The sequence below is a fragment of the Haloplanus sp. GDY1 genome, from assembly GCF_023703775.1.
Taxonomy (GTDB): Archaea; Halobacteriota; Halobacteria; order Halobacteriales; family Haloferacaceae; genus Haloplanus; species Haloplanus halophilus.
The window spans coordinates 817057-872525 of sequence record NZ_CP098514.1 but is presented as its reverse complement, the minus strand read 5'-3'; the positions used below and the strand labels follow the sequence as shown (position 1 = coordinate 872525).

Below are 55469 nucleotides of genomic sequence, written 5' to 3'. Positions count from 1 at the left end.
AGGTGATCGTGCGGGGGAGCGACGAGTGGGTCGGCCACCTCGACGAGGACTACCTCGACACCCTCGACCCCGGCGACGTGTTCGTCATCGGCGGCGAGCGCTTCGAGTTCCGCTACCGCCGCGGGTCGAAGGTGTACGTCGACCGGACGAACGCCCGGCCGACGGTGCCCTCGTGGTACTCCGAGCGCCTGCCGCTCGCGTTCGACCTCGCGCGCGAAATCCTCGCCTTCCAGCGCGACGTCCTCGACCGCCTGGACGCCGGCGGGCCGCCCGCGCTCCGGGACTGGCTCCGCGGCGACGTCCTCTCCGAACGGGCGGTGCGCGCCCTCACCCGCCTCTACGATCGACAGGTCGCCTTCGCCGGGCCGGCGGGCGTCTCGACGCCCGACCGGATCGCGATCGAGGAGGAGCGCGACCGGGAGGAGTACCGCCGGCGCTACTACGTCCACACCGTCTATGGCCGGCGGGTCAACGACGGCCTCTCGCGCCTGCTGGCCGCGAGGTGTGCAAACCAGACCACCGCGAGCGTCACCGTCGCCGTCGCCGACAACGGGTTCGTCCTCTCGATGCCGCTGAACCGCCGGCTCGACGTCTCCGGGCTCCTCCGGGGCCTCGACCCCGACGCGGTCCGGGCGGACCTCCGGTCGGCCCTCCGCGGGACCGACCTCCGCAAGCGGTACTTCCGCATCGACGCCACGCGGTCGCTCATGATCCTGAAGCGGTACAAGGGCACGGAGAAGTCGGCGGCGCGCCAGCAGGTCGAGAGCGAGACGCTGCTGTCGCTGGCCGACGACCTCGACGACTTCGCGGTGATCGAGGAGACCGACCGCGAACTGCTGGAGGACAAACTCCACGTCGCGGGCATCGAGTCGGTCCTCCGGCGGATCCGCGACGGGGGGATCGAGGTGGTCGAGCGAACGGTCGAGACGCCCTCGCCCCGGGCGTTCGGCCTCGCGACGCTCGCGGCCACCGACACCGTCCTCGCGGACGACGAGGACGCCGTCCTCCGGGAGTTCCACGAGCGCGTGACGGCGGAGATCGAGGGTGACGGTGACGACTAGCGCCGCGCCCAGTCCAGCATCCGGGCGTAGAACGGCTCGGATTCGAGCGCCGCCGCGTCCCCCACGAGGACGAGCGCCTTCTTCGCCCGCGTGAGCGCGACGTTCACCCGTCGGGTGTCCTCGAAGATGGGACCGTCCAGATCCCCGGTGGCGACGAAGGAGACCACCACCACCTCGGCGCTCGATCCCTGGAATCGGTCGACGGTGTCGACGGCCACGTCGACCCGGCGGTCGATCTCCGCCACCTGCGCCCGGAAGGGGGCGATCACCACGACGTCCTCGGGATCGACGCCGGCGTCGAGGTACTCCTCGACGACCGCGGCCACCCGGTCGGCCTCGACGGGGTTGGCGTTGCCCTCGCGCCGGCCGCCGGGATCGAGAAAGCGGACGCCCTGCCGGAGTTCCTGGGGAAGTCGGTCGCCGTCGACGCCCGGCAGGTCCGCGAGCGTCCCGCCCGCCACCTCGGGCGTGGCGGGACGGAGCGCGCCGTCGTAGAACTCCCGGGAGGCGAAAGCCTGGATGCGCTGGCTCATGCGGTACTGGCGGTCGAGCATGACCGCCGCCTCGGGGTGTTCGTCGTGGAGGCGCTCGAACAGCGAGGTGGCGAGTCGCTCGTCGCCGGACTGGACCACCGGCGGGAGTTGCTGGTGGTCGCCCACGAGGACGAACCGGTCGGCGAGGTTCAGCGCCAGCAACGTTCCCGGCTCCGTCAACTGGGACGCCTCGTCGACGACGGCCACGTCGAACTCCTCCTCGCGGAGGGTTCGGGAGCCACAGGTGGCGGTGGTGGCGGCGACGACGGACGCCGACCGGAGCGCGGCCGCCCGGTCGTTCGGCTCGCCCCGGCGTTCGAGGCGCACGTCGAGCATGTCATCGCGGACGCCCGTGGTCGTCCCGATGCGGGCCACGTCCTCGAACCCCTGTTCCCGGAGGGCGTCGAGGGCGTTGTCGACCGCGCGGTTCGTGAACGCCGAGAGGAGGACGCGCTCCCCCCGGTCGACCAGCGCCCGGATCAGGTGGGCGATGGTGTAGGTCTTGCCCGTCCCCGGCGGGCCGTGGACGAGCGCGAAGTCCTCGGCGCCCAGGGACCGCCGGATCGCGGCGTTCTGGGCGTCGTTGTTGTCGACGAACGTCTCGGTCACGTCGTCGAATCGGGGGTCGCGGCGCCCGAAGAGCACGTCCTTGCGGTCGGGGTCGCCCTTCAGCAGGGCGTCGTGGAGCGCCGTCAGTTGGCGGGAGACGGAGAGTTCCGAGGGGTAGACGTCGAGACGGCGCAGGTCCAGCGGTTCGTCCACCGTGACGACCGCCTCGTCGCCGAGCGAGCGGATGCGGCCGAGTTCCGCGTCGCCGTGGATCGGGTCGCCCGAACTGGCGAGCGCCACGTCGCCCTCTCGGAGCTTCGAGACGGCGCCGTCCGGCACCCGCGCCCGGAGTTCCCAGTCGCCGCCCGACAGTCGCCGGCGGCCGAGCGGGTCGAGGTCGATCAGCGCCCGGTCGGCGTCGGCGCGTTCCGCCGCGCTCTGCTCCCACAGTTTCCGGTACTCGTCGTGGACCGCCCGGCGTTCGTCCTCGATGGCGCGGTAGAACTCCTCGAAGTACGCGCGCTCCGCCTCGGGGATGGCGGTCCCGACCTGGCCGGCCTTCGACTCCTGATCGAGGCGGCCGGAGACGACCATGCAGGTGTCCTGCTCGAAACACCACTCGCACTTCGCGTCGGCCTCGTAGCCAGTCGGCACGCGGCGCTCGGCCTCGGCGGCCGCGATCTCGTTGCGCGTGCGGACGACGAACTCCAGCAGTCCGCGCCCGACCGAGAACTCCTTGGCCGGCGAGAGGTCGCCGCTCGCCTCCGACCGGTCGAGGGCCGCGTTCTTCGTGTAGAGGAGCGTCCCGGTGTCCGGCGGGTCGCCCGACTCGCCCAGCAGGAGGGCGTACGTCGCCGCCTGGATCTTGTCGTGGAATCGCGGGTCGCGCTTCGTGTTCTTGCCCGTCTTGAGTTCGACGGGCATGCCGCGGCGGAGCGCGTCGGCCCGCCCCTTGATGCCGAAGGTGGGGCTGATGAGCGTGTACTCCGAGCGCCACTCGTCCTCGTCGGTGAGGGTGTCCTGTGCCAGCCACCCCTCGATGGCCGACGCGTTCCGCCGCACCTCGTCGCGCACCTCGTCGGCCTCCCGCCCCAGCAGACCGAGTTCGAGGCCCGCCGCCTCGACGTGGTCCGCGACGGCCGAATCGAGGTCACGCCCCCGCAACAGGTCGCCGAACACCTCGTGGACGATGGTCCCCTTGACGACCGGGTAGGCGAGCGGCACGCCCGAGAGTTTGTTCAGGTAGTACATCCGCGGGCACTGCACCCACGACCGGACGTCGGTCACGTCGACGAGGAAGTCGGGTTCGACGACGACGTAGGAGTCGCCGGTCGTGGCGTGGCTCCCGTCCTCCCGCGTCTCGACGTCGGTGACGAGGAGGTCCATCCCCTCGGCGGCGTGGTCGGCGGTGTGTGTCCACTTCCCCCACAGCGTGACCGTCACCGACCGGTCGTCGACGGCGCCGGGGAGCGTCGTCTGCCCGCCGTCGCCGTCGGGACGGATCACCGTCTCGACCAGGTCGCGCTCGCCGTGCCGCGTCGAGACGGTCCGCACCTCGCCAACGTCCAGAATCGTCCCGCGGAGGTTCACGCCCGAGGGTGGGCGGTCGGCGGCGAAAAACCCTGTGGGTGTGGATCACTCACCGCCGCCCCGAACGTCGCGGAGGCGGTCGACCGCCTCGTCGTCCGCCTCCGACACCGCCGTCCGTCCCTGCCCGATTTCGGCGGAGTCACCGCCCGAGGGACCCGACACCGGTCGCACGTCCGTCGAGCCACAGAGCGGGCAGCCACCGCTCGGGTCCTCGGCGCGCGTCCCGCACACCGAACACGCGAAGGCGTCGGCGTCCTCGGCCGCCGCGGGATCGGACGCCTCTCCCTCCCCCGCCCCGGATCCGTCCCCGGCGTCCGTCGGCGCGCCGCTCCCCCCGGCGTCCGTCCGCTCGGCCTCCGGGACGGACACGGCGTCGCCTCCCTCGGCGTCGGGAATCTCGACCCGCCCCGGGTCGCGGTCGGCCGTCGCGGCGTCGCGCCCGTCCGCCGGCGGCGACCCGTCGGGCTCCCCCGCCGGCGGCGACGGATCGAGGGTCGCCGGCGTCTCCAGCGGCCGGTCGTCGCGGTGGGCGACGGCCGACGCGCTCCCTCCGTCCCGGTCGTTCGAGGCCGTCGTCTCCGCCCCCTCCTCGTCTGCCTGCTCGCCGCCGGCACCGAAGCGGCCGCCAAGCCAGGAGCGCAGTCCGTCGAGGAGCCCCGTCATCGGTAATGCTCGAACAGGAGCGCCTTCACGTCGTCCTTGGTTCGCACTTGCTCGGTCCCGCCGTCGGGCAGTTCCACCTCGTATCGCTCGTCGCCGCCGGACTCGCCCCACTTGTCGTCGTGGGTGTCCAGCAGGCTCATCATCTCGTTCAACATGGCGTCGTCACCGCCGGACGTCTCCCCGTCGGTCGCCCCCTCTTGGTCGACGACTCGCGCCGTCGCCGACTCGCCGTCGGCCGCGTCGTCGAGGGCGGCCTCCGGTGCGTCGGCGGCCACCTCATCGGGGTCGGGTGTCTCGTCGGCGGCAGCGGCCGCCCCATCGGTGTCGGCGGCAGTAGCCGCCCCATCGGTGTCGGCGGCAGTAGCCGCCCCATCGGTGTCGGCGGCAGCGGCCGCCCCATCCTCGACGCCGTCACCCGGATCGGCGTCCTCGTCCTCCGCGTACCGGTCGAGGAGGAACTCCACCGCGTCGCGGGGGCGGACGTGGCCGTACTTGCCGACCACGTCGCGCGCGATGTCCTCTTGGAGCGCGCGCAGGCGCTCCTCCTGTTCGGGCGTGATCTCGATTTCGGGCATCGGCGGGGGTTGTGTCGCGTGGAGTATGAAGGTGGGCGTCTCCCGCCCCGGGGCGACCGACAGGCTCACCTGAGCCGCGCCCCAACGGCGACCCATGCGGGTCAGAGACTGGGAGGACATCCTCGACGACGTGAGCGAGGGGACGGCGGAGCCGGACGGCTGGCGCGCCGTCGCCGGTCAGCGTCGGGACGGCGTCGGCGAAGACCTCTATCTCGGTCACCCCGGGGTCGGGGTCTACCACCTCAAGACGTACGCGAAGAACCCCTACGACGTGCGCGGCGTCGGCGCGAAAGTCGCCAGAAAGATCGACGACGGGATCGATCCCCACCTCCCGACGCGGGACCGCCCTCGGCGCTTCGCCGTCCAGTCCGCTCCGGAGGACGAGGACGAGGCCGAATCGACGGCCAGACGGCTCGCGGAGACGATCAGGGTCCACCAGGAGGCGCCGACCACGCCCGAGGACTTCTTCGAGGACGTGATGGACGCCATCGACAGCCCGGCCCACGGACCGATGTCGTTCGACCTCTCGGATCGATCCGAGGACCTCGACGCGCTCTCGGAGACGTTCGACGAGGCGGAGGAACTCCTCGACGCGGAGCTGGAGGACCTCATCGAGCGCGACGGCGTGGACCGAGGCTTCCAGTGATTACGCGTCCGCCGCGCCCTTCGCTTCGAGCAGTTCCTTGTACCGGTTGCGGATGGTGACCTCGCTGATGTTGGCCACCTCGCTGACCTCGCTCTGGGTCACCGTCTCGTTGGTGAGGAGTGCGGCGGCGTAGACGGCGGCGGCCGCGAGGCCGACCGGGCTCTTGCCGCTGTGGACGCCGCGCTCGCGCGAGGAGCGAAGCAGTTCCCGGGCCTGCCGGCTCGCCTCCTCCGAGAGGTCGAGTTCGGAGGCGAATCGGGGGACGTACTGCTCGGGGTCGGCGGGCTTCACCTCGAGTTTGAGTTCGCGGACGATGTACCGGTACGTCCGGGTCAGTTCCATCTTGTCGACGCGGGAGACGGTGGCGATTTCGTCGAGGGAGCGGGGGGTGCCGGCCTGTCGGGCGGCGGCGTAGAGGGCGCTGGTGGCGACGCCCTCGATGGAGCGGCCGGGCAGCAGGTCGTCCGAGAGGGCGCGCCGGTAGATGACCGAGGCGGTCTCGCGGACGTTCTCGGGGAGGCCCAGCGCCGAGGCCATGCGGTCGATCTCGCCGAGGGCCTGCTTGAGGTTGCGCTCCTTGGAGTCGCGGGTGCGGAACCGCTCGTTCCAGGTGCGCAGGCGTTGCATCTTCTCGCGCTGGCGCGAGGAGAGGGTCTTCCCGTAGGCGTCCTTGTCCTGCCAACCGATGTTCGTCGACAACCCCTTGTCGTGCATCATCTGGGTCGTCGGCGCACCCACCCGCGACTTGGAGTCGCGCTCGCTGGAGTCGAAGGCGCGCCACTCGGGGCCGTGGTCGATCTCGTCCTCCTCGACCACGAGCCCGCAGTCCGCACACACCGTCTCCCCGTGTTCCTCGTCGGTCACGAGGTTGCCGCTACACTCCGGACAGCTCGGCGCCGTCCGCTCGTCCGTTCGTTCCCGTTCTCGCTCGGCCGCTTCCGTGGTACTGTAGGTCTTGGTTTCGCTCATTGTGACTGTCGGATACCCCCGTATCGAGGGAGAAGCGAAGAGACGAACGGGGGTGAGTCCTTACCATAAGTACGTCCGTAACACTTAAAAATGTTCCGGCATCGGAACGTCGGAATTCGGGTCGTTAACGGTCTTATACGCAATTTTGCCGTGTGATCGGTTCACACGTCGAGATGCTGTCGTATATATAAATATTGTGGTCAACCGAGATACGTGACCTCGACGCGATGCGGGCCGGCCGCGGTGGGCAGGTCGACGGCGCCGACGAGGCTGTCTCGGACCGCCCTGCGCCACGCCTCGACGGCCTCGGCGTGACGCTCGTGGTGACGTTCCGTCGTGTACGCGTCCGCCTCGCGGAGTCGGTCCGCCGTCTCGTCCGGGGTGGGATACGGCGGCGGGTCCGCGACGAGCGCCGACGGATCGACGTGGACGGCGTCCCGGGCGTCGTCGCCGGGGAGGGGCCGGTGGAGGCGTGCCCGCATCCGCCCGGCGAACGGCGGAGTGATCCGGAGGACGGTGTGGCGGTCGCTCCGCCAGTTCGTTTCGAGGGCGGTCACCACGTCGTCTGCGGTCACCGCGATCACGGCGACGGCCGTCGGGTCGGTGCCGTTCCCGGATCCGTCCTCCGGCATCGGTCGACCAAGGGAGTCGGCGGACGAAAGCGTATCGTTCAGTGTACCCGCTGGCGCCGGAGCGGGCCGCCACAGTCCGGACAGGTGGCCCGATAGGCGGTCGGACTCACACGCTCGTTACACGACTCACATTCGAACGGCGACCGTTCCGACATCGACACGACGTAGGCGGTTCCCCATGTTAAATGTTGTCACGGGGTTCGGTCGGCGATCGATCACTCCCCGTCGAGCCCCAGTCCGGTGATCTCGAAGCGGGCGCCGCCGGCCGCGCTCTCGGTGACCGCGACGTCCCAATCGTGGGCGTCGACGACTTCCTGCACGATGTCGAGGCCGAAGCCGGTGCCCTCCGCGGTCGTCGAGTATCCCGCCTCGAACACCTCGTCGCGCTCCGATTCGGGGATCCCCGGCCCGTCGTCCGCGACGTAGAAGCCGTCCGCGACGTGTCCGACGGTGATCGTCACGCCGTCGTCGGCCGTGTCCGTCGAGCCGTGTTCGACGCTATCGTCGGTCTCCGACCGACTGTTCGTGGAACCGTGTTCCACACTATTCCGAAACAGGTTCTCGAACAGCTGCGTCAGCCGGCCGGGGTCGGCCGTGACGGTGCCGCCGACCTCCACACGGAGGTCGCTCGCCGGGGCCTCGACGCTGTCCCAGGCCGAGCGGGCGAGGTCGGCGATGTCGACCGATTCGACCGCGTCGACGGAGCGCCCCTCGCGCGCCAGTTCGAGCAGGTCGTCGACGAGCACCTCCATGCGGTCGAGGGCGTCGACGGCCTCCTCGACGTGTTCGGTGGAGACGTTCGTTCCCTCGCGCAGCCCGACTTCGTGTGTGAGCCGTCCCTGGGCGACGTTCAGGGGGTTGCGCAGGTCGTGAGAGACGATGCTGGCGAACCGTTCGAGCCGCTCGTTCTGACGCTTCAGTCGCCGTTCCTGACGATGCCGTTCCATCGCGTACCGGATCGCCCGTTCGAGCAGGGCGCCGTCGAGGTCGCCCTTGAGCAGGTAGTCCTGTGCGCCCTCCTGAATGGCCTTGAGAGCCGTCTCGTCGTCCGTGAGTCCGGTCAACACCACGACCGGGAGCCGCGAGACGTCGTCGTCGCTCTCGATTCGCTCGTTCAGCCGCTCCAGCGTCTCGATGCCGCGGCTGTCCGAGAGGCCGAGATCCAGGAGGACGAGGTCGAAGTCCCCCTCTGCGAGTCGGTCCAGGGCCGCGGGGAGCGATTCGACGTGTGTGATGTTCGGCGGTTCGAAGACGGAACTGGTGTTCGTCCGGAGGTGGTGACGGATGAGGCGTGCGTCGCCCTCGTTGTCCTCGACGAGGAGGACGTCGAGTCCGTCGGCTGGTCCCGTCGCCATCTCACTCGGGGGGTAGTTTGACGACCTGCAGCCAGAACTCCTCGAGGGTGCCGACTACCTCGATGAAGCCGTCGAAGTCGACGGGTTTGGTCAGATAGGCGTTCGCGTGACGCTCGTAGGATCTGATCACGTCCTCCTCGGCCTCGGAACTCGTCAGGACGACCACCGGAATGCGCTTGAGGTCGTCGTTCTTCTTGATCTCTTCGAGGACCTCCCGCCCGTCCTTTCGGGGCATGTTCAGATCCAGCAGGACGAGGTCGGGGCGGGGCGTCCCCTCGAAAGGTTCCTCACCACGGAGGAACTGCATCGTCTCGACCCCGTCGTTGACGACGTGGAGGTTGTTGGCCAGCTTCCCCTTCTCGAGGGCCTTCCGAGTCAGCTTGACGTCGCCGGGATTGTCCTCCGCGAGGAGAATCTCGACGGGCTCGCGCTTCGACATGCGTCAGTCCTTTCGACCCCTCGGATTTGACTGTTGCGGCGAGCGATCCGGGAACCGAACGTAGAAGGTCGTTCCCTCCCCCTCGTCCGATTCGATCCAGATGTCACCCTCGTGTCGGTTGACGATCCGCTGGCAGATGGCGAGGCCGATGCCCGTCCCGTCGTCGTCGCGGCTGGACTGCTCGAAGAGTTCGAACACCTTCTCCTGCTGGTCCGGCGGGATGCCCGGGCCGTCGTCGGCGATGGACAGGACGACCCCGTCCGCGCGCTCCTCGCCGCCGACGTGCACCGTCGGCGGGTCGCCGTCGTCCGCGTGTTCGACCGCGTTCGAGACGAGGTTCTGGAGGAGTTGGCCGAGCTGGTTCTCGTCGGCGACGACCGACGGGAGGTCGTCGTAGGTCACCGTCGCGTCCGTCTCCGAAAGCAGGAGTTCGAGGTCCCGCAACACCCGTTCGAGGACGGCCTCCGTGTCCGTCTCCTCGAAGGCCTCGCCCTGGGTGTGGACGCGGGAGTACTGGAGCAGGTCGTCGATCATCGCCTGCATCCGCTGGGCGCCGTCGACGGCGAACTCGATGTACTCGTCGGCCTCGTCGTCGAGTTCGTCACCGTACTCCGAGGCGAGCAGGTCGACGTAGCTAGAGACCATCCGCAGCGGTTCCTGCAGGTCGTGGGAGGCGACGTAGGCGAACTGCTGGAGCTGTTCGTTCGAGCGTTCGAGCTGTTCGACCGTCCGCTCCAGTTCCCCCTCCGCCTCCTTGAGGTCGGTCACGTCCTGAAAGATGGCGTAACTTCGCGTTCCCTCCACGGCCCCCTCGTCGAAGGGCACCAGTTCGACCACGAAGTGTCGCCGGCCGTCCTCGGTCTCGAGGGTGGCCTCCGTCGTGAACCGCGCGTCGTCGCTCACGCGCTCGCGCAGCGTCGCGACGACCGACGCGTCAAGTCCGGGGACGGCCTCCCCCAGCGTTCCCCCACTCGACGGCGCGAACAGGGACTCGAACCGGGGGTTCGCCGACTCGACGACGAGTCGGTCGCCGTCGTCCCGACCGCCGTCGAGGCGGAGGGCGGCGATGCCCGCGGGGTCGTTCTCGAACAGGGACTGGAAGCGCGCCTTCTCGCGTTCGGCCTCGTCGCGCGCTCGCTCGACGGTCGCGGTCCGCTGGCCGACCAACAATCCCGCCGCCGCCCCGACGACGGTGGTCTGGAGGACGATGATCGCGGGCTTCAGCTCGTTCTGGACGACCTGGATGCCCACGACCCACGCCGTCAACCCCCCCATCGTCACCACGCCGGCGACGGTCCACTTCGTCACCAGCCCCACGAACGCGTCGTCCTCCCCGCGGAGTTGCCACATCGAGTAGAACAGCCCCACGAGGAGCGCGAACGGCAGCGCGTTCTCGACGACCGTCGTGACGAGCGCGTTCCCCTGAACCGCCCAGTCCTCGTAGACGTCGAACAGCAACACGCCGGTCAGTACCAGCCCGATCCCCGACACCACGGCCAGTGACGCTCGTCGGTTCAGTCGCATTCGGTCGCACCTTCCGGGATACGCACTTAGTCCTTTGGCGGTCCCGCTTTCACGGATGATAGCCGGCGGTCGCCGCCCGTCCGTCGGACGGCCCACCGGCCGGAACCGGGAACGAATATACCTACCCGGGCCGTAGCCACGTCCGTGACCGAACACGACTCCGCGGGATGGTTCACGGCGGTCGACCCCGCCGACCCGGCGGGCGCCCGCGAGGCCATCGAGGGCGGGTCCGCCGAGGCGCCGGCGAACTGGCCCGCTCGCGCCGTCGAGGCCGAGTTCGCCGACGACGAGGACGACTACTACAACCTACTCCACGACGCCACGGTACACGCGACTCGGGAGGCGGTCCGCGAGCGCGAACGGGCAGACGACCAACAGTTGAAGTACAGTATTCGGGCCATGGACGACGCCGAGCGGACGGCGAACGAACTCGCGGAGCGAGTGGCCGAGTGGGCCGGCGCGCTGTTCGACGACGCGCCCGCGGGCGTCGACGGCGCGCGCGGCGTCGCCGCGCGCGACCCCGAGACGGCCGCCGAGCGCCGCGCCGTCTCGCTCGCGGAACGGGTGGTCGACCTCGCTGACGAGGCGGACGACCTGCGGGAGTACGTCGAGCGGACGGCCCCGGCCGTCGCGCCGAACCTGAGTCGGATGGCCGAGCCGGTCCTCGCGGCGCGGCTGATCGCCCTCGCCGGCGGCCTCGACGACCTCGCGAAGATGCCCTCGGGAACGGTGCAGGTGCTCGGCGCCGAGGACGCCCTCTTCGCACACCTCTCGGGCCGGGCGCCGTCGCCGAAACACGGCATCATCTACACCCACGACTACGTGCGCAACACCCGCCCCGAGGACCGGGGGTCGGCCGCCCGCGCGCTCGCGGGCAAACTCGCCATCGCCGCCCGCATCGACCACTACAGCGGCGACCTGCGGCCGTCGCTCCACGAGGAACTCGACGAGCGCATCGCGACCATCCGCGCGAGGGCCGAGCCGTGAGCCTGCCGGACGGCGTCGAGCGACGGAGCTTCGACGGCGGCGAGCGACTCGCCACCCGCGGGGAACCGGTGTACGGCGAACCGACCGACGGCCCGTGGCGGGTGTGGGACGCCGGCCGGTCGAAACTCGGGGCGATCCTGGAACTCGGCCTCGACACCGGCCTCGTCGGCGGGGAGTCGGGGCTCTACCTCGGCGCCGCCAGCGGGACGACGGTCAGTCACGTCGCCGACTTCGCGGGGCCGACCTACGCCGTCGAGTTCGCGCCCCGACCGGCCCGCGACCTGGTGGACGTGGCGGCGTCCCGCTCCAACCTCTTTCCACTCCTGAAGGACGCCCGCAGGCCCGAGACGTACGCCCACGTCGTCGAGTCGGACCTGGACGTCCTGATACAGGACGTTGCGACCCGCGGACAGGCGGACGTGGCGGTGCGCAACCGGCAGTTCCTTCGGTCGGACGGCCGCCTCCTCGCGGCGATCAAGGCCCGCAGCGAGGACGTGACCCGGGACCCCGCGGCCGTCTTCGACGACGTCCTCGACGACCTGCGGGGGGCCTACGAGGTGCTGGAGACGGCGCGTCTGGACCGCTACCACGACGACCACCTCGCCGTCGTCGCCCGTCCGCGCGACGAGTGACGGGGCTGATCACCGACTGATACAACCCGGAAAAACTCTTGGGTCGGGCGCCCCGATCACCGCACATGGCCTTCACCGACGACCTGGAGCCCCTCGCGGACGACCTGTGGGACGAGATCGTGGCCCACCCGATGGTCTCCCGCCTCGGGGACGGGAGCCTCGACGTGGCGCCCTTCGAGTACTGGGTACGACAGGACTACGTCTACCTGATCGACTACGCGCGGGTGTTCGCCCACGGCGCCGCCAGCGCACCGACGCTCGATCACATGGGGACGTTCGCGGAACTGCTCCACGAGACGGTCGACACCGAGATGGACCTCCACCGGGCCTACGCCGCGGAGTTCGGCATCAGCGAGGCCGATCTGGAGGCCACCGACCCCTCGCCGACGACCCGGGCGTACACCGACTTCCTCGTGCGGACGGCCGCGACGGGGACGTTCGGCGACCTCGTCGCCGCGCTGTTGCCCTGCATGTGGGGGTTCAACGAGACGGCAACGCGCCTCGAAGCCGACGGACTGCCCGACGACGAGCGATACGCGGAGTGGATCCGGACCTACGCGGGCGCGGAGTTCTCCGAACTCACCGCGTGGTGCAAGGACCTGCTGGACGAGGTGGCGGCGGACGCGACGGACGGGGACCGCGAGCGCTATCGCGACCTGTTCGTCACGTCGGCGCGCTACGAGTACCGGTTCTGGGACGCCGCGTGGCGCGAGGAGACGTGGACGGTCGGTCCCGAATGACTGCCGACGACCTCCGGACGCTCGCCGAACACCTCGACGCCACGGCGGAACTCCCGGTGCGACCCGACGCGAGTCCGTGGCTCGGCGAGGCGGCGGCCGTCGCCGCGGACCTCGACGGCGCCGACCTCCCCACGTCCGTCGTCGTGGAGCGCGTCGCACACGTCTCGGCCCTGCTCGACGAGGTTGACTCGACCGGCAATCCGACGGCCGACGACCACGTCGCTGCCGCCGAGCGCGCCGCTCGGCGGATTCTCGACGCGGCCGAAGCCGAGGACGCGGACCCGCGAGGTTGAAGCAGTTCGGCGACCTATCGATCACTGCCGCGTCGAAGGTACGGCGCCACCGGGGTACCCCCCACCCCGACGGACGCGGCACCGTATTCAGGCCGGCGTCGCCTCTTCGATCAGGTCCGAGACGTACTGGTTCTCCCACTCCCGCCGCGCTTCGAGTTCCCGGCGCCCTCGACGCGTCAGCGTGTAGTAGTTGGTCCGGCGGTCCCGTTGACCCTTGTCGATGAGACCCTTCTCGACGAGCGTGTCGAGATTCGGATACAGTCGGCCGTGGTGGATTTCGCTCTCGTAGTAGTCCTCGAGTTCCTCCTTGATCGCGAGCCCGTGTGGTTCGTCGAGGCCGGCGATCACGTACAGGAGATCTCGCTGGAAGCCGGTCAAGTCGTGCATCGTCGTCTCCCATTTGTATCTCGATACTTATATGTCTTCCGTGGAGGAACACGATTCTCGCCGACCCTCCCGAGAGCCGTCGAAATTACCCTGTCGACCCGAATTGTCGGTGTCCACCCGACGTCGTGACCCCGACGCCGAGCGTCGTCACGACACAACGTCACTGTCCGCTGATACTGGCGCGTGGGACCGATCCGGGGCGGGTCGGAACGGTGCGGTTTCGGCGCGCCACGCGTCCGGCGACCGAGTCGCGGCCGGCCGTCGGTGGACGGTCGGTTCGAACGCGTCCGGGGCGGTCGGCGACCGGGAACCTCTCCGTCGTATTACATTCGAGGGCCGCGCGCCGGCGGGCGTCCACGACTTATTTAATCGGCGGCCTCGAACGACGCGCCGATGGACCTCGGCTCGCGGGACGCGTTCGAGCGGATGGGAACGCTCGGCATCGAAGAGGAGTTCTACATCGTCGACGAGGCGGGCCGTCCCACCGCCGGGATCGACGACCTGGTGTACGGCAGCGACCCTCCAGAACCGCTGATCGACCGGCTCGATCACGAGCTCTTCCAGTTCACCATCGAGACGCAGACGCCGCTGATCGAGCGGCCGGCGGACGCGGCGGACGCGCTGACGACGGTTCGCGAGGCGCTGGTCGAACACGCGGCGGACCACGGCTACCGCATCGCGGCCGCCGGCCTCCACCCGACGGCGAAGTGGCGGGAACTCGATCACGCGACCAAGGAGCGGTATCGCGCTCAGCTCGACCGGATCCAGTACCCCCAGCACCGGAACACCACCGCGGGGCTGCACGTCCACGTCGGCGTCGACGACGCCGACAAGGCGACGTGGATCGCCAACCACCTCCGGTGGTATCTGCCTCCAATCCTCGCGCTCTCGGCGAACTCGCCGTTCTGGAACGGCTTCGACACCGGCCTCGCCTCCGCGCGCGCCAAGATATTCGAGAACCTCCCGAACACCGGCATCCCCACGGCGTTCGAGGATTTCGACGCCTACCGGCGCTTCGAGCGGCGGATGGTCGAGACCGGATCGATCAACGACCGCGGCGAACTCTGGTACGACGTGCGCCCGCACACCGGGCACGGCACCGTCGAGGTGCGCACGCCGGACGCCCAGGCCGACCCCGACCGCGTCCTCGCCATCGCCGAGTACGTCCACGCCCTGGTGCTCGACCTGGCCGAGCGCTACGACGACGGCGAACGGCTCGCCTCCCTCCGCCGCGAGTTCCTCGACGAGAACAAGTGGCGCGCGACCCGCTACGGACACGACGCGGCCTTCGTCACCCGGTCCGGCGACGACACCGTGTCGCTCGGATCGTTCGTCGACCGGGAGTGTGACCGGCTCGGCGTCGACGGCATCCGGGACGTGTTCGACGCGCCGAGCGGGGCCGCCACGCAGCGGCGCCTCCTCGACGAGGACGGTGCCGACGCACTCCGCGAGTTCCTGCTGCTCCCCTGATCGGAGCAAACCTTTTGTTCGCAGGCTTCTGACCTCCCAAAGAGAACACATGTCTGACGAGAACGGCTCCGACGGGCTGGACGTAGACGAGGAGGTGGACGCGGAGGAGGACGTCTCGGCCCGCGAGCGCCTGGAGGCCGAGGCCGACCGCGCGGTCACGGAGTTCGACGAGGGCGTCGTCGACCTGCTGGCGTGGGTGCTGGACACCGAGACCCGCGCGCGGATCTACGTCTACCTCCGGCAGCACCCGGGATCGACGAGCGAGGAAGTCGCCAAGGGAACCGGCCTCTACCCCAGTACGGTCCGCGAGGCGCTGGCACAGCTCAACGAGGAGGAGACCGTCGAGCGCCACAAGCGCGAGAGCGCGGGCGCCGGCAACAACCCCTACGAGTACGAGGCCATCCCGCCGAGCGCGCTCGTCCAAGACGTCGTCGGACAGGTACAGGAGCAGTTGAACGCCGTGTTCAACCTGGACCGGCGACTCGACGGGGACGACGCCGACGAGGAGACCGCTCCCGTCCGCATCACCGTCGAAGACGACGAGTGAGCGTTCCCCGAGTCGACCCGTTTAAGTCGCACCGATTCGTGGGGCCGGACATGCAGGTCGCGCTTGGCGGGACGTTCGACCCGGTTCACGATGGACACCGCGCCCTGTTCGACCGGGCGTTCGAACTCGGCGACGTCACCGTCGGACTCACGAGCGACGACCTCGCCGCCGAGACGCGGAAGGTTCCCCGTCGCGTCCGGTCCTTCGACGAGCGGCGGGCGGACGTCGCCGCGGAACTCGACGAACTCGCGGCGGAACGCGACCGAAGCTACGAGATCCGGCGCCTCGACGAGCCGACCGGCATCGCCGTCGAGCAGGGCTTCGACGCCATCGTCGTCTCGCCCGAGACTCGGGCAGGCGCCGAGCGCATCAACGAGATCCGCGAGGCCCGCGGCCTCGCTTCCCTCCGCATCGAGGTGGTCGATCACGTCCCCGCCGAGGACGGCGAGCGAATCTCCTCGACGCGCATCGTCCGCGGCGAAATCGACCGCCACGGCAACCTCACCCCTGAACGGACGCCCGAGACCGACTGAGGCGGGCGCCGTACCCAGCCGGCGTCCCGACGACCGCCGCATCGACACCGGCTACCACTCCGGGGGTCGGAACCCCGACTCCGCCAGCAGATCCTTCCACCGGCCCTGGACGCTCAGCCGCGTCACGTCCATCGCCGCCGCGACCGACCCCTGGGAGCGCTCCTCGCCGGCGATCAACGCCCCAGCGTAGAGGCTGGCCGCCGCCACGGCGGGTTTCGACCGCTCCTCGTCGGGCACGTTGGAGAGAAACAGGTCGACGGCGTTCGACCGCGACTCGGCCCCCAGGTCGAGGCCGTCGGCCGCTCGCGTCAGGCGGGCCACCCACTCCTCCTCCTCGATCCGGTCGCGTGCGCGGTACACGCCCCGGTCTTCGGCGTCGGCGCACTTAAACCCCGAGCGGAGACGACAATTACTTACTCCGCTCGGCGGCAAGTCCGTGGTGCGCGCGGGTAGCCAAGCCAGGAAACGGCGCAGCGCTTAGGACGCTGTCCCGTAGGGGTCCGCCGGTTCAAATCCGGTCCCGCGCACTACCGCCTTCTTGCGGTTTTCGGTCTGTCCAACGACCCGAAAACCACCCAAATGACCCTCGAAAAGCCAAGATACCTCGAACGCTGTCCCGGTTTCGATTCAGATATGATGGAGCCGAATAGAACAATCACCATCGTCCAAAAGCGACAGGAGGAGTTCCTGACGGACAAGCAGGTCGTCGACTACTACGAGCACCGCAAGAAGTTCCTCGCCCACCTGCTCCGGATGGGCAAGGACCCGGAGAAGGCGGAGGGCTACTCCCCGTACACCGTCGACGGAACCGCCGACCGAACCGCTCGCTTCGATTTCTGGCGGTGGAAGAATCGCGGCGGCTACAGTCTCCCGCCGACCCAAGAGGACGCTTCCGCGTACATGGAAGAGGTTGCCTTCTGGGATGTGACCGAAGCCACGAAGGGGAAACAGATGGAGGCGCTCCTGCGCTACTCGACATGGCTTCAACGCAAATTCAACCGCGACCAATGGGAGTTCGATTGGACGTTCCAGAGCGGCGGCGGCAACACCGGGCCGCGCGACTTTCTCACGAAGGAGGAGCGTCAGAAGATTCGGCAAGCCGCCCTCAAGAAGGACGGTAATCCGACTTACGGAGTCGACGAAGAGGACCTCCCCGGTGGCGGACGGCGTGACAGTTGGAAGTACACGTCGTTGGTATGGGTGAGCCTTGATGCCGGTCTCCGTCCGGTTGAGGTCGGGCGGGCCAAGACCTCGTGGTGTGACACCGACAACGGCGTGCTACGCATCCCTCGTGAGGAGTCGTCGAAGAACAAGGGGAACTGGACGGTCGGGCTCACAGACCGAACAGCGACCGCTCTGAGCCGCTGGTTGGACGAGCGGGCGGAGCACCCAAGGTACGATGGCACCGACAAACTCTGGCTTACGCGTCGAGGCAACCGTTACGGCTCAAACGAACTCCGCCGGATAATTCAGGACCTGTGCGACCGCGCCGACATCCCCCACGAGGACCGGCAAATGTCCTGGTACACCATTCGCCACAGCGTCGGGACGTACATGACCAAAGAACGCGACCTCGCGGCGGCGAAAGCCCAGCTACGTCATCGAAACGCGAAGACGACGATGAAATACGACCAGGTCCCGGTCGAAGACCGACGCGATGCGCTCGACAATATGGGCTGACGCGTAGACGGTAAGAGTAGTTTCAGCCGCCTCAGAAGTCCCTAACACCACACACGCCCTACTTTTTATCGGGTTCTCAGGCCCAGAAGACCGATGAGTGGCGACCACGACCAGTTCCGGTTCGGCGAGGACGGCGAACTCGAAGAACCGGACGACAACGACGGTGATGAGGTACAGACGAACGACTTCGGCGAGGAGATGCCTTACTGGCAAACAGCGGGCGGATTCAGACGAGATGTTATCGTATCAGCCCTCCAGTCTGCAATACGCCGTTCCGATGACGAGGTAGCTTCGTTCTGCGCCTTCGAATTAGTGCGTTCGGGGCCCGGTTATGAGACCCAAATGTGGAATCGACTTGCCCTAATATGCGTCGAGGACCTCGTCGCAGGCAACGAGGCGATAGAACACGTCCTTCGATATGAAGACCTCGCCAAGAACAGATGGGAAGACAGCGAATGGCAACGGCGGCTCTGTGCGATTGCCGCCGCTCTCGTAGCCGCGCGGGCCAGGTCAAGCCGAGCCACGACCCACTACCAGCAGTTCAAGCGCGAAGTCATAGCGAATCTCCCCGAGGACAGGTGGACACTCAGAACGTCGGACCTCGATGCGTGGCGTCGGGAGGTGGTCAAGGCATGAGTCGACCCGACCCAGCGGCGGCACTAAACGGGATGCGAACAGGAAACGTCTGCTCAGGGTGTAGCAAACGCGTCCGGACTGGTGACCTCGTCCGAGGCTACGTCACCCACTACGACCGCGACGGGTGGGTGCTTCGACTCCTCTGGTGCGACTCCTGCGGTGATACGACCATCGAACGCGGAACCGAGGGCGCTGACGAAGCGGTCATCAAGGCGGTATACTGGAACCATCGACTCGCTGGGGTCAGCGTTCTCGACCGGAACCTTCCAGGAGACCAGCCATGAGGTCAAACGTCGTCTTCGAGCGCACGTACCAGAAGCTCGCCACGGTCAGTCAGTTGGTAGATTTTTCTGTCGCCCTCCTCCTCGGTGACTTCAATCATGCCTTCCTCACGGAGTTCCTTGAGATGCGTGTAGACGTAGCCGCTACTCAGGTCGAGAGCCTCAGCCAAGTCATAGCCATATGTAGGCTCGTTCCGAATAGACTGCAAGATGCGGAGTTTCGTCTCCGAGATGAGTCCCATTTCTCCGGAAATGCTGACCCTCAGCGATTAAAGACCGTAAACGGTAAATCTGAGTCTCAGCAAAATCAAACAAGTCAAAAGAATATTGTGTCTGGGTATGGCACAGGTGACCGTCAGATGTCGACCCAGTCATCAAGGCGTAGATTTCTCGGATTTTCGGCAACTGCCCTCAGTCTAAGTATCGCGGGGTGTGCCTCTGAACAGGGTAGTAGCGGGCAACCCGACGAGCCAGAGCAAACGCCGTCTTGGCAAGACAAGGTCAACTCATGGCTCGATAATCACGAATCCAAGGAGAAGGAGGCTCTGGGGCACTTCAACGATGGAACTGACGCTTACCAGAGCGAGGATTACTCAAGGGCATATATGCACTTCCAGAAGGCCCGGAAGCGGTATGAGGACTTGCACAAAGCCGCCGATAGTAAGGCTGACGAGTACGATGAGGGAACCAACCCCGGGAAAGTTTCCTGTTGCTCACCCAGTATTACTGGCGGATGATGCAGGCGTCAGCGGCTCGGGAAAACGCAGCGTTCGCAATGCCCGACGACCCGACAGAAGCTAACACCCAATTGGGGAGAGCAAGCGACCATTTGGAGGTGGCGAATCAGCGCAAGGAGAAGTTCCGTGACAAGCTAAATTATGAGACGACTACAAACGGATAACCTAATTTATGTCTTCAGACGATTTTGAAAGTATCTCGATGGAGAAGAATAAAACCTGGAGGATAGCCAACCGCGATAAAAGAATCGTTCTGATAGCGAGCATCGCTTTTCCGCCCCTTGGTTACTGGCTCTTGGGAAAACGAAAGTATAGCGTGCTCTGTCTGTTAACCTTCTTTTATGTTTTTCTCGGATTTATTATTGTCCCGGTCCACACAAGGATTCTCGTCAATCGTGCCCGAAAAATAGTCGATGATGAGGTCGAACAGAAATCCCATCATCGAATCTACGGTGAGTGTCCGAGTTGTAGTGAGCAGATGCTTCGGGTTTCTGGCCCTCTGTCTGTCGTATGTGAATCATGCGGTGAACGTTATTCGCAGAAGGATGTTGAACGTCAAGGATTGATACAGTCACTTACATCCTCCGAATCGGACGAGGGTCAGGTAGAACTCCCCGACTTTGATGGGGTCGATACTACTGAGCAAGCGGACATAACCGAAACTGCGTCCAAAACACCCGAAGTAGAAGGGTCAGAAATTTCAGAGCGGGTTGACCGAATTGAAGGGGAAAGCAAACCGGCATACGGCATCGGAGCCGGTTTGTCGCTAATGGCTCTGGGCTCACTCATCTCGATAACAGGTATCGGCGCAATCATCGGCATCCCTATGCTCGGAATTGGCCTCATTATTGTTGTCATAGGGGTTATCGGCCAAACAGGGAAGACCGCGAAAAAGTCGATGTCAGACTCTGTCTGGAAAGGGACAGAACTCGAAGAGGTCACACCAGGAGTTGTCCGTCATCGTAAGGTCAATAAGAAATTCGGGGGGCGGTGTGTGGTCTGCGGGGAGTTCGCCTCTCTACGAGAACGGAGCGGCAAAGGCGTCTCAGATGAAGTACAGTGTAAGAACTGTGGGGCACGATTGGAACGAGAAGAGTCGGATGGTTGGCGGCTGGTCGAGGGTGACGATGAGCGAATCGGCGAACGGAAGAAAACCGACCAGTGGAAGGACGAGCTTCGAGAGCGCGAATTAAAGGAGACGAACTAACTCTGATAACCAACCCCTCCGTCATCTATTTGTGATGTCGACGGACCAGTAACTACATCTCGAATGAGTCAGGCTACGCTCTCCGACCGACCCTACGTTAACGCGAATCTGTTCTCCGGTCACTACCTCGACGAGCGGGTTCAGGAGCGCGACGAGTGGGACTGTGACGATGACGCCCGCGAAGCGATGGATGACCTCCAGACGCTCTATGAGTTGGAGGGCTCGCTGGTCGACCGGCTGGAGACGATAACGCTTCCCGACCCAAACGACGTGGCCGACGACCTCGAACGGTATCGGGAGGCCGTTGAGCGAGCGACGGAACTCGACGAGAAGATTCAGCGCACCGATGACCTGATTGACGAAATCGTCTACGACCTCTACGGGCTGACCGACGAGGAAATCGAAATCGTCGAGGAAGCCGTCGCGGATGACTGAGAGCCGACTCGACGATTTCGACCACATCGCCGAGCGTGTTCGCCAACAGCTTCGCACGTTCCCGCTCAAATTCAGGGAGTTGGGCGAGGGCGGCAAGCTCAGTCTCATTCTCACCGACGACGAGACCACGGCCCTCCCTGGACCCTACGTCGGCCAGCAACCGGAGGTGTTCACCGAACAGTATCTGATTGAGCCGGTTCTGCACGGCTTGGGGTACACCAATCCTGCATCGACCGAGTACGACCGGTCCGCATTTCGTTCGCAGACCGACGACGTTCCGACACGTCGAAAGCAAACGTCCGGATTATCTGCTAAAACAGGTCGACCCCACGCTGGTCTGTATCCTCGAAGCCAAGGCCGCGAACAAGGAGCAGAAGACGAGGCGAGCGGCGACCAGCGACATCCGCGACTATATCGAAGTGAACGCCTTCTGCAAGTACCTTCGAGAGATGGAGCACGAGCAGATGGTCGCCATCGGCACAGATGGACTTCGTTGGACCCTGTGGCGTTCACACCTGCATGAGGACACGCAGGGACAAGTCTGTCGGGTCGACCTTACGGAGGTGCTTCGAGCCATATCGAGACGGCACGACGTAATCGAGGGTCAGACGGACTGGAGTGCAAACGATGTACGGAATCGAATCGAGGAGTTCGTCGACCACTTCGCGGCGGCTCGGCTTCCGGGTGTGATTGAGTAGCGGCTGAACCGACCGCGCCGAGGATGGGCTGGCTCCGGTGACAGCCTACGCTGTGAACCGTGTGTATGTACGTACGTGTGTTGGCGGTACGGAGTTGGATATTCTGTTGTTTCTGAGAGGACTCTGCTATCAACCCGTCTGCTCGTTGTCCGGTAGTTGTCCGAATTGAAGAGTGGTACACAAGCAATAATCTTCTAAGACCGTTAACTTAGACTTGAGACTAAGTACAGGATAAGTTTTAACGCCCTGTGGATAGATAGTGGTAGATATGGCGCGAAGCATCAAGCTGGCCGACGAACTGTACCAAGAGCTCGGTCGCTACGGTAACCGAGATGAATCGTGGAATGACGTGGTCGCTCGTGTGCTCGCACACGTAGACGAAGACGCGGCCCTCGAAGACCGCGACAACCGCGAGACGACACACAACAGTCAAGCGGCGGAACCAGAGGATTCCGCACTGAGCCAGTTACCCGATGGCACCGTGGTCCGTCACCGCTACCAGCGGGGCGACTACAGCGGCGAAACGGTCGAGGCGACGGTTCAGGGCGGACGGCTCTCTGTCGAGGGCGACACTCAAGAAACGCGAAGCCCCACGGGAGCCGCGCGGGTTGCAGACAAACAGCTTCGCGGGGATGACGCGCGTGGCGAGGGCTACAACGGCTGGACGTGGTGGGAGTACGAAACCGAGGACGGCGACTGGGAACCGATCCAAGAACTCGCGGAGTGAGAAAGTTTAACAAGACAGTTTACGACGCTATACAACTATGGCAAAGAAACTATCCGAACTTCCCGACGGCACAGGCGTACGGTTCGACCATCTGAAAAGCACCGGCTTCAGGTACATCGGTGAGGTCCAAGACGGCAAGATCGTGGACCCTAACGGTGACAAACGGTCACCGACTGGTGCCGCGAGAGAAGTTGACAAGATCATCCGGGGTGAAGACGCCCGTCCATCCGGTAGTGGATGGAGCCCGAGTGACTGGAAGTGGCTCTCAGGTGACGGGTGGGAAGAGCTCACCACTGCTGACGATTGACGAGGATCGGTAGGTCGTCGGAGTGTTCAGCCATGACGGAGCCAGTCCAGTGTCCGGAGTGTGGGTGGACGGGACAGGAGGACGACTTGGTGCTGAGTGACGGTGACCACGAGTGTCCCGTGTGCGCCGGGGTCATCGAGTTCGTTGTATAATCTATCTGGACAACAGTCGAGTTTACTCTATCTGTATAATGATTATACGATACCCGTAAATTACTTATTTCGGTAGTGTGTACTGTCTTCTGTAATGACCCAGAAGACCATCCGTGTGGACGGACCAGTTCATGCCCATCTCGAAGATAAGAAGGCTGAATACGGCGCAGAGACGTTTAACGAAGTGCTGAAACGGGAACTCGGAATCATTCCCGATCCGAGCGAACTCGACAAACTTGCCGCGTACTTTGCACCGGAATTACAGGACGCAGTACAACAGACAGTCGAAGTCATCCGCGACATCGACGACTTACATGAACACGTCGAGGAAACCGAGTACGGTGACGACTACAAACTGGTCTTCACCGACCCTGAAACCGGCATGGATATTGCCTACATCGAGTTCGGTGATAATCGGTTCGACTACTATTACCGCAACACCAAGCGGGAGTGGGAACAAGCGGCGGCTGGTGACTATCGGAAACGAAACGACGAGCTTCAGTTTGGAGATTCTGGCGCAGGAACATATGACCACATCGAGTTGGGCGACGTGAAAGATACTGTCCGCCAGACCCTCTCAGGTGCTATTCAACGATGGCGGGACTGACCAGGGCGGGCCAGACTGACTCGGGGGAGCCGTATCTCTGGGACTGTCGAGAAATCGATGTTCCTCACACGGCTGGCCTCGTCCACGAGCGGGGGACAGAAGATGGACTTCCGAACTATGCCGCACAAAAAGATGGCCAGGTACGTGTGACGATCTGCTCGAAGTGCCACCCCCTCATACCCGGTCACATCGTGACTGTAATGCCAGATACCCTTGAGCCCTATTTTGGTATTGAGGACACAGATAAGTTGTTTGACGCACTCCCTCGTGGGTTTTCGGGATCGGGCGCTTCGCGGAACATTCGAGAGCGAATTATGCGACACTGTGTGAACGGGCCGTATAACCTCTACCAAGGACACGCGGGCAAGACCTTTCGAGCCGCATTGGCATACCAACTGGACCGCCCCGAGTGGAAACCGACCGAGAGAGAACGATGACGACCTACCGCTTCCGCGTCAAGTACGAACACGACCCGACCTCGCTGTGGCGGGACATCGTCATCGGAGCGGACCGCACGCTCAACGAGTTTCAGTCGGTGCTGAACAGCGCGGTCGGACTGAATCAGGACCACCTCTGGTTCTTCGGCACTGATCAGGACTACTGGCAAAGCCCCGTCCAGTATAAACGGCCCGAGGAGTTGGAGCAAGCAGTCCCAACGATGGGTGACGAAGAAGAATACAATGCCGCCGAGACGACGGTGGACGAAATGATTCAGGAATTGAAGCTGCAAGAGCGTGACCGTATCTGCTACCTGTTCGACTACGGTGACGAGTGGCGGTTCTACGGCATCCTGAAGGAGGTCGACAATGATGGACCCAGCGACAGCGAGCCGGAGGTGGTCAACGAGAAGGGCGACCCCGTCGACCAGTACGCTCCGCCGGGCGAACGACTGTGACCGGATTCCCGCCACGTCCTCGACCTACTGGGGCCAGCAAAACCGTTGTCACTATGAAGGCCTGTCTTAATCTAATGCCGGTCAGCGTCGAAGTGACGCCGCGCTACGTCCGCCGGGCTCGGCAACTGGCGAAGGAGCGTAACCAGTCGTTCGAGGAGGCTGAAGCGTACGACAACGACGATGACACCTGGGGAACGAAACCGGAGCGTCGGAACTTTGTCGGGCTAATGGGCGAGTTCGCTTTCGCGGAGTATGCCGACCTGAAGGTCGACACGTCGACGAGAGAGTGGAGCGACGGAGGCTACGACTTCGAGGTCATGATGGAGGGCGAAAAACGTACTGTCGACATCAAGACCGCACAGAAGGAGCCATCGGCGCTGCTGGTCAAGGAATACGCGGTTAACGCCGACTACTACATCCTCGGCCACGTCGACGAACCCACCGTGACGTTCTACGGTGGGGCGACTAAGAAGACCGTAGTGAACGGGGTTCGGAAGGAGTCCCGGAAGTTCGACCACACCAACTACACGCTCGGTGTCCATTCGCTCGAACCGCTCCCGGACCCATCGAATATCGAGCAGGTTAGTTGACACGTTTACCCCGCTCAACGGGAGTTGCGGTTAGCGCTGTCCCAGGGCCAGCTTTATGTGCTATCCGGCTGATTTCGGGGTAGACAGGCCGAGTCTCGGCACGCCTTGCCGCGATTACCCCGCAAGAAGGGTGGGAGACTCTCGACCCCCTTAGGACGCTGTCCCGTAGGGGTCCGTCGGTTCGAATCCGACCCCGCGCATCGAGCGAGGGACCGGAGAGAGCGAGCGAGAGAGCAGGGAGGATTCGGGGTAGACCGAGGTTCTGCGCCGAAGGCGCAGGTTCTCGGGCGTGGTTCGAATCCGGTCCCGCGCAGTGAGGAGCGAAGCGACGAACGGGCGGGATCCGTCGCCCGAACGAGTCGCAGCATCCGAGCGAAGAGGCCGTCTCTGTGCGGTTCGATCCGGCCTTCGCGAAGACGGATCGGCCCGCCGTGCGTCATCTATTTGTGAGTTCCCCGAACCACTGTGGTGTATCTCGAATGAGTCAGGCCACCCTCTCGGAGCGACCGTACGTCAACTCGAATCTGTTCTCCGGCCACTACCTCGACGAGCGGGTTCGCGAACGCGACGAGTGGGAGTGTGACGAGGAGGCCCGGGCGGCGATGGACGACCTCCAGTCGCTGTACGAGTTGGAGGGATCGCTGGTCGGCGGCTACGGGGAGGACGCACTCATCGACAACTGGATCGACGAGGTGCTCGATGTCCTCGGCTTCGGAACCCAGGAGGAGGTGACGCTTCCGAACGGCGGCGGATTCGTGGACGAACTGCTCTTCGAGACGCCGACCGCCAGACGGGACGCCGCCGAGGTGTATCTCGGCACCGAGGACACGACCGACCTGTTCGAACGCGGCATCGGGGTGGTCGAAGCGAAGCAGTGGGACGCCGACTTCGCCGCCCGATTCAGCGAAGGGCGGCCGTACCGCAACGCCTCCCACCAGGTCAAGCACTATCTGGAGCACACGACCGGGAACGTCCAGTGGGGAGTGCTCACGAACGGGCGGAAGTGGCGGCTCTACGGCACCAACGACTACGAGACGCAGACGTACTACGAGGTCGACCTTCCCGAACTCCTCGAACGGGGCGACCTGGAGGCGTTCAAGTACTTCTACGTCTTCTTCCGTCCCGCCGCGTTTCACGAGACGGCGGGTACGACCTTCCTCGACGAGGTGTGGTCCGAGAGCGAAACTGCCTCGCAGGAACTCGGTGAGGACCTGCAGGACAACGTCTTCACCGCACTCCGGGTACTCGGGCGGGGGTTCGTCGAGACCAACGACGACCTCGACATCGATCCGGGCGACGAGGCGGCGCTGGACGAACTGAAAGAGCAGTCGCTCGTGTTCCTCTATCGGCTGATGTTCGTTCTCTACGCCGAGTCGCGGGGACTCATCCACCCCGAGAGCGGGTCGGCGCGGGACGAGTACGACGAGAACTTCAGCCTCGACGCGCTTCGACTCGACGTCCACGACGCCATCGGGGAGGTCGACGAGGGGTTCGCGGAGGAGTTCAGCGACTACTCGACGACGATGTGGAGTCGGCTGGAGGACCTGTTCCGGCTCATCGACGAGGGGGAGGCGGACCTGGGCATCCCGCCGTACAACGGCGGCCTGTTCGACCACGAGACCCACGGCTTCCTGACCGACCACGAGGTGAGCAACCAGTACCTCGCCGAGGTTATCTACCGGCTGTCGACCACGCGGAACGACGAGGGGCGGTACGTCCTCGCCGACTACGCCGACCTCGACACCCGCCACCTCGGGAGCGTCTACGAGGGGCTGCTCGAACACCAGTTCCGCATCGCGCCCGAGGGGTACGCGGCGGTCGCGGAGGACGGCGGCCAAGTCTGGAAACCGGCCACCGAAGTCAGCGTGGCCGAGGCCGTCGAGACCGTCCCCGAGGGCGGGCTGTACGTCGTCAACGACGAGGGCGAGCGGAAGGCGACGGGCGCGTACTACACCCCCGACTACGTCGTGACCTACATCGTCGAGGAGACGGTCGGGCCGCTGGTCGACGAGATCCGCGAGGACCTGATCGAACAGGGGTTCGATCCCGGGACCCAGGAGTATCTCGGCCCCTTCCTTCGCCGCGTCACCGACCTCCGGATTCTCGACCCCGCGATGGGGAGCGGGCACTTCCTGACGAAGGCGACGGGCTACCTCTCGGAGCGAGTCATGGAGGAGGTCCGTGACATCGAGGTGGAACTCGGCGGCTACTGGGACGAACAGCACGTCCGCCGGGAGATCGCCAAGGAGTGCATCTACGGCGTCGACCTGAACGGGATGGCCGTCGAACTGGCGAAGCTGTCGATGTGGCTGGAGACGCTCGCGGCCGACCGGCCGCTGGCGTTTCTCGATCACCACTTCAAAGAGGGGAATTCGCTCGTCGGGAGCGACATCGAGGCCATCGAGGAACTGGAGTCGGACGCGAACGGCGACGACGGACAGGCCTCGCTGGCGGAGTTCGGGGCGACCCGCGAGGGCACTATCGAGCGCCTGATGGAGATCTACGGCGAGTTCCTCGCCATCGAGAACGAGGACATCGCCGACGTGCGGGAGATGAAGCGGAAGTACGCGGAAATCGAGCAAGACGAGTTGCGCCAACGACTGGTCGCGATGGCGAACGTCCACACCGCGGAGCGGTTCGACCTGGACGTCCCGAGCGGGGCCTACGAGCGGATGGCGCGGGCGCTGGAGGACGACGGGGAGTGGGCCGAGGTCGAGGAGACGGATTGGTTCCGGTCGGCGCAGGCGACGGCGACGGAGCAGGAGTTCTTCCACTGGAAGCTCGAGTTCCCGGAGGCATTTTACGACGAAAGTGGGTCGATCAAATCTCAGGGCGGGTTTGACGCCGTCATCGGGAATCCTCCGTACGTACCAACCGAGCAGATTCCTGAGAGACAGAGAAGCTACCTTACCACCGTTTTCGAGGTTCTTCATCGGAAGTACGATCTCTCGGTAGCGTTCTTACAACAAACAATCAGACTGGCCCGCGACGAAGGAAGGGGCGGAATGATTACACCGGTAGCGTGGGAAACCGGAGAGAATTACTCTAAATTCCGTAAAACGAACCTAACGGAAGGGATGATGAATCTTGAAAAGATAATCAACCTTCCGTTTGATGTTTTCCAAGATGCCTATATCGACACGAATATATCGATATTCAGAAAATCACAGCCATCTGGGAAATTTTTAGCCAAAGAATTTGAAAAACGATTGCGGATCGAGTCGGCTGACGTAATGGAAGAAGGGTCAGAACTGATTCCGCAGAGCTATTTGAGTGAAACTGATGGTGCGAAGATTTTCTTCCGGAAGGGAACTTATGAAATGCTAACCCGATTTAATCGCGAAGAGTTCACTGATTTGGGGGAATTGACCGACGCGACACAGGGAATCGTCGCTTCATTTCATGAATATTCTAATAGCAAAGAGAATGGAGATTTTCTTGAATATCGAGAGTGTGACGTATACCGGTACGAACTTGAGACGACGGAGCAGAGATATATTGACTTCGGTGACGAGGACAATCTCAGACGGTATTATACGAATCCGAGAATCCTGATCAGGCGTCTGGTAAACCGGGATGATCGCCTTATGGCGACCATAGCAAATGATAGTTTCGTGGTTAAAAAGGATCTAAATCCATTTATCAAGACCTCCGACACACCACTTAAATACATCCTCGCTTGTGTGAACAGTTCTCTTCATTCGTATCTCTACATCAGCCAGTCAGCTTTGGCTCTCAAGGACGACTTCCGTCAAACCACCCTTGCGGAATTACAGAACCTCCCCATTCGTGTGGTTAACGAGGAACCTAATGGCTCGGGACACGCCAACAAATACGATGAACTTTCGGCTATCCTGAGCGAAGGAGTCCAATCGACAACAAAGGTGATCGATGAATTGGATATGTCCAGCGAAACAGACGTTTCCGTCGGACAGGAGTTACTGATCGATTTGGCTGATGAGATAATCGATTTGAAAGAGGATAGAAGATCGATTAATACTGCTCTCCTCGACTACATCACCCCCTACACCGACGGCCCTGCCATCACCGACGTCGCCACCTACAATCCCCCCTCCGGCGTCGCCGACACGAAACTCGCCGCCACCGCGGAGGACTACGAGAACCTCCGCATCGGCACCGTCACCGTCGACCGCGAGGGCGACGGCGCGGTGACGATCAACGCCACCGCTCGCTACAAACCCGACGACGAGGACGCCCACGACACCGACCAGTGGGGCTACACCGAAACCGACCCCATTCCCGCGATGCGACTGACCGACCTCTCGGCGACCGAGGCCGACCTCGTCGAGGCGTTCGTCCCCGTCGCGGTCGAGGAGGCCGGTGGATTCGCGGGCTTTCGCGAGACGGCGACGAAGACCAATTCGTTGATCGACCGCCTGGAGGCGATCACGCTCCCCGACCCCGACGACGTGGCCGACGACCTCGAACGGTACGTCGAGGCCGTCGAACGCGCCGAGGAGTTGGACGAGAAGATTCGGCGGACCGACGACCTGATCGACGACGTCGTCTACGAACTGTACGGGCTGACCGACGAGGAAATCGACATCGTCGAGGACGCCGTTGGGGACTGACACGCCGTTGGCGTCCCCTCGCGTGCCTGTGGTGCGAAGTCGTGTCCTCCGCGAGGGATTCACCGTCGCTCTCGTGCGTTCGTCGCTTTCGAGAGGCGTGGACCCCGACGGGGGCCAGGCCGCCGCCTTCGGGGGCGATCAGTCGGACGAGCCGTCGACGACTTCCTCGCCCGCTTCGAGCAGGCAGAAGCCCTCCGAGTCGCCGCGTCGGTGACCGCTGTAGTTGTTGTTCACGATCACGTTGTCGGCGACGTCGAGAGCGACGACGTAGCCACAGGACTGCATCCCGCTCGTCTCCAGTTCCCAGTCGCCGTCGCCGCCGCCGCGGGCCCGGACGGTCCCGGGGCCGGCGGGTGGGCGCTCCCGCGGTCGGGCACCGCTCGCCGGCCCGCCGGGGCGGACGACGAACCGGTACGGGGCCCAGGGGGTCGGCCCGGTGCGGAAGTGTTCGTCGTCCGCGGTGAAGGTCCCCCGGATCGTGTCCCCGATGTTGAAGAAGTCACACTCCGCGGCGGGCTCCGCGTCCCCGCTCCCGCCGGGGACGACCTCGGTGATGTCGATTTCCGCGTCGGGCGCGGTGTTGTCCAACTGGATCACCAGCTCCGACTCCGTCGTCCCGTCCGGATACGTGACTGCGGCGGCGTCGACGGGCTGGCCGTCGCCGCGTTTCGCCTCGACCTTCAGATCGTAGACGCCGTCGTCGCTGGTGTGCCAGAGGGCGAGGAGGTTCTGCTTGGCGCCGGGCACGTACGTGTAGAAGCCGTCGCCGTCGACGGTCACGGATTGGAACGTCCCCGGGTTCTCGTAGGTGGCGACCTGGAACTCGTTGGTGAGCGGTCGATAGGCGCTCGTCGGGGCGCCGTGAGGTTTGACCGAGACGCGGTATTTCAGGCCGTTCGGCCCGCCCGCGGACGGCGAGATGCCTTCCGGTCGGCCGGTGATCGTCACCCGGCCACCGAAGGCGGCCGCGGTCGCGCGGACCGACCCGCCGCTCGACACGAGCGGCCCGGTCGCGGTTCCGGTGGCGTCGCTCCCCGGCGTCTGCTCGATGTCCGTCGGGATCACGTTCCCGAGGGTCCCGACTTCGAGCAGTCCCTCGCCCGGGTCGGGACCGGGTGCGACCTGGATCACCGTCTCGACGCGGTTGCCCCACGTCGGGGTGAAGTTGGGGTCGGTCGACGGCGGCCGCCGGTTCCAGGCCAGCACGGCCCGGACCTTCACGAGGCTCGGTCCCTCCTCGCACGGCGTTCGGTGGTGGCTCAGATCCGCCGGGAGGTGGACGGCGTACTGGAGGCCGTCGGCGGGGAGGCCCGGAACGTCGTGAACGGTGACCGATCCCGTTCCGAGGTGAGTCCAGGCACCCCCACTCACCGGCTTCTCCCAGAACGCGACGTACTCCGGACTCCCAGCGGTGCAGAGCCCGCCGCCGTAGCCGGCCGGTCGCTTGATCGTCAACAGCCCCGTGAGGATGCCGCGCCGGAAGCCGACGCAGTCGAGTTCCTCGTAGCTCGTGTTGCCGGCCGTCTCCGAGAGGTCGTCGATCAGGTCCTCGACGTCGACGTCGAGTTCGGCCGGGAGGTCGAACTGGGGATCCGGTTCGGGGAACGGCTCCGGAAGCGGCCCCGGGAACGGGCCGGGCGACGGCCCGTCCGGACCGGACGGTCCCGCCGGCATCGGGAGCGGCCCGCTCAGTAGTCGTTTGAACTCGCCGAACCCGGCGCGGTGGGGCGGGACGCTCGTTCCCCGGTATTTCGTGAGGAGCTGACTCGGCGCCATCTCCGGGGGATCGAACGGCATCGACGCCGCGAGGTCCAGCCCGCTCAGTAGCTCGGGGGAGACGAGTTCCGGATCCATCAGATCCCCCGCCGTCGGCTCTCGGGCTTCGAGTTGGACGTCGGCCTCGTGGCGGTTGCCCCACACCGGACGGTACGTTTCGTCGGCCGGGGGCTCCGTCTCCCAGCTCAGGATCGCCCGCACCCGCGGCAGGACCGGCGAGTCACACGTCTCCAGCTCCTGATCCAGGTCGACCGACACCGCGTAGTCGACGGGCTTCCGACCGGGCATGTCGTACACCCTCGTCGACGCCACGCCGACGTTCTCCCACTGCCCGTTGCGGTCGCGGTCGAGGAAAAAGCGGACGTACTCGATGGAGCCGTCGGTGCAGACGTCGCCGCCGTAGCCGACGTCGCGCTCGACGCTCACGACGGCCTCGAGCTGGCTCGACCCCGGATCGTACCCGACACAGGTCACCTCCTCGTAACTGGTGTCCGTGATCTTCTCCGTGACCGGTTCGAAGTCCAGCTCCGGCTGATTGCCGAAGTAGTTGGGGTTTTTCGTCACGAACTGCCGGAACTTCGAGCGTGCCTCCTCGATCTCGGGCACGTCGATCTCGAGTCCCAGTTCCTCGGCGATTTCGGGTGTCACGGCGCCGCTCGCCGTCAGCCCCCGTTCCCGCTGGAGTTCGGCGACCGCCGCGCGCGTTCGGCGGCCGAACCTCCCGTCGACCGCCCCGACGTCGTAGCCGCGCTCGGCGAGTCGGTCCTGTAGTTCCCGCACTTCCTCCCCCTCGGCCCCGAGCGCTACGTACATCCCGTGGCTCCCCCGAGGTGGTCCCCGTACCGGACCGCAACGCTACGCCGGTCGCCGGCGGTCGCTGCGCTCGGTGTGGCTCCCGACGGTCGCCGATACGCCACGCAACGCCCCAGTTCTGATGCGGAATTCATCATTATCTTTCACTATATTTCGTCCGTCCCTACAGATGATACTCGGATAAAACTATTGGCAGAACGACTGTTCCGGGCGGGGAGTGGTCACTCGATCCGTCGCGCCCGAGCGCACGCCTCACCGCCCGGAGTGCGGGGGCGGGTGGCCGGTCGGACGGTCGCCGACGGCTACCCGTCGACGAAGTCGACGCCCGTGATCTCGAAGCGGGCGCCGCCGGCCGCGCTCTCCGTGACCTCGATGGTCCACCCGTGGGCCTCGACCACCTGTTCGACGATGCTCAGCCCGAACCCGGTGCCGTCCGTCGACGTGGTGTGGCCGGCGTCGAACACGTCCTCGCGCTCGTCCTCGGGGATGCCCGGGCCGTCGTCCGCGACGTAGAAGCCGTCGCCGTCGAGCGCGCCGACGGTGACGGTCACGTCGTCGTCCGTGTCCGTCGAGCCGTGCTCGACGGCGTCACCGGCGTTCTGCTGGTTGCTCGTCGAGCTATGCTCGACGGCGTCACCGGCGTTCTGCTGGTTGCTCGTCGAGCTATGCTCGACGGCGTCATCGGCGTTCTGCTGGTTGCTCGTCGAGCCGTGCTCGACGGCGTTTCGAAGGAGGTTCTCCAGCAGTTGTTGCAGTCGGCTCCGGTCGGCCCGGACCGTGCGCTCGGTGCGGACGTCGAGGGTCGCACCGTTCGTCTCGGTGTTGAGCCAGCAGTTCTCGGCGAGGTCCCCGACCGGGACCGATTCCACGTCGTCGATGTGCTGGCCGCTCCGGGCGAGCGTCAGCAGGTCGTCGATCAGCGACTCCATCCGCTCGTGGGCGCGGATGACGGCGTCGAGGTGGTCGAAGTCGCCGGTCTCCCGCGCCAGTTCCGCCTGTCCCTTGGCCACGTTCAGGGGACTGCGCAGGTCGTGGGAGACGATGCTGGTGAACTCGTCGAGGCGCTCCTTCTCGCGTTCCAGTTCCTTCCGCTCGCTCACGTCCACGTAGAACGCGAAGGTTCCGATGACGTCGTCGGTGACGTCCGTCCGGGGGACGGCCCGCAACAGCGTCTCGACCGTCTCGCCGTCGGCGGTGACCAGTGTTCGGCTCTCGCGCACGAACTCCCCGGTCAGCGCGCGGTCGTACCCGCCCTGATCGAGCAACTCGCGTTCGGAGTCGGCGGTGTAGAACGCGGCGAGTTCCCGTCCGAGGAGGGCCTGCTTCTCGTGGCCGACCGTCTCGGCGAACCGGCGGTTGCAGTCCTCGATGACGGGCCGGCCGTCCTCCGCCCGGGTGACGACGCCCATGATCGGCGCCTCCTCGAAGAGGTAGCGATACTGCTCCTGGAGCCGGCGGTTCAGCGCCTCCAGTTCCTCGGTGCGCCGTTCGAGTTCCCGCATCCGCTCTTTCTTCTCGGTGACCTCGTGGGCGACGCCGACGACCGCCTCGACCGCCCCATCGACCACGAGGGGCGTCAGCCGGTAGGCGACGACCTCCTCACCAACGCCCGGGAACTCGCCCGACACTTCCCCGCGGATCTCCTCCCGGTCGCCGTCGGGGAGTTCCCGGTAGGGGTCGCCGTCGGCCGCCGCCCGTATCTTCGGGATCAGTGCGCTTCGCTCCCCCTCCAGTTCCTCGGGGGTCGTGTCGTAGAACTCCGCGAGGTACTCGTTGACGACCGCGAACCGGCCGTCCTCGTCGTAGATGCAGGCGGCTTCCTGCATCGTGTTCACAATCCGCATGTAGCGTCGCAACTCGCGTTCGCGCTCCTTGCGCTCGGTGATCCGTTGGGAGACGGCGATGCCCGAGGCGGCCTCCCCGTCGTCGCGGACCGGCAGGGTCCGGATCCGGTATCGCTCCCCCCGATACTCCTGTTCGAAGGTGTTCGAGCGCCCGGCCAGCGCCTCACGGTAGTGGTGAGCGAGGTCGTCCGCGACGTCCTCGGGAAACAGGTCGTGGGGCGTGGCTCCCTCGACGTCCGCGGACGACAGGCCCACCGCCGAGAGGCCCTCCCCGCCGGCGAGGACGTACTCGAGGTCCGCGTCGAAGAGGAACACCGCGCCGTTGGGGAAGTTCTCGACCAGCGTCCGATACCGGTGCTGGCTCTCGCGGAGCGTCCGCTCGCGCTCGATGCGGGAGAGAGCGGTCTCGGTGTTGGCGGCGAGCATCCGGGCGAGCGTGACGTCGGCCTCGTCGAACGCACCGACCTCGGTCGCGGCGACGTACATCACGCCGTGGTCGCCGAGCGGCAGGATGATCTCCGAGCCGAAGACCGTATCGGCGTTGTACCGGCCGGGCTCGGTGGACACGTCCTCGAAGACGCGGACCTCACCCGAGTGGAACGCCTCCCAGGACAGGCTCTCGCCGGCCTCGTACGTCGGCGGTTCGCCGATCAGTTCGACCGCCTCGTCGGTGATCGCCGCGGGTTCGAGGACGTCGGCGTCGCCGTCGTACAGGTAGACGCTGTTGATCCGGAGGTCGAGGACCTCCCGGGCCGTCTCGACGGCGCGCTCGGCGACCGCCTCGCAGGTCGACGCCGTCATCAGTTCGCGCGTCGCCTCGTGGAGCGCCTCGATCCGTCGCTGTCGCTCCTCGCGGTCGGTGACGTCCTGAAACTGCGAGAAGACCGCGACCACGTCGTCGTTCTCGTCGGTGACGACGCGGTTGTGCCACTCACAGAGGATGTGTTCGCCGTCCGCCCGGACGTTCTCGTCGATGCTGTGGTAGCCGCCCTCCCCGCGCGCCAGCGCCGACGTCACCTCGTCGACGTCGTCGTAACTGTCCTCGGCGACGATTTTCTCCCAGGTCTCCCCCCGCAGTTCCGCCTCGGCGTAGCCGAGTATCTCCTCGCCGGCCTCGTTCAGCCGGACGATCTCGAAGTCGCTGTCGTACTCGATGACGCCGAGCGGTGACTGCTCGATGAACAGGGAGAGGCGCTGCTGACTGGCTTCGAGTTCGCGCTGGGAGCGATACTGGGAGACCGCGTTCTCGATCCGGTTCGCGAGGACGGTGTACTGGCCGGTTCCGCCCTCCTTCTGGAGGTAGTCGGTCACGCCCGCCGAGATGGCGTCGCTCGCGACCTCCTCGCTTCCCTTCCCCGTAAAGAGGATGAAGGGGAGGTCGGCGTACTCCTCCCGGACGGCACCCAGAAACTCGATGCCGTTTCGCTCGGGCATGTCGTAGTCGCTGACGATGCAGTCGAACGACGTCTCCTCCAGTCGGGCCAGCGCCGCGTCGCTGGTGGTGGCCGTCTCGACGTCGAACCGGTCGTCCTCGCGTTCGAGAAACGACGCGGTCAGCTCCGCGAAGTCGGACGAGTCGTCGACGTGGAGGACGCGTATCGCCCCGGGCTCCGTGCTCATCGGTACCGACTGTCGATGATTCGACGCCCGAGCAGTTAAGCCCCGGGGTCGGACCCCCTACCGGCCTTCAGTCGGCGTCGGGGATGGCGCCCTCCTCCCGGAGCGTCCGCAGGTCCGCCTCGTCGTACCCCAGTTCCCGCAGGATCGCCTCGGTGTCCTCGCCCAGGAGCGGCGGCGCGCCGTCGAACCCGGCCTCCGCGTGTTCGTAGTTGAGCGGGTGTTCGATCACCGGCACCGTCCCCAGCGCGGGGTGTTCCACCTCCCGGATCACGTCTCGGGCCTCGGTCTGTTCGTTGTCGAGGGCGGTCGGCACGTCGTAGACCGGGCCGACGGGGAGGCCGCGTTCGTCGGCCAGCAGGTCGACCCACTCCTCGGTGGGGCGCTCCCGGAACACCGCCGACAGTTCCTCCTCGAGGGCGTCCATGTTGGCGACGCGGTCGGGGTTGCTGGCGAACCGCTCGTCGTCGACCAGGTCGGGGCGGTCGATCGCCGCACAGAGTTCCTCCCAGAGCTTCTGGTTGCCACAGCCGACGTTGAGGTAGCCGTCGGCGGTGGGGTAGGCCTGATACGGCGCCAGCACGGGGTCTTTGGTCCCCATGCGCTTCGGTTGCTCCCCGACGAAGGCCTTGCCGGCCTGCTTGCTGAGCCACGGGAGCGCGGCGTCGTGCATGCCGATCTCGATCCGGTCGCCCTCGCCCGTGAGTTCCCGTCGGAAGAGCGCGCCGACGATGCCGAAGGCCGACCACATGGCGGTGATGAGGTCGGTCTGCGGGAGGCCGACCTTCACGGGGTCGCCGTCCTCGGGTCCCGTGACGCTCATGATGCCGCTGGTGCCCTGCACCAGCAGGTCGTAGCCGGGACGGCTGCTCCACGGCCCCGTCTCGCCGAACGCGGAGATGGAGCAGTAGACGACGTCCTCGTTCACCTCGCGCAGGTCGTCGTAGCCGACGCCGAGGCGCTCGGCGGTGCCGGGGCGGAAGTTCTCGACGACCACGTCGGCCTCCTCGACCAAGTCGTAGAGCGCGGCCAGCCCCGAGTCGGTCTTGAGGTCGAACTCCACGCTCAGCTTGTCGTAGTTGATCGTCCAGAAGTAGGGCGACTCGCCGTTCTCGTCGGCGGTCCGCCCGGGCCCGTCGTAGTCCGGGTCCGGGGAGACGAAGGGCGGCCCGGAGTGGCGGTTGTCGTCGCCGAGTCCGGGGCGCTCGACCTTGATGACCTCGGCGCCCTGGTTCGCCAGCATCAGCGTCGCGAACCCGCCGGTGACGAAGGTGGTCAGATCGACGACGGTGACGTCGTCGAGGATGCGCGTCGCCTCCTCGTCGTCGGTCGCTGTCATACCCCCCCTTCCGGCCGACCCGACCAAAGGCTTTCCGGGGCCGGCGGCCCGGTTCGGCGTTCAGCCGAGAAACCGGTCGCGGACGTCCTCGTCGGGGACCAGACACTCCTCCCGGCGGCCGAACCAGTCGTAGCGGTTGGCGGCGACGACGTCGTAGCAGGCGTCGCGCACCCCCCGCGGCACGACCCGAGCCACCCGCGCGAGGCTGTAGGGCCACCCGAGCAGTTCCGCCACGCGGATGACGGCCGCCGACCTGGTGTACGCCCGGTCGCCCTCGACGAGGACCACCGTGTCCACGCCCTCGGACAGCCCCGCCCGATCCAGCAGCGCCCGCCCCGCGTCCGACTGGAGGGGGGCGTAGCGGAGTCGCCCCTCCGGGTCGCGCGGGACGAGGAACCGGACGACGCCGTTACAGAGGGAACAGACCCCGTCGAACAGCAGGACCGGCGCCGTCGGGAGGTCGGTCGCGTCGCCGTTCGGATCCCCGGTCATCGGCTCACCCGCCGCGCTCCCAGCGCTTGCTCCGCGAGGCCGTCACGTCGACCCCGGGGCTGTAGTAGTAGGTCGGCGTCGACGACGGGCGCGCGAAGCCGTTGGCTTCGAGCAGCGAGTTCCGCGTCACCGTGGCCGTCGCCGGGTGGAGCGTCCACGGGTCGTGGTCGACGTCGGCGTAGCGGAGGGCGCCGTCGGGCGACTGCGTGTAGAACCGATACCGCTCGACGAGGAAGCGAGCGAGGGGGTCCTCGGGCGCGGCGAAGCCCGGCCCGGTCGGCCGGTAGGTCGCGTCGTACGCCGCCGGGCGGGCGCCCGGATGCCGCCGGCGGCTGGCGAAGCGGACCGTCCCGTCCGCGGCGTCGAGCGAGATGCGCGCGTAGTAGTAGGGGAGATGCTGGAAGCAGCGCGCGCCGATCACGCCGAGGAGCCCCGCGGCGTCGAGGCTGAAGAAGTAGACGCCGGGGTCCCCGTCGCGGGTGACGTAGGTCCGCAGGTTGAGTTCGGGGAGCGGCAGGCCGAGGCGGGCGGGCAGCCCTCGCGGGCGCACCGCGACGTTGGTGAAGGGGACGGCCGAGAGCCACGCGTCGCCGTCGTGCGTGTCGACCGTCAGCGCGTCGGGCAGGTGGGCGTCGACGACGGCGGGGTCGACCGGCCAGTTCTCGAACAGCAGGTGTCGCCAGCCCATCTCCAGCGGGACCATGGCGGGGATGGGGCCGCCAGCCCCAAAACGCCGCCGGCGGTCACTGGAAGAGGACGACCAGCGCGACGAGGACGGCACCGACGACGACGCCCGCGCCGAGGAGGACCAGCGGGCTGTCGACGGCGTTCGCGACGGCCGCCGCGACGCCGATGGCGAGGAGACCGAGCAGGAGGACGGGCAGCGCCCGGCGGCCGGGGAGGGCGCCGGCGACGCGCCGGCGCAGCGGCGTCCGATCCGGGGTCGAGTCCGACTCGGCCGGCCGCGAGAGCGTCTCGTCGACGTCGACGGAGCCCCCGTCGTCGGCGGGTTCGACCGTCACCTCGACGGTTCGGCTCTCCGCCCCGTAGCCGGTGGCGATCTCCAGGGTTCCGGTCACCGGTGCGTCCACCTCGCTCACGCCCACGGGCACCGACCGGGTGGTTTCCCGCTCCACGAAGAGGTTCCCGTCGGCGTCGATGCGTGCGACTGCCGACAGCGCGTCGTCGGCGCGGACGTGGACGTGGACGGCTTCACCGTGGTTGCGGAGTTCGACCGAGAACGGTTCGGCGGTGGCGAACTCGGCCGGGGCTTCGACGTCGTGAAGCTCCCCACGGTTCAACTCGACGAGCAACACCGGTGTCACAGGCCGAGGGTCGCACCCAGGGACGAAAAAACTTCAGGCCGAACTAGTCGTCGCGCATGTCCGGCGGCAGCAGGTTCGGGATGCCGTCCTCGATGGGGTACACCTCGCCCGTGACGGTCCCGATCAGGCGGCCCTCGATGATCTCCTCGCCGTCGCGCTCGTCAACTTCGAGTTCGAGATCGCTCTTGTCGAGGGGGTCACAGAGGATCTCCATCAGGGATTCCTTCATTACCCGGCAGGTGGCGGCCGGTCGGTAAAAATCCACGGATCGGGGCGGGTCGTCACTCCGTCCAGATGGCCGTCACGACGCGGTCGTCGCGCTCGACGGTGTCGTACGCGAACCCCCGGTCGTCGAGTCGGGGGAAGAGGTGCTGTGGCACCCGGTCGCTCACCTGGACGACGACCGTGTCGTCGTCCGCCTCGGCCAGCGTCTCCAGCGTCAGTTTCAGCGGCTCCGGCGGCGGCAGGTCGCGCACGTCGAGCACCTCGGGACTGCCGGTTGGCGGGGCGTCCGTCTCGGTCAGCAGCGATTCCACGCCTGACATACCAGCCCGTTGTGAGGGCGCAATCGAACCCTTTGTCCCGAACGCGTTCGCCACGGGGGTCACCGTGTCCGGGGTTCTACGGAGGATCGTAACTGGTTGCCGCTGGTTCGCCGAGACGAGCCGGCGACCCACCGGTACTGACTTACGATAAACCGTATCATGTGTCCGGCGGGAGGACTTCGACCATGGAGACAGTATCCGTCTCGCGGACGATCGCGGCCCCGGAGTCGACGCTCCGTGACGCCATCACGGACGTCGAACCGTTCATGCGCACCGCGGGCTTCGACGAGGTGGTCGTCGAGGGCGACGAGATCCGCCTCACCAACCGGGTCGGCATCGCCGAACTCCAGTTGACCCTCGGACTGCTCGACCTCGACGACGCCGTCCTCGCCTACGAACAGCGCGAGGGCATGTTCGAGTCGATGCGCACCGTCTATCGCCTGGAGGACGCTGGCGAGGCGGGCGTCCGGGTGACGGCGACGACCGACTTCGCGCTCGACGTGTCGCTGGTCGGCGACCTGCTCGACGCGACGGTCGTCGCCCGGCAGCGACGCCGCGAACTCGACGCCCAGTTCGACTCCCTCGAATCGCTCGAGGAGTGACGCCCCGAACGTGTTCGGGCAACCGCTTTGGGAGGAGCGTCGGCAACCGGCAGGTATGGAGTCAACACACGACGACGCCGTCCACGAGACGTCGTGGTCGGCGAATCTGGAGGGTCCCGAACACGCGGCCGACCGCGACCTCGTGGTGGAGGAGGCGCTGGCGGCCGTCGAGCGGACCGCACCGGGCAACCACGTCAACCTCGTGACCCACGGCGACCACGGCCACCCCTCGGGGTATCTCTACCCCGAACTCCGGGACGCATTCGACGACGTGACCGTCGAGTACGTCGACCAGTGTGGCTGTGGCGGGCACGTCACCCGCGTCAACGTCTGAGATGCATCCGAACGCCCTCGACACCGACGAACGGCCGTTCGTCCTCGTGTGGGAGCTCACGCGAGCCTGCGAGCTCACGTGCAAGCACTGCCGGGCGGACGCCCAGCCGGAGCGCCACCCGGACGAACTCACGACCGCCGAGGGGAAGGCGCTGCTCGACGAGGCGCGTCGCTTCGGCGAGAACCAGCTGGTCGTCCTCTCGGGGGGCGACCCCCTCGCCCGCGACGACACCGTCGAACTCGTGGAGTACGGCACCGACAGGGGCCTCCTGATGACGCTCACGCCCAGCGGGACGGCCTCCCTGACGCCGGAGCGGGTCGACGCCCTCGCCGACGCCGGCGCCCGGCGCCTCGCGGTGAGCGTCGACGGCGGGTCGCGCGCCGCCCACGACGAGTTCCGCGGCGAACCGGGGAGCTACGACTCCACGATCCGTGCGGCCGAGGCGGCCCGCGACGCCGGCCTCCCGCTCCAGATCAACACGACCGTCTGCGCCGAGACGGTCGAGGAACTCCCCGCGATCCGGGACCTGGTCGCGGACCTCGGCGCCGTGCTGTGGTCCGTCTTCTTCCTCGTCCCCGTCGGCCGGGGAGCGGTCCTCGACTCCCTCGACCCCGAACGCGCCGAGCGCGTGATGGAGTGGCTGGTCGAGGTGGACGAGGCCGCCGACTTCGGGATCAAGACCACCGAGGCACCGCACTACCGGCGGGTCGCGCTCCAGCGCCGGGTGGGGGTCGACGCCGACGGCGACGACCCGACCGACGCCGTCGGCCGCCGCGTCGGCATCACCGCCGGCGACGGGTTCGCCTTCGTGAGCCACGTCGGCGAGGTGTTCCCCTCCGGCTTCCTCCCCGAATCGGTCGGGAACGTCCGCGAGGCGGGACTCGTGGAGCGCTACCGGAACGCCGACCTGTTCACCGACCTCCGGGATCCCGACGCCCTCCGCGGGAAGTGCGGCGCCTGCGAGTTCCGCGGCGTCTGTGGCGGGAGTCGCTCGCGGGCCTACGCCGAGACGGGCGATCCGCTGGCGAGCGACCCCCTCTGTGCGTACGTCCCCGAGGGATACGACGGTCCGCTTCCCGACGGCCACGAGTCCACGTCACGCGCCTGAGCCATGTCCACGCATCCGATCCTCGACGACGAGTCGAACTCGTCGACGGCGGTGAGCGGCGACGCCGATCCGGTCGACCGCGCGCCGCCGGCCGACCGTCTCGACCGGCATCTCCGGGACCGCGGCGTCGCCGTCGCGTCCCGGGAACTGGCGACCGCCCTCGGGAAACTCGACGACCTCTCGCCGGCCGAGCGCCGGATCGTCGCGGCGATGGCCGGCCGCATCGCCGCGGGCGTCCTCGCGCCGGCCCGGGAGGCGGTCGACGGGGCGGATCGGCCGCCCGTCTCGGCCGCGGCGGTCGAGCGCCTGTTCCTCTCCGACGAACACGTTCGGGACGAGGGGTAGGTGGCGGGACGCCGTCCGTTCACACATGACCCTCGTTCCCCGTCCCTGGTCGAGCGACGACGACGACTTCGACGACTACGACGCGTTCCGCCCCGCGACCCTCCCCGAACCGGGTCCGTTCCTCGACGGGCACGCGGTCCTGACGGGGCGTGACCACGCCGCGTTCCACCGGCTGACCCGGGCGTGCTTCGAGGCCCGAACCGTCTACGACGTGACCTTCGGCTACAACCTCGCGCGCCTGAACCTCGACACCCGGCATCCGGACGCGGGCTACCGCTACGCCGTCGAGGCCGACGACCCGTCGGTGCTGCGCGCGGAGTTCACGCCGACGACGGAGTTCTGCCCGCAGAGCGACACGCTGGCCACGGCGTCGTTCCGGGCCTGGAACGCCGACGACGCCGGCCCGCCACACGAGTTCGACCTCGTCCGCGTCAGGGTGGCGCCGATGCACGAGGCGAGCGAGCGGATCAACGGCCGCCTCGTCGACCTGGAGGGGAGCTATCGCGGGTCGGGGTCGGTCCCGGAGGCCGACGCGGACGGCACCCTCGCCGCGGCGGCGGGTGCCGACGCGACCGACGAGTCGGCGACCGACGGCCCGTCGACGCCCTTCTAGTCGCCGGTCGCGTCGCCGTCCGCCCCGCCCCGGAGCGACGCCGGCGCGTGGCGCCGGAGGACGAGCAACAGGTTGGCGGCGACGGCCGCCAGGCCGACGGCGAGGGCGGCCCCGCCGGCGACGACGGGGGAGCGACCGGCAGTCAGGTCGCCGGCGAGGAGGAGCGCCCCGCCGCCCGCGACGAGGAGCAGGTCGGCCCGGGCGAGGCGGGCGTCGTAGAGGTCGTCGATCATCGGCACGTCCTCGAACCCCAGGCGGTCGCTGTAGCGGTGGACCCAGACGAGGAAGGGGACGACGTGATAGAGGGTGCCGACGAGGACGAACAGGAGGACGAGCGCGAGCAGGTGGCCCGTTCCGGGGGCGCCGAAGCGCGCCGCGTCGGCGAGCGGGTCGCGGAGCCACGCGGGGGCGGCCAGCACCGCCCACGCGAGGGCCGCGGGCGCCAGGCACGCGTATCGGATCAGCATCGGCGTCCCCTCGGCGCGCGCGTCGGCGAGGAGACGGCCGAGGACGACGAGGAAGGCGAGGACGCCCGCGAGCAGGAGGGCGGCACCGAGGCGGGCGAGGGGGAGCGAGGTGACGAGTCTGCCGGCGGAGAGGGCGACGACTCCGGCCGGGTAGGCGACGGTTTCGACCCGCTGGAGCGCGTGATCGACGCCCCGGAGTTCCGTCTGGCCGAACATTGGGACGAGCTGGTAGAGCGCGCCGAAGACGGTGGTCAGGACGGCGCCGAAGACGGCGAGGGTGGCGTGGGCCGCGACGACGCCGCCCCGGGTGACCGGCAGGGTCGCGAAGAGGGGAACGACGAAGCTCGCCGCCAGCAGGAGACCGAGCGGGGTCAGGGCGACGAAGAAGGCGAGCGCCACGGCGAAGTGGCGCTCGGTCACGTCGAGCGGACGCGCCGTCGCGAGCGTCCGGCCGACGTTGTACGCGAGCGTCCAGAACCCCGTGAGGACGAGGGCGCCGGCGGGAGCGAGGAGCGTCACCCGGCCGCCCAGGAAGCCGACGACGAGGCCGACGAGGCCGACGGCGACCAGCCACAGTTGCGCCCGCGCCAGCCGGCGGGAGTGAAGCGCCGTTCCGGACCACACGGGGACGAACTGCGTCATCGCGCCGGCGATGGTGAGACAGACGAACCCGACGAAAAGCAGGTGGAGGTGCGCGGCGCGGGCGAGCCCCGGCGCGGCGTCGAGCGCGTCGGCGAGGCCGAGCGCCGCGCCGGAGAGCAGGAACCCCAGCGCGACCACGAAGTGCCGGAGCGGAATCGAGAGCGGGGGCTGGCGATCCGTGTCGATGTCGCCGGGAACGGTCGACATGTGCGTCCCTACGGGCCGGCGCCACCTCGGCGTCGGGGCGAACGTGTTCGGGGCGTCCGCAGTCGGTCGACGAAACGGGAATCGTGACGGAGACGGATCGACCTCGCCGAAACCGGGTTTTTAACATAGAGGACGCCCCAGTGAGCGATATGCCAACCGCCGAAGTTTCGCTGCCGGACGACGTCGACATCGAGATCAACCAGCTCGTCGAGGAGGGGGAGTTCATCAACCGCGATCAGGCCGTGGAGGAACTGCTCTCGCTCGGCGTGTCGGCGTACACGACCGACGAATCGCCGAATCAGACGGCCGACGAGGACCTGTTCACGCAGGTCGTCGACGACCAGCAGGACCCCGCCATCCGCAACGAGTCGGACGACGAACCCACGCTGTAGCGGTCACTCCGCGCTCGCGGTCAGGAGCCGCTCCGACATCGCGTCGAACGCCTCGCGCTCGTCGTCCCAGAACGCCGGGAGGTCGTCGAGCGGCTGGCGGACCGGGTCGGCGACGTCGTCGTGGACCTCGTACTCCTCGCTCTCCTTGACCTCGTGGTAGGCGTCGCGGAAGGCCATCCCCTCTTGGACCTTCCGATTGGCCGTGTAGGCGGCGAAGATGCCCTCGTCGACCGTGAACTCGTCGGAGAGTTCCAGCGCCTCGATCAGCGGGGTGAGGATGTCGAGGGTCGCCCGAACCGTGTCGATCCCCTCGATCAGGTGCTTTTTCGTCTGCTGGCTGTCCCGGTTGTAGCCGCTCGGGAGTTTGCCGATGATCCGCCGGATTGTCTCCTTGCCCGCCGACACCTCCTCGGCTTTCGCCCGCGCGAGTTCCAGGATGTCGGGGTTGCGCTTCTGGGGCATGATGCTGCTGCCCGTGCAGTACTCCTCGGGCAACTCGAAGAACTGCTGATCCTCGGAGAAGTTGATGAGGTCCTCGGCCAGTTTCTGCACGTCGAGCATCACCAGATCGAGCGTCTGGAGCAGCTGTAGCTCCTGTTTCCCGCGGTTCGAGCAGTAGATGGGGTTGTGCTGTTTCGTCGAGAAGCCCAGCAGTTCCGTCGTCAGATCCCGGTCGATGTCGAGGCTGGTGCCGTAGGACGCGGCGGCGCCGAGGGGGTTCGAGTCGACGATGCGGTAGGTCGCCCGCAGCGACCTCAGGTCGTCGACGAGCGCGTCGGCGTAACTCGACGCCCACAGCCCCGTCGAGGAGGGCATCGCCTGCTGCTGGTGGGTGTAGCCCGGGATCAGGACGTTCTTCTCCGCCGCGAACGCATCGAGCGCGGCGACGAACTCGAGGAGCCGGTGGGCGAGGTCGATGGTCGCGTCCTTCATGAACAGGCGCGTGTCGACGAATATCTGGTCGTTGCGCGACCGGGCGAGGTGCATCTTCTTGCCCGCCTCGGTCCGCTCGGTCACCCGCTCCTCGACGAAGGTGTGGACGTCCTCGCCCTCCACCTCGTCGGCCTCGTGGTAGAGGTCGGTGAGGGCCTCGCGGAGGTCCGCGAGTTCGCCCTCGGTGAGAAAGCCCTGCCGGTGCAGCATCGTCACGTGCGCGAGGTTCGTCAGCACGTCGTACGGGAGAAACCGGTTCTCGAACTCTTTCGGCTCCATCGTGTACTGGAGCGTCGCCTCGCTCGCGGAGTGGTCGGTATTCTCCCAGAGCATGGCTCCGCCTACCCGAGGGACCGTACTAAGGGTTTTCTTACGGGCCGGTGGCGTGGCTCGCCGGTGCGGTCGCCCCCTCGACCCGCGACGTCGCCGTCGAAGGACTCAGGAGGGGGGCCGCCGAAGACCCGCCGACGACTACGCCACGATGACGGACCAGCTACAGTACGCTGCGGAACGGCGGACGGTCGGTGACCTCGGGCGGAAGATGCTCGACCAGGGGCTGACCAAGGGAACGGGCGGCAACGTGAGCCAGCGGTGTGGGGACGGCGAGACGGTCGCCATCAGCCCCTCCGGCGTCCCCTACGAGGACGTCACGCCGGAGCGGGTCCCGCTGGTGACGCTCGACGGCGAGCAGGTCGACGGCGACCTGGAGCCCTCGAGCGAGACGCCGATGCACGCGATGGTCTACCGCCAGCGGGAGGCGGTCGGCGGGGTGGTCCACACCCACTCCCCCTACGCCAGCACCTTCGCGTCACTCGGGGAGCCGATCCCCGCCTCCCACTACCTCATCGCCTTCGCGGGCGATCAGGTCCCCGTCGCGGGCTACGAGGAGCCGGGAAGCGAGGCCCTCGGCGAACTCGCCGCCGAGACGATGGGGACGGACTACGACGCCTGTCTCCTCCAGAACCACGGCACCCTCGCCGTCGGCGACACCGCAGAGGACGCGTTCGAGGTGTCGATGATGGTCGAGTACTGCGCGCGGATCCACTACCAGGCGATCAGCGTCGGCGATCCGATCGTCCTGCCCGACGAGGAGGTCGACAGGCTGCGGTCGATGTTCGAGAGCTACGGCCAGCAGTAGCCCCCCGACCGGGACGTCAGAAGTCCGTCCCGGACTGTCCCTTCAGGCCGAGGAACTCCCGCGTCTCGGCCGGCGTGGCGATCTCCCGACCCGCCACGTCGCGGGTCAGGCGGACCATCTTCTCGACCAGTTCCGCGTTGCTCTCGGCCAGCCGACCGCGTTCGAGATAGAGGTTGTCCTCCAGGCCGACGCGGGCGTGACCGCCCATCGAGACGCCCTGCGTCCCGAGCGGGAACTCCTTGCGACCGGCGCCGATGACCGAGAAGGTGAACTCGTCGCCGAACAGGTCGTCGGCGATGTCGGCGAGGTGGGTCAGGTTCTTCGCGGTCGCGCCGATGCCGCCGTGGATGCCCATGACGAACTGGATGTGCAGCGGCGTCCGCAACAGCCCCCGGTCGACCAGATGTTTCGCGTTGTAGAGGTGGCCGACGTCGTACACCTCGAGTTCGGGTTTGGTGTCGTGCTCGTCGAAGACGGGGAGGATCGTCTCCAGGTCCTCGAAGCTGTTCTGGAAGATCAGATCCCGGGTCCCGTCGAGGTACGCCGCCTCCCAGTCGTACTCGAACTCGTCGTACTTGTCGAGCAACTGGTAGAGCCCGAAGTTGATCGACCCCATGTTGCAGGAGGCCATCTCGGGTTCGAGTTCGGGGACGACCCGGATCCGCTCCTCGGGCGCCATGGTCGGGGCCCCGCCGGTCGTCGGCTGGACGATGGCGTCACAGCCGTCGGCGACCCGCTCGGCCACCTCCCGGAACAGATCGAGGTCGGTGATCGGTTCCCCGGTCTCCTCGTCGCGGACGTGGACGTGGACGATGCTCGCCCCGGCCTCCGCGGCGGCGATGGCCTCTGCGGCGATCTCCTCGGCGGTGATCGGCAGGTGTGGCGACATGGTCGGCGTGTGGATCGCTCCGGTCACCGCACAGGAGACGATGGCCTTGTCGAACTCGCGCATGCGGGTGGCGACGTCCGGGATCGGCATATGTGTGTGGGGTCGAGGGAAATGACTTAAGCCGCAGGCGACGGGTCCACCGGACCGATGGACGACTCCGCGCGGACGGACTCGAACGGGGACGCGGGGACGGCGGGAAACGACGTTCCGACCGCGGGAGAGGTGCTCCCGGATCGGTTCTCCACCGACGAGGTGTTCCAGCGCGTCGTCGCGGACGCGGACCACGAGATCACCTCGGGGGTTCGGGAACTGTTCTTCAGCGCGCTCGCCGGCGGGTTCGCGATCACGATCACCTTCCTCCTGTACGCGTCGGTGTCGGCGACGACCGACGAGACGTTCCTCGGCGTGTTGCTGTACCCGCTGGGGTTCATCTACATCATCATCGGCGGCTACCAGCTCTACACCGAGAACACGCTCCCGCCGGTGGCGCTGACGCTGGAACGGCTCGCGTCGATTCCGGCGCTGTTCCGACACTGGCTGATCGTCCTCGCGGGCAACTTCGCGGGCGGAGGACTCGGCGCGCTGGCGCTCGCGTACGGCGGCGTCTTCGACGCCCGGACCGCGGCGGTGGCCGTCGGCTTCGCCGAGAAGGGGATCGCCACGCCGGCGACCAGCCTCTTTTTCAAGGCCGTCTTCGCCGGGTTCATCGTCGCGGGCGTCGTCTGGATCAACTTCGCCACCCGAGACGCCACCTCGCGGCTGCTCGTCATCTATCTCGCCTTTCTGGCCATCCCGATGGGCAACCTCTATCACGTCGTCGTCTCCTTCACCGAGGTGGTCTACCTCTCCCTGGTGACGACGACGAACCCCGCGCCCGCCCTGGTCGGGTTCGTCCTCCCCGTCCTGCTGGGCAACACGCTCGGGGGCATCCTCCTGGTCACCGTGGTCAACTACTACCAGACCAGCGATCGCCGGCTGGAGATCGAGCGGTTCGAGAACGTCCGCCGGCTCTCCATCCGGGAGTGGCTGGCGGGGTCGCTGGCGGGCCGCTCGTACGTGCCCGTCATCGACACGGTCGAGGAGATCGTCCGCGATCCCGAGGCCTACCGCGTGCTCGTCCCCATCGCCAACCCGCGCACGGAGTCGCGGCTGGTCGAGTTCGCGTGTCGGGTCGCGAGCACTCACCGCAAGGGGACGGTACACGTCGTCCACATCGTCCAGGCGCCGAGGCGCTGGACGCCCGAGACGGACGGCTCCCGGCAGGAGCGCATCGTCCGCGAGTCCGAGCGCCTGCTCGACGACGTCCGTCCCGTCGGCGACGCACACGACGTCACCCTCGAGACGTCGACTGTCGTCACGCCCCGCTCCTTCGAGGCCATCTTCGACCTCGCGCGGCGGACGAGCCCCGACCTCACGGTGATCGGCTGGGGCGAGGACCAGCTGTGGAGTTCCGCCCGCGCCGAGCGGCCGCTCGCCGAGCTGACGAACCAGCTGCCCTGTGACTTCCTCGTCGCCGAGGACCGCGGGCTCGATCCCTCGAAGGTGCTCCTCCCGACCGCCGGCGGCCCCGACTCGGATCTGAGCGCGGAGATCGCCCGCGCGCTTCGGGAGGTCGCGGGCGCCGAGGTCGAACTCCTCCACGTCGTCGACGGCGCCGAGGACCGGGCGGCCGGCGAGGCGTTCCTCGAGGACTGGGCCGCCGAACACGGCCTCGGGGACGCGACGGTCACCGTCGACGCCTCCGGCGACGTCGAGGCCGCAATCGAGCGCGCGGCCGCCGACAGCACGATGCTGCTCATCGGCGCCACCGAGCAGGGGATGCTCTCGCGGCTCGTCCGCGGCTCGCTCCACCTCGACGTCGTCACCGAGGTGGACTGCACGGTCCTGCTGGCCGAGCGTCCCTCCGCACGATCCGTCCGCGACCGCCTGTTCGGGGGCGCCACCCGGGACCGCAACCCGGCGGCCGCGTTCCGCGACGTCGCCGCGACGCCCGACGGCAGGGAGCCGACGGGCGACGAGTAGCCGACCGGTCGCCGGGGCAACGGCTAAGTCGCGGACTCCCGACCGGTCGGCCGTGACCTACGAACACACACCCGTGACGGTCGAGGGGAAGCGAGCGGTCGTGATCGGCGGGACGAGCGGGATCGGGCGGGCGATCGCGAGGGGCTTCGCGGCCGACGGCGCGAACGTGGCCGCGACGAGTCGAACCGCGGACGCGGTCGCCGAGACGGCGGCCGAACTGCGTGACCTCGGCGCCGAGACGGTCGAGGCGACCTGTGACGTGACCGACCGCGGGAGCATCGTCGCCTGCCGCGACGCCGTCGTCGACGACCTGGGCGGCGTCGACGTGCTCGTAAACTCCCAGAGCTACGTCTCGCGGGCGTCGCTGTCGGACGGGGACGAGGAGGACTGGCAACGGGTGTTCGACGTCCAACTCGACGGCACCTACCGCGCGACGCAGGTCTTCGCCGAGCGGATGGACGAGGGAGCGATCCTGAACGTCTCCTCCATCTCGAACCAACTGGCGATCCCGGACCTCGTCCCCTACACGACGGCGAAGGGCGGCGTCGACGCGTTCACGCGGGTGGCGGCGAAGGAACTCGGCCCCGAGATTCGGGTCAACGCGATCAAACCCGGGTTCGTGCGGTCGGAGCAGACGGCGGGAACCTACGACGAGGACACCGACCGGTATCGCGAAATCGCCCGGCGGACGGTCCACGAGCGGATGGCCGACCCGGAGGAACTCGTCGGCGCCGCCATCTACCTCGCCAGCGACGCGGCCAGTTACACCACCGGGAGCGTCCTGACCGTCGACGACGGCTTCACCGCCGACGCCTTCGGGAACGTTAGTAGCGATTGAGCGTCACTGTACATCGGACCGCAGTACTGCGTGCGATCTGATGTCGGGGCCAATCGCTACGATAGCGGCGGCCGGAGCACTCGTCGTAGTGCCGGATTTCGAGACGAGGGTTACCTCTCGGTGGAGTACGGCGAATCCGGATCCCGATTGAACCGGTCCTCGACGACGGACCACCGCGACTGTCGGACCTGCGGGAATCGATAGCGAGGGCGCACTTATCCGAGTCGGAAGTGTAGATACGAGTGTATGCCCGAAGAAGTGCTGTTCGAATCCGAGAGCGAACAGAGTCGAGACGAAATCGCGTCGTATCTCCGGAGCGTCGCCGAAAAGCTCGAACGAGGGGACCCGATCACGCTGAAGGCGGGGTCAGAGTCCGTCACGATGGATCCCCCAGTACGGCCGACGTTCGAAGTCAAAGCCGAACGCGAGGGACCGACGGATGGCCCTGGAGAGTTGAGCATCGAGTTCGAACTCGAGTGGGACGAGAACGGTGAGGGTTCCGAGGGCGGTTCGGATCGTCTCGAGATCGAGTAAGTACGGCAGAGTGCGTCTGCCGACCGTCCTCGTTCGTCCAGTGCGGGACCACGGCCGCCGGTCGAGTGGGTCCGCGAGTTCGCCCGTCACCGTCTTCGATGACCGGCGCGAGTTCCCGGTCGTGGGTTCGGGTGAGATACCCCCGTGAGCCAACCGGAACGCGACGCGTTCTGATGACGCCGGGGGCTTTCGCGGAGCCTCGAACACCACCTGCGCCGAACAGTGTTGCCGGTCGGACACGAACATCTATTACGGTCCCGTGGTAGAGTTCGGAGCATGGCTCCGGACCGTAAACAACGGACGGACGCGGTGGTTCATCGCCCCTCTCGCGAGTTCGTCGAATCGACGAACGTCTGGGAGTTCATGCAGGCGTACGACATCGACGACTACGACGAGTTGATCGAGCGAACCACCTCGACGGTTCCGGGTGAACCGCGCTCCGGCGTCGATTGGTTCTGGGACGAACTCGTCGACTACCTCGACATCGAGTTCGACGAGGGGTACGACGCGGTCCGGAACGATGCCGAGGGGCCGCAGTTCACCGAGTGGTTCCCGGGCGCCCGGATCAACGCCGCCCACAACGTCGTCGACCGCCACGCCGCCCCCGACGCGGAGACCCGCAACAAGGTCGCGTGCATCTGGGAGGGAGAACCCGGGGACGTCCGGGAGATCACGTACCACGAACTCCACCGACAGACCAACCGGGTGGCGAACTACCTGGAGTCCAGGGGGGTCGGGACGGGCGACACCGTCGCCCTCTACATGCCGATGGTGCCCGAAGTGATCTCCATCCTCTATGGCTGTTTCGAGGTGGGCGCGGTCGCGGTCCCCATCTTCTCGGGGTTCGGCGTCGACGCGACGGCCACCCGCATCGGCGACGCCGAACCCAGCGTCCTGTTCACCGGCGACGGCTTCTACCGGCGCGGCGAGCACGTGACGCTGAAGGGGACGGCCGACGAGGCCATCGAGGAGGCGGGACACGTCGAACACACCGTCGTCTACGACCGCCTCGGCCTCGCGAGCGAGGGGGAGATCCCGTGGAACGACGACCGCGACGAACGCTGGGAGACGGCCGTCGCGGCGGCGAGCGACGAGTACGAGACGAAGTCCCTGGACGCGAACCAGGAGTCGATGCTGCTGTACTCCTCGGGGACGACGGGCAAGCCGAAGGGCATCGTCCACACGCACGCCGGCGCGCTTCTGCAGGCGGCCAAGGAGGTGTACTTCGGGATGGACCTCCAGCCGTCGGATCGCTTCTTCTGGGTGAGCGACATCGGCTGGATGATGGGACCGTGGACGCTGATGGGAACCCACGCCCACGGCGGCACGGTGTTCATGTACGAGGGCGCGCCCGACCACCCCGAACCGGACCGCTTCTGGCGGATGATCGACGACCACGGCGTCACGCAGTTCGGCATCTCGCCGACGGCCATCCGGGCGCTCCGGAAGCGGGGCGACGAGTGGGTCGAGGGGCACGACCTCTCCAGTCTCCGTGTGCTCGGGTCGACCGGTGAGCCGTGGGACCCCGAGTCCTGGCTCTGGTTCTACGAAGCGGTCGGCGGCGGCGACACCCCCATCATCAACATCTCGGGCGGCACGGAGATCATGGGGTGTTTCCTGATGCCGATGCCGATCACCCCGCTCAAGCCCTGCACGCTCGGCGGCCCCGGTCTGGGGATGGACATCGACATCGTCGACAGTCAGGGCGAGTCGATCGCCGACTCACACGAGCGTGGCTTCCTCGTCGCCCGCGACTCCTGTCCGAGCATGACGAAGTCGCTGTGGAGCGGCGACGAGCGATACCTGGAGGAGTACTGGAGCAGTTGGCCCGACCTCTGGGACCACGGCGACTGGGCGCAGAAGGACGAGGACGGCTTCTGGTTCCTGCACGGGCGGGCGGACGACGCCCTGAACGTCGCCGGCCGGAAGGTCGGCCCGGCCGAGGTGGAAGGCGCCGCGATGGAACACGACGCGGTCAATCAGGCCGCCGCCATCGGCGCCGACGACGACACGACCGGCACCGCAGTCGTCCTCTACGTCGTCCTCGAAGCCGGGACGGACGAGCGCGACGGCCTGCGCGAGGAGATCCGAACGACGGTGGGCGAGGAACTCGGCAAGCCGTTCCGTCCCCGCGAGGTGCTGTTCGTCGACGCCTTCCCCAAGACCCAGAGCGGGAAGATCATCCGCCGAGCCATCGAGTCCATCTACCGCGGCGAGGACCTCGGCGACATGAGCAGCATCGAGAACCCCGAAGTCCTCGACGAGATCGAGGACGCGCGCTAGCGCGGCCCGAAGCTCTCGGCCCGGAGGTCGTCAACGCCGACCGCTTCCGCGACCGTCTTGGCGTCCCTGACGAACGACTCGAACCCGAAGACGTACACCGTCGCGTCCCCGGCCGCGGCGAGCGTGTCGGCGGCCTCGTCCAGCGACTCGACGAGGACGACGCTCGCGCCGTCGGCTTCGAGGGCGTCGAGGCGGTCGCGGTGGGGCGGGTCCTGCCCCCAGAAGACGATCGACGCGTCGTGGCCGGCCGCCCGGGCGCGTTCGGCGATGCCGACCGCCGGCCCGATGCCCGGCCCCTCCGCGAGGACGACCGCGTCGCCCCCGCCCGTGTACCGCACGTCGCCGAAGGGTCCCTCGACCGCGACCGTGTCGCCCGGCCGTCGCTCGGCGAGCCACGGGGCGAGCGTCCCCTCCGGAACGTACTCGACGGTCACCTCCATCGTCCCCGTCGTGTCCGGCGAGGAGATGGTGTAGTAGCCGGTCTCCTCGACCCCGTCGACGGTCGCCCGGATCAGGATGAACTGCCCGGGTTCGGCGTCGAAGCCCTCGGGCGTCCGCAGTTCCAGCGCGACGGTTCGGTCGCCGACCGTCTCCACGGCGTCGACAGTGACCTGTGGCATGCCTCGACCCACGTGCGGGGGAGGTAAACGTCCGACGGTCCGGGCTCGGTCCGCGGTCGTGACACACCGCCCGAAGGTTTATCATCGCGTTCGACGCCACGGCCGAACGAGGGATCCCCGATGCAAACGGAATTCTCCCACCGACCGTCGTACACACACCTGACCGTCGAACTCGACGACGGCGAGTCGATAATCGCGGAACCCGGCGCGATGGTCGGCCACTCGCCGACCGTCTCCATCGAGACGTCGACCAGCCGCGACGGCCTGCTCAGTTCCGCGAAGTCCATGCTCGGCGGCGAGTCCATGTTCGCAAACGAGTTCGTCGCCGAGGGTGGCTCCGGCACCGTGACGCTCGCGCCCTCCGCCCCGGGAGACGTGATGGAACACGAACTCGACGACGAGACGCTGTACACCACCGACGGCGCCTTCCTCGCGGCGACGCCCGGGATCGACATCGACAGCGAACTCGGCGGCCTGAAGTCGATGCTGGGGGAGGCCAGCCTGACGCCCCTCGCGCTGAAGGGGAGCGGCACCGTCTTCGTGGACGCCTACGGCGGCCTCGAACGCCTCGACCTCGACGCCGGCGAGTCGTACGTCCTCGACAACGAGCATCTGATCGCCTGGGACGACACGGTCGACTTCGAGACGCGGAGCGTCGGCGGGCTGAAGTCGTCGCTGTTCGGCGGCGAGGGCCTCGTCTTCGAGTTCACCGGCCCCGGAACGGCGTGGTACCAGACCCGCGACCTCGACGCCTTCGTCTCGGTCATCCAGCCGCGACTGCCGAGCGGGAACTGAGACGGGTCGCCGATCCCCCGACCCCGGGGTATAAGACCGACAGGAACGATCATCGGGGTGCCATGCACGACACCGTACTCGCGAGCGAGACGCGGACGGTCGTCTCGCCCGGCCGGATCGAACTCGGCGCCGGGGCGGTCGACACCCTCGGCGGTCACGCCGCCCGCTACGGGGAGACGGCGCTCGTCGTCGCCACCGAACAGATCTTCGAGTTCCACGGCGACGCGGTCGTCGACGGGTTGTCGGCGGCGGGCGTCGATTCGGTCGTCTACACGGACGTGCGCCCCGACCCGACCGTCGAGAACATCGAGAGCGCGCACGCGCTCTACGAGCGCGAGGACTGTGACCTGATCGTCACGCTCGGCGGCGGCTCCTCCATCGACACGGGCAAGGGGGTCGGCATCCTCGCGGCCAACGAGGGGTCGATCCGCGACTTCGGCGTCGACCGCGCCGGCTACGAGGGCGTCCCCAACCCCACGCCGCCGCTGATCGCCGTCAACACCACCGCCGGGACGGGCAGCGAGGCGACTCGATCCGTGGTCGTCAGCGACGAGTCCACGTCAACGAAGTTCCTCATCGTCTCCGCGAACGTCGTCCCCGACGTGGCCATCGAGGACCCCGAACTCACGCAGTCGCTCCCCAAGAGCCACACGGCCTTCACGGGCATCGACGCCCTGACCCACGCCATCGAGGCCTACGTCTCGGTGAAGTCCTACAGCGTCCCGGACGGCTACGCCGAGTCGGCCATGGAGCGGATCGCCCGCTCGCTGCCGGTCGCGTGGGCCAACGGCGACAACCTCGACGCCCGCGCCGACGTGATGGTCGGGCAACTGCAGGCCGGGCAGGCCTTCACCAACGCCTCGGTGGCGCTGGTCCACGGCCTCGCCCGCCCGCTCGGCGCCCAACTCCACATCCCCCACGGCCTCGCGAACGGCCTCATCCTCCCCTACGTCGTCGACTTCTCCGCGATGGCGGCCCCCGAGAAGTACGCCGAAATCGCGCGCATCCTCGGCGTCGCCGACGCCCACGCCCCGACCCGCGAGGCCGCCGACGCCGCCGCCGACGGGATCCTCCGGCTCTGTGCCGACGTGGACCTCACGGGCTACCTCGACGACTTCGGCGAGGTGCCCACCCGCGAGGAGTACCTCGACGTGGTCGACGAGATGACCCAGGACGCCATCGACTCGGGGTCGCCGGACAACAACCCACGGAAGCCCACCCGCGAGGAGATCGCCGACCTCTACGTCACCATCTACGACGACGCGCTCGCCCCCGACGGGCCGCGTC

At 67.0% G+C, this 55469-nt stretch carries 59 protein-coding genes and 1 tRNA gene (2 of these 60 only partly in view); 36 read left to right on the top strand and 24 right to left on the bottom strand.

The genetic code is table 11. The features are described 5' to 3' along the window. Positions 1-1061: the end of an ATP-dependent helicase gene (locus NBT67_RS04780; RefSeq protein ID WP_251343661.1), read on the top strand. Its footprint begins 1666 nt before the window's first position; 1061 of the gene's 2727 nt are visible here — the last part of the coding sequence; its start codon lies off the left edge, out of view; it ends in the stop codon at positions 1059-1061. Here the strand turns inward: NBT67_RS04780 and NBT67_RS04775 are convergent. From NBT67_RS04775 to NBT67_RS04765, 3 genes are read right to left on the bottom strand one after another with little or no spacing between them, the layout of a single operon-like run. After that, complete coding sequence (locus tag NBT67_RS04775; RefSeq protein ID WP_251343660.1) at positions 1058-3733, bottom strand: ATP-dependent helicase; 2676 nt, start codon at positions 3731-3733, stop codon at positions 1058-1060. The genes NBT67_RS04780 and NBT67_RS04775 overlap by 4 nt on opposite strands. Before the next feature lie 45 nt (positions 3734-3778). Then, positions 3779-4396, bottom strand: coding sequence for a hydrogenase maturation nickel metallochaperone HypA (locus tag NBT67_RS04770; RefSeq protein WP_251343659.1), 618 nt, complete (start codon positions 4394-4396; stop codon positions 3779-3781). Continuing rightward, positions 4393-4971: a hypothetical protein gene (locus NBT67_RS04765; protein WP_251343658.1), complete on the bottom strand. Its 579-nt coding sequence runs from the start codon at positions 4969-4971 to the stop codon at positions 4393-4395. Before NBT67_RS04765 ends, NBT67_RS04770 begins: the two co-directional genes overlap by 4 nt. 94 nt (positions 4972-5065) lie before the next feature. Here NBT67_RS04765 and NBT67_RS04760 point away from each other — a divergent pair, with 94 nt between their 5' ends. Then, positions 5066-5617: a hypothetical protein gene (locus tag NBT67_RS04760; protein ID WP_251343657.1), complete on the top strand. Its 552-nt coding sequence runs from the start codon at positions 5066-5068 to the stop codon at positions 5615-5617. Here the strand turns inward: NBT67_RS04760 and NBT67_RS04755 are convergent, their stop codons facing one another. The 6 genes from NBT67_RS04755 to NBT67_RS04735 all read right to left on the bottom strand — a co-directional run bounded on the left by NBT67_RS04755 (position 5618) and on the right by NBT67_RS04735 (position 10536). Further along, entirely contained in the window at positions 5618-6586 is a 969-nt protein-coding gene (locus tag NBT67_RS04755) for a transcription initiation factor IIB (protein ID WP_251343656.1), read from the bottom strand. Positions 6587-6786: 200 nt separating this feature from the next. After that, positions 6787-7218: a DUF8009 family protein gene (locus NBT67_RS04750; RefSeq protein WP_251343655.1), complete on the bottom strand. Its 432-nt coding sequence runs from the start codon at positions 7216-7218 to the stop codon at positions 6787-6789. A 38-nt stretch (positions 7219-7256) separates the two neighbouring features. Continuing rightward, positions 7257-7373 (bottom strand): rubrerythrin-like domain-containing protein, encoded by a 117-nt coding sequence (locus NBT67_RS18165; protein ID WP_425498896.1) that lies wholly within the window; start codon positions 7371-7373, stop codon positions 7257-7259. 60 nt (positions 7374-7433) lie between these two features. After that, positions 7434-8573, bottom strand: a complete 1140-nt coding sequence (locus NBT67_RS04745; protein ID WP_251343654.1) for an ATP-binding response regulator — start codon at positions 8571-8573, stop codon at positions 7434-7436. A 1-nt stretch (position 8574) separates the two neighbouring features. Beyond that, on the bottom strand, positions 8575-9012 hold the full coding sequence (locus tag NBT67_RS04740; RefSeq protein WP_251343653.1) for a response regulator: 438 nt from the start codon (positions 9010-9012) through the stop codon (positions 8575-8577). 3 nt (positions 9013-9015) lie between these two features. Further along, positions 9016-10536: a sensor histidine kinase gene (locus NBT67_RS04735; RefSeq protein ID WP_251343652.1), complete on the bottom strand. Its 1521-nt coding sequence runs from the start codon at positions 10534-10536 to the stop codon at positions 9016-9018. Positions 10537-10680: 144 nt separating this feature from the next. Here NBT67_RS04735 and NBT67_RS04730 point away from each other — a divergent pair, with 144 nt between their 5' ends. The 4 genes from NBT67_RS04730 to NBT67_RS04715 all read left to right on the top strand — a co-directional run bounded on the left by NBT67_RS04730 (position 10681) and on the right by NBT67_RS04715 (position 13188). Then, positions 10681-11523 (top strand): NOP5/NOP56 family protein, encoded by an 843-nt coding sequence (locus tag NBT67_RS04730; RefSeq protein WP_425498895.1) that lies wholly within the window; start codon positions 10681-10683, stop codon positions 11521-11523. Then, positions 11520-12155, top strand: coding sequence for a fibrillarin-like rRNA/tRNA 2'-O-methyltransferase (locus tag NBT67_RS04725; RefSeq protein ID WP_251343651.1), 636 nt, complete (start codon positions 11520-11522; stop codon positions 12153-12155). The genes NBT67_RS04730 and NBT67_RS04725 overlap by 4 nt, the downstream gene beginning before the upstream one ends. A 65-nt stretch (positions 12156-12220) precedes the next feature. Next, on the top strand, positions 12221-12895 hold the full coding sequence (gene tenA, locus NBT67_RS04720; RefSeq protein WP_251343650.1) for a thiaminase II: 675 nt from the start codon (positions 12221-12223) through the stop codon (positions 12893-12895). Further along, entirely contained in the window at positions 12892-13188 is a 297-nt protein-coding gene (locus NBT67_RS04715; RefSeq protein ID WP_251343649.1) for a DUF8152 family protein, read from the top strand. Before tenA ends, NBT67_RS04715 begins: the two co-directional genes overlap by 4 nt. An 87-nt stretch (positions 13189-13275) precedes the next feature. Here NBT67_RS04715 and NBT67_RS04710 read toward each other — a convergent pair whose 3' ends face one another. Further along, entirely contained in the window at positions 13276-13575 is a 300-nt protein-coding gene (locus NBT67_RS04710; protein WP_121918993.1) for a PadR family transcriptional regulator, read from the bottom strand. Between the two features lie 393 nt (positions 13576-13968). On the opposite strand from NBT67_RS04710, the gene NBT67_RS04705 reads away from it, so the two are divergent. The 3 genes from NBT67_RS04705 to NBT67_RS04695 are packed head-to-tail and all read left to right on the top strand — an operon-like array spanning position 13969 to position 16125. Continuing rightward, positions 13969-15045 carry a glutamate--cysteine ligase gene (locus NBT67_RS04705; protein ID WP_251343648.1) on the top strand — a complete coding sequence of 359 codons (1077 nt, stop codon included), beginning with the start codon at positions 13969-13971 and terminating at the stop codon, positions 15043-15045. Positions 15046-15094: 49 nt separating this feature from the next. Continuing rightward, entirely contained in the window at positions 15095-15592 is a 498-nt protein-coding gene (locus NBT67_RS04700) for a winged helix-turn-helix domain-containing protein (protein ID WP_251343647.1), read from the top strand. Between the two features lie 50 nt (positions 15593-15642). After that, positions 15643-16125 (top strand): phosphopantetheine adenylyltransferase, encoded by a 483-nt coding sequence (locus NBT67_RS04695; protein WP_251343646.1) that lies wholly within the window; start codon positions 15643-15645, stop codon positions 16123-16125. Between the two features lie 51 nt (positions 16126-16176). Here NBT67_RS04695 and NBT67_RS04690 read toward each other — a convergent pair whose 3' ends face one another. Beyond that, positions 16177-16485, bottom strand: a complete 309-nt coding sequence (locus tag NBT67_RS04690) for a transcription initiation factor IIB family protein (RefSeq protein ID WP_251343645.1) — start codon at positions 16483-16485, stop codon at positions 16177-16179. 83 nt (positions 16486-16568) lie between these two features. On the opposite strand from NBT67_RS04690, the gene NBT67_RS04685 reads away from it, so the two are divergent. From NBT67_RS04685 to NBT67_RS04670, 4 genes are all read left to right on the top strand, one after another. After that, a tRNA-Leu gene (locus NBT67_RS04685) sits at positions 16569-16652 on the top strand. A 52-nt stretch (positions 16653-16704) separates the two neighbouring features. Continuing rightward, entirely contained in the window at positions 16705-17805 is a 1101-nt protein-coding gene (locus NBT67_RS04680) for a tyrosine-type recombinase/integrase (protein WP_251343644.1), read from the top strand. A gap of 93 nt (positions 17806-17898) precedes the next feature. After that, on the top strand, positions 17899-18441 hold the full coding sequence (locus NBT67_RS04675) for a DUF6166 domain-containing protein (RefSeq protein ID WP_251343643.1): 543 nt from the start codon (positions 17899-17901) through the stop codon (positions 18439-18441). Beyond that, positions 18438-18725, top strand: coding sequence for a hypothetical protein (locus tag NBT67_RS04670; RefSeq protein ID WP_251343642.1), 288 nt, complete (start codon positions 18438-18440; stop codon positions 18723-18725). Before NBT67_RS04675 ends, NBT67_RS04670 begins: the two co-directional genes overlap by 4 nt. Before the next feature lie 2 nt (positions 18726-18727). Here the strand turns inward: NBT67_RS04670 and NBT67_RS04665 are convergent, their stop codons facing one another. Continuing rightward, positions 18728-18964, bottom strand: a complete 237-nt coding sequence (locus NBT67_RS04665; protein WP_251343641.1) for a winged helix-turn-helix domain-containing protein — start codon at positions 18962-18964, stop codon at positions 18728-18730. A 117-nt stretch (positions 18965-19081) separates the two neighbouring features. Between NBT67_RS04665 and NBT67_RS04660 the strand changes: the two genes are divergently transcribed. The 10 genes from NBT67_RS04660 (at position 19082) to NBT67_RS18055 (ending at position 29669) form a co-directional block, all read left to right on the top strand. Continuing rightward, positions 19082-19459, top strand: coding sequence for a hypothetical protein (locus NBT67_RS04660; RefSeq protein WP_251343640.1), 378 nt, complete (start codon positions 19082-19084; stop codon positions 19457-19459). A 202-nt stretch (positions 19460-19661) separates the two neighbouring features. Then, on the top strand, positions 19662-20666 hold the full coding sequence (locus NBT67_RS04655) for a hypothetical protein (RefSeq protein WP_251343639.1): 1005 nt from the start codon (positions 19662-19664) through the stop codon (positions 20664-20666). 63 nt (positions 20667-20729) lie between these two features. Continuing rightward, the gene (locus NBT67_RS04650; RefSeq protein ID WP_251343638.1) at positions 20730-21101 is read left to right on the top strand and encodes a hypothetical protein; all 372 of its coding nucleotides are present in this window, start codon (positions 20730-20732) and stop codon (positions 21099-21101) included. Continuing rightward, positions 21094-21624 (top strand): hypothetical protein, encoded by a 531-nt coding sequence (locus tag NBT67_RS04645; RefSeq protein WP_251343637.1) that lies wholly within the window; start codon positions 21094-21096, stop codon positions 21622-21624. Before NBT67_RS04650 ends, NBT67_RS04645 begins: the two co-directional genes overlap by 8 nt. A gap of 443 nt (positions 21625-22067) precedes the next feature. Further along, the gene (locus tag NBT67_RS04640; RefSeq protein ID WP_251343636.1) at positions 22068-22526 is read left to right on the top strand and encodes a hypothetical protein; all 459 of its coding nucleotides are present in this window, start codon (positions 22068-22070) and stop codon (positions 22524-22526) included. A 37-nt stretch (positions 22527-22563) separates the two neighbouring features. Then, positions 22564-22833 (top strand): hypothetical protein, encoded by a 270-nt coding sequence (locus NBT67_RS04635; RefSeq protein ID WP_251343635.1) that lies wholly within the window; start codon positions 22564-22566, stop codon positions 22831-22833. Between the two features lie 246 nt (positions 22834-23079). After that, positions 23080-23592, top strand: coding sequence for a hypothetical protein (locus NBT67_RS04630; RefSeq protein ID WP_251343634.1), 513 nt, complete (start codon positions 23080-23082; stop codon positions 23590-23592). A 433-nt stretch (positions 23593-24025) separates the two neighbouring features. Further along, a complete protein-coding gene (locus tag NBT67_RS04625; RefSeq protein ID WP_251343633.1) occupies positions 24026-24487 on the top strand; it encodes a plasmid pRiA4b ORF-3 family protein in 462 nt (153 codons plus the stop codon). A gap of 74 nt (positions 24488-24561) precedes the next feature. Next, positions 24562-25077: a hypothetical protein gene (locus NBT67_RS04620; protein ID WP_251343632.1), complete on the top strand. Its 516-nt coding sequence runs from the start codon at positions 24562-24564 to the stop codon at positions 25075-25077. A gap of 479 nt (positions 25078-25556) precedes the next feature. Continuing rightward, a complete protein-coding gene (locus NBT67_RS18055; protein ID WP_305881855.1) occupies positions 25557-29669 on the top strand; it encodes an Eco57I restriction-modification methylase domain-containing protein in 4113 nt (1370 codons plus the stop codon). Positions 29670-29807: 138 nt separating this feature from the next. On the opposite strand, the gene NBT67_RS04600 is transcribed toward NBT67_RS18055, so the two are convergent. The 8 genes from NBT67_RS04600 to NBT67_RS04560 all read right to left on the bottom strand — a co-directional run bounded on the left by NBT67_RS04600 (position 29808) and on the right by NBT67_RS04560 (position 39420). After that, positions 29808-32258, bottom strand: coding sequence for a peptidoglycan-binding domain-containing protein (locus tag NBT67_RS04600; RefSeq protein ID WP_251343631.1), 2451 nt, complete (start codon positions 32256-32258; stop codon positions 29808-29810). Positions 32259-32560: 302 nt separating this feature from the next. Then, positions 32561-35722: a PAS domain S-box protein gene (locus NBT67_RS04590; protein WP_343218024.1), complete on the bottom strand. Its 3162-nt coding sequence runs from the start codon at positions 35720-35722 to the stop codon at positions 32561-32563. 67 nt (positions 35723-35789) lie between these two features. Continuing rightward, positions 35790-37058: a CaiB/BaiF CoA transferase family protein gene (locus NBT67_RS04585; protein WP_251343630.1), complete on the bottom strand. Its 1269-nt coding sequence runs from the start codon at positions 37056-37058 to the stop codon at positions 35790-35792. Positions 37059-37118: 60 nt separating this feature from the next. Next, positions 37119-37550, bottom strand: a complete 432-nt coding sequence (locus tag NBT67_RS04580) for a thiol-disulfide oxidoreductase DCC family protein (protein ID WP_251343629.1) — start codon at positions 37548-37550, stop codon at positions 37119-37121. Positions 37551-37554: 4 nt separating this feature from the next. After that, positions 37555-38253: a YqjF family protein gene (locus NBT67_RS04575; protein WP_251343628.1), complete on the bottom strand. Its 699-nt coding sequence runs from the start codon at positions 38251-38253 to the stop codon at positions 37555-37557. 40 nt (positions 38254-38293) lie between these two features. After that, complete coding sequence (locus NBT67_RS04570) at positions 38294-38875, bottom strand: DUF7524 family protein (protein ID WP_251343627.1); 582 nt, start codon at positions 38873-38875, stop codon at positions 38294-38296. Positions 38876-38918: 43 nt separating this feature from the next. Then, positions 38919-39104, bottom strand: coding sequence for a methytransferase partner Trm112 (locus NBT67_RS04565; RefSeq protein ID WP_251343626.1), 186 nt, complete (start codon positions 39102-39104; stop codon positions 38919-38921). Positions 39105-39156: 52 nt separating this feature from the next. After that, positions 39157-39420 carry a DUF2249 domain-containing protein gene (locus NBT67_RS04560; RefSeq protein WP_251343625.1) on the bottom strand — a complete coding sequence of 88 codons (264 nt, stop codon included), beginning with the start codon at positions 39418-39420 and terminating at the stop codon, positions 39157-39159. 185 nt (positions 39421-39605) lie between these two features. Here NBT67_RS04560 and NBT67_RS04555 point away from each other — a divergent pair, with 185 nt between their 5' ends. Genes NBT67_RS04555 through NBT67_RS04535 form a run of 5 tightly spaced genes read left to right on the top strand, consistent with a single transcriptional unit; the run spans position 39606 to position 42422 of the window. Continuing rightward, positions 39606-40022, top strand: a complete 417-nt coding sequence (locus tag NBT67_RS04555; protein WP_251343624.1) for an SRPBCC family protein — start codon at positions 39606-39608, stop codon at positions 40020-40022. Between the two features lie 55 nt (positions 40023-40077). Then, the gene (locus tag NBT67_RS04550) at positions 40078-40356 is read left to right on the top strand and encodes a CGCGG family putative rSAM-modified RiPP protein (RefSeq protein WP_251343623.1); all 279 of its coding nucleotides are present in this window, start codon (positions 40078-40080) and stop codon (positions 40354-40356) included. 1 nt (position 40357) lies between these two features. Then, positions 40358-41464, top strand: coding sequence for a TIGR04053 family radical SAM/SPASM domain-containing protein (locus NBT67_RS04545; RefSeq protein WP_251343622.1), 1107 nt, complete (start codon positions 40358-40360; stop codon positions 41462-41464). Positions 41465-41467: 3 nt separating this feature from the next. Next, the gene (locus NBT67_RS04540; RefSeq protein WP_251343621.1) at positions 41468-41809 is read left to right on the top strand and encodes a hypothetical protein; all 342 of its coding nucleotides are present in this window, start codon (positions 41468-41470) and stop codon (positions 41807-41809) included. Between the two features lie 25 nt (positions 41810-41834). Beyond that, positions 41835-42422, top strand: coding sequence for a DUF7998 family protein (locus NBT67_RS04535; RefSeq protein WP_251343620.1), 588 nt, complete (start codon positions 41835-41837; stop codon positions 42420-42422). Here the strand turns inward: NBT67_RS04535 and NBT67_RS04530 are convergent. Beyond that, positions 42419-43738: a heme-copper oxidase family protein gene (locus tag NBT67_RS04530; protein ID WP_251343619.1), complete on the bottom strand. Its 1320-nt coding sequence runs from the start codon at positions 43736-43738 to the stop codon at positions 42419-42421. The genes NBT67_RS04535 and NBT67_RS04530 overlap by 4 nt on opposite strands. Positions 43739-43887: 149 nt before the next feature. On the opposite strand from NBT67_RS04530, the gene NBT67_RS04525 reads away from it, so the two are divergent. Then, the gene (locus tag NBT67_RS04525; protein WP_251343618.1) at positions 43888-44130 is read left to right on the top strand and encodes a DUF7120 family protein; all 243 of its coding nucleotides are present in this window, start codon (positions 43888-43890) and stop codon (positions 44128-44130) included. 3 nt (positions 44131-44133) lie between these two features. Here the strand turns inward: NBT67_RS04525 and argH are convergent, their stop codons facing one another. After that, the gene (gene argH / locus NBT67_RS04520) at positions 44134-45396 is read right to left on the bottom strand and encodes an argininosuccinate lyase (RefSeq protein ID WP_251343617.1); all 1263 of its coding nucleotides are present in this window, start codon (positions 45394-45396) and stop codon (positions 44134-44136) included. Between the two features lie 148 nt (positions 45397-45544). Between argH and NBT67_RS04515 the strand changes: the two genes are divergently transcribed. Next, the gene (locus tag NBT67_RS04515; protein WP_251343616.1) at positions 45545-46201 is read left to right on the top strand and encodes a class II aldolase/adducin family protein; all 657 of its coding nucleotides are present in this window, start codon (positions 45545-45547) and stop codon (positions 46199-46201) included. A 16-nt stretch (positions 46202-46217) separates the two neighbouring features. Here NBT67_RS04515 and NBT67_RS04510 read toward each other — a convergent pair whose 3' ends face one another. Continuing rightward, the gene (locus NBT67_RS04510) at positions 46218-47180 is read right to left on the bottom strand and encodes a beta-keto acid cleavage family enzyme (RefSeq protein WP_251343615.1); all 963 of its coding nucleotides are present in this window, start codon (positions 47178-47180) and stop codon (positions 46218-46220) included. A 57-nt stretch (positions 47181-47237) separates the two neighbouring features. Here NBT67_RS04510 and NBT67_RS04505 point away from each other — a divergent pair, with 57 nt between their 5' ends. The 4 genes from NBT67_RS04505 to NBT67_RS04490 all read left to right on the top strand — a co-directional run bounded on the left by NBT67_RS04505 (position 47238) and on the right by NBT67_RS04490 (position 52767). After that, entirely contained in the window at positions 47238-49112 is a 1875-nt protein-coding gene (locus NBT67_RS04505) for a formate/nitrite transporter family protein (protein WP_251343614.1), read from the top strand. A 52-nt stretch (positions 49113-49164) separates the two neighbouring features. After that, a complete protein-coding gene (locus NBT67_RS04500; RefSeq protein ID WP_251343613.1) occupies positions 49165-49950 on the top strand; it encodes an SDR family NAD(P)-dependent oxidoreductase in 786 nt (261 codons plus the stop codon). A gap of 246 nt (positions 49951-50196) precedes the next feature. Further along, complete coding sequence (locus NBT67_RS04495) at positions 50197-50484, top strand: amphi-Trp domain-containing protein (protein ID WP_251343612.1); 288 nt, start codon at positions 50197-50199, stop codon at positions 50482-50484. Between the two features lie 276 nt (positions 50485-50760). Further along, positions 50761-52767: an AMP-binding protein gene (locus NBT67_RS04490; protein WP_251343611.1), complete on the top strand. Its 2007-nt coding sequence runs from the start codon at positions 50761-50763 to the stop codon at positions 52765-52767. Here the strand turns inward: NBT67_RS04490 and NBT67_RS04485 are convergent. Next, positions 52764-53387 carry a ferredoxin--NADP reductase gene (locus tag NBT67_RS04485; protein WP_251343610.1) on the bottom strand — a complete coding sequence of 208 codons (624 nt, stop codon included), beginning with the start codon at positions 53385-53387 and terminating at the stop codon, positions 52764-52766. The genes NBT67_RS04490 and NBT67_RS04485 overlap by 4 nt on opposite strands. Positions 53388-53507: 120 nt before the next feature. On the opposite strand from NBT67_RS04485, the gene NBT67_RS04480 reads away from it, so the two are divergent. Next, complete coding sequence (locus NBT67_RS04480; protein WP_251343609.1) at positions 53508-54182, top strand: TIGR00266 family protein; 675 nt, start codon at positions 53508-53510, stop codon at positions 54180-54182. A 62-nt stretch (positions 54183-54244) separates the two neighbouring features. Continuing rightward, positions 54245-55469: the 5' portion of an iron-containing alcohol dehydrogenase gene (locus NBT67_RS04475; protein WP_251343608.1), read on the top strand. Its footprint extends 8 nt past the window's final position; only the first 1225 of its 1233 coding nucleotides appear in the window; its start codon is at positions 54245-54247; the stop codon falls past the right edge of the window.

Bases quoted from the DNA above. Each gene is read 5' to 3' on its own strand.
- NBT67_RS04770 (WP_251343659.1), bottom strand. From the start codon at position 4,396: ATGACGGGGCTCCTCGACGGACTGCGCTCCTGGCTTGGCGGCCGCTTC.
- NBT67_RS04765 (WP_251343658.1), bottom strand. From the start codon at position 4,971: ATGCCCGAAATCGAGATCACGCCCGAACAGGAGGAGCGCCTGCGCGCG.
- NBT67_RS04760 (WP_251343657.1), top strand. From the start codon at position 5,066: ATGCGGGTCAGAGACTGGGAGGACATCCTCGACGACGTGAGCGAGGGG.
- NBT67_RS04755 (WP_251343656.1), bottom strand. From the start codon at position 6,586: ATGAGCGAAACCAAGACCTACAGTACCACGGAAGCGGCCGAGCGAGAA.
- NBT67_RS04750 (WP_251343655.1), bottom strand. From the start codon at position 7,218: ATGCCGGAGGACGGATCCGGGAACGGCACCGACCCGACGGCCGTCGCC.
- NBT67_RS18165 (WP_425498896.1), bottom strand. From the start codon at position 7,373: ATGTCGGAACGGTCGCCGTTCGAATGTGAGTCGTGTAACGAGCGTGTG.
- NBT67_RS04745 (WP_251343654.1), bottom strand. From the start codon at position 8,573: ATGGCGACGGGACCAGCCGACGGACTCGACGTCCTCCTCGTCGAGGAC.
- NBT67_RS04740 (WP_251343653.1), bottom strand. From the start codon at position 9,012: ATGTCGAAGCGCGAGCCCGTCGAGATTCTCCTCGCGGAGGACAATCCC.
- NBT67_RS04735 (WP_251343652.1), bottom strand. From the start codon at position 10,536: ATGCGACTGAACCGACGAGCGTCACTGGCCGTGGTGTCGGGGATCGGG.
- tenA (WP_251343650.1), top strand. From the start codon at position 12,221: ATGGCCTTCACCGACGACCTGGAGCCCCTCGCGGACGACCTGTGGGAC.
- NBT67_RS04715 (WP_251343649.1), top strand. From the start codon at position 12,892: ATGACTGCCGACGACCTCCGGACGCTCGCCGAACACCTCGACGCCACG.
- NBT67_RS04710 (WP_121918993.1), bottom strand. From the start codon at position 13,575: ATGCACGACTTGACCGGCTTCCAGCGAGATCTCCTGTACGTGATCGCC.
- NBT67_RS04705 (WP_251343648.1), top strand. From the start codon at position 13,969: ATGGACCTCGGCTCGCGGGACGCGTTCGAGCGGATGGGAACGCTCGGC.
- NBT67_RS04700 (WP_251343647.1), top strand. From the start codon at position 15,095: ATGTCTGACGAGAACGGCTCCGACGGGCTGGACGTAGACGAGGAGGTG.
- NBT67_RS04695 (WP_251343646.1), top strand. From the start codon at position 15,643: ATGCAGGTCGCGCTTGGCGGGACGTTCGACCCGGTTCACGATGGACAC.
- NBT67_RS04680 (WP_251343644.1), top strand. From the start codon at position 16,705: ATGACCCTCGAAAAGCCAAGATACCTCGAACGCTGTCCCGGTTTCGAT.
- NBT67_RS04675 (WP_251343643.1), top strand. From the start codon at position 17,899: ATGAGTGGCGACCACGACCAGTTCCGGTTCGGCGAGGACGGCGAACTC.
- NBT67_RS04670 (WP_251343642.1), top strand. From the start codon at position 18,438: ATGAGTCGACCCGACCCAGCGGCGGCACTAAACGGGATGCGAACAGGA.
- NBT67_RS04665 (WP_251343641.1), bottom strand. From the start codon at position 18,964: ATGGGACTCATCTCGGAGACGAAACTCCGCATCTTGCAGTCTATTCGG.
- NBT67_RS04660 (WP_251343640.1), top strand. From the start codon at position 19,082: ATGTCGACCCAGTCATCAAGGCGTAGATTTCTCGGATTTTCGGCAACT.
- NBT67_RS04655 (WP_251343639.1), top strand. From the start codon at position 19,662: ATGGAGAAGAATAAAACCTGGAGGATAGCCAACCGCGATAAAAGAATC.
- NBT67_RS04650 (WP_251343638.1), top strand. From the start codon at position 20,730: ATGAGTCAGGCTACGCTCTCCGACCGACCCTACGTTAACGCGAATCTG.
- NBT67_RS04645 (WP_251343637.1), top strand. From the start codon at position 21,094: ATGACTGAGAGCCGACTCGACGATTTCGACCACATCGCCGAGCGTGTT.
- NBT67_RS04640 (WP_251343636.1), top strand. From the start codon at position 22,068: ATGGCGCGAAGCATCAAGCTGGCCGACGAACTGTACCAAGAGCTCGGT.
- NBT67_RS04635 (WP_251343635.1), top strand. From the start codon at position 22,564: ATGGCAAAGAAACTATCCGAACTTCCCGACGGCACAGGCGTACGGTTC.
- NBT67_RS04630 (WP_251343634.1), top strand. From the start codon at position 23,080: ATGACCCAGAAGACCATCCGTGTGGACGGACCAGTTCATGCCCATCTC.
- NBT67_RS04625 (WP_251343633.1), top strand. From the start codon at position 24,026: ATGACGACCTACCGCTTCCGCGTCAAGTACGAACACGACCCGACCTCG.
- NBT67_RS04620 (WP_251343632.1), top strand. From the start codon at position 24,562: ATGCCGGTCAGCGTCGAAGTGACGCCGCGCTACGTCCGCCGGGCTCGG.
- NBT67_RS18055 (WP_305881855.1), top strand. From the start codon at position 25,557: ATGAGTCAGGCCACCCTCTCGGAGCGACCGTACGTCAACTCGAATCTG.
- NBT67_RS04600 (WP_251343631.1), bottom strand. From the start codon at position 32,258: ATGTACGTAGCGCTCGGGGCCGAGGGGGAGGAAGTGCGGGAACTACAG.
- NBT67_RS04590 (WP_343218024.1), bottom strand. From the start codon at position 35,722: ATGAGCACGGAGCCCGGGGCGATACGCGTCCTCCACGTCGACGACTCG.
- NBT67_RS04585 (WP_251343630.1), bottom strand. From the start codon at position 37,058: ATGACAGCGACCGACGACGAGGAGGCGACGCGCATCCTCGACGACGTC.
- NBT67_RS04580 (WP_251343629.1), bottom strand. From the start codon at position 37,550: ATGACCGGGGATCCGAACGGCGACGCGACCGACCTCCCGACGGCGCCG.
- NBT67_RS04575 (WP_251343628.1), bottom strand. From the start codon at position 38,253: ATGGTCCCGCTGGAGATGGGCTGGCGACACCTGCTGTTCGAGAACTGG.
- NBT67_RS04565 (WP_251343626.1), bottom strand. From the start codon at position 39,104: ATGAAGGAATCCCTGATGGAGATCCTCTGTGACCCCCTCGACAAGAGC.
- NBT67_RS04560 (WP_251343625.1), bottom strand. From the start codon at position 39,420: ATGTCAGGCGTGGAATCGCTGCTGACCGAGACGGACGCCCCGCCAACC.
- NBT67_RS04555 (WP_251343624.1), top strand. From the start codon at position 39,606: ATGGAGACAGTATCCGTCTCGCGGACGATCGCGGCCCCGGAGTCGACG.
- NBT67_RS04550 (WP_251343623.1), top strand. From the start codon at position 40,078: ATGGAGTCAACACACGACGACGCCGTCCACGAGACGTCGTGGTCGGCG.
- NBT67_RS04545 (WP_251343622.1), top strand. From the start codon at position 40,358: ATGCATCCGAACGCCCTCGACACCGACGAACGGCCGTTCGTCCTCGTG.
- NBT67_RS04540 (WP_251343621.1), top strand. From the start codon at position 41,468: ATGTCCACGCATCCGATCCTCGACGACGAGTCGAACTCGTCGACGGCG.
- NBT67_RS04535 (WP_251343620.1), top strand. From the start codon at position 41,835: ATGACCCTCGTTCCCCGTCCCTGGTCGAGCGACGACGACGACTTCGAC.
- NBT67_RS04530 (WP_251343619.1), bottom strand. From the start codon at position 43,738: ATGTCGACCGTTCCCGGCGACATCGACACGGATCGCCAGCCCCCGCTC.
- NBT67_RS04525 (WP_251343618.1), top strand. From the start codon at position 43,888: ATGCCAACCGCCGAAGTTTCGCTGCCGGACGACGTCGACATCGAGATC.
- argH (WP_251343617.1), bottom strand. From the start codon at position 45,396: ATGCTCTGGGAGAATACCGACCACTCCGCGAGCGAGGCGACGCTCCAG.
- NBT67_RS04515 (WP_251343616.1), top strand. From the start codon at position 45,545: ATGACGGACCAGCTACAGTACGCTGCGGAACGGCGGACGGTCGGTGAC.
- NBT67_RS04510 (WP_251343615.1), bottom strand. From the start codon at position 47,180: ATGCCGATCCCGGACGTCGCCACCCGCATGCGCGAGTTCGACAAGGCC.
- NBT67_RS04505 (WP_251343614.1), top strand. From the start codon at position 47,238: ATGGACGACTCCGCGCGGACGGACTCGAACGGGGACGCGGGGACGGCG.
- NBT67_RS04495 (WP_251343612.1), top strand. From the start codon at position 50,197: ATGCCCGAAGAAGTGCTGTTCGAATCCGAGAGCGAACAGAGTCGAGAC.
- NBT67_RS04490 (WP_251343611.1), top strand. From the start codon at position 50,761: ATGGCTCCGGACCGTAAACAACGGACGGACGCGGTGGTTCATCGCCCC.
- NBT67_RS04485 (WP_251343610.1), bottom strand. From the start codon at position 53,387: ATGCCACAGGTCACTGTCGACGCCGTGGAGACGGTCGGCGACCGAACC.
- NBT67_RS04480 (WP_251343609.1), top strand. From the start codon at position 53,508: ATGCAAACGGAATTCTCCCACCGACCGTCGTACACACACCTGACCGTC.